Annotated in this window: 46 protein-coding genes and 5 pseudogenes (1 of these 51 only partly in view); 28 read left to right on the top strand and 23 right to left on the bottom strand. The window is 62.1% G+C overall.

What is annotated here, in order from left to right; translation table 11 throughout:
* Positions 1-294 precede the first annotated feature (294 nt).
* Both HDG39_RS18525 and HDG39_RS18520 read left to right on the top strand, forming a co-directional pair.
* Entirely contained in the window at positions 295-918 is a 624-nt protein-coding gene (locus HDG39_RS18525) for a heme-binding beta-barrel domain-containing protein (RefSeq protein ID WP_184007456.1), read from the top strand.
* Between the two features lie 457 nt (positions 919-1,375).
* Positions 1,376-2,713, top strand: a complete 1,338-nt coding sequence (locus tag HDG39_RS18520; RefSeq protein WP_184007454.1) for a ferredoxin reductase family protein — start codon at positions 1,376-1,378, stop codon at positions 2,711-2,713.
* A gap of 38 nt (positions 2,714-2,751) precedes the next feature.
* On the opposite strand, the pseudogene HDG39_RS18515 reads toward HDG39_RS18520, so the two are convergent.
* Positions 2,752-4,069: pseudogene (locus HDG39_RS18515) on the bottom strand (MFS transporter).
* A gap of 693 nt (positions 4,070-4,762) precedes the next feature.
* Between HDG39_RS18515 and HDG39_RS18510 the strand changes: the two are divergent.
* Genes HDG39_RS18510 through HDG39_RS18495 form a run of 4 tightly spaced genes read left to right on the top strand, consistent with a single transcriptional unit; the run spans position 4,763 to position 7,993 of the window.
* Positions 4,763-5,137 (top strand): hypothetical protein, encoded by a 375-nt coding sequence (locus tag HDG39_RS18510; protein WP_026226317.1) that lies wholly within the window; start codon positions 4,763-4,765, stop codon positions 5,135-5,137.
* Positions 5,138-5,180: 43 nt separating this feature from the next.
* Positions 5,181-5,858, top strand: coding sequence for a response regulator transcription factor (locus tag HDG39_RS18505; RefSeq protein WP_184007452.1), 678 nt, complete (start codon positions 5,181-5,183; stop codon positions 5,856-5,858).
* Positions 5,859-5,898: 40 nt separating this feature from the next.
* On the top strand, positions 5,899-7,269 hold the full coding sequence (locus tag HDG39_RS18500) for a sensor histidine kinase (protein ID WP_184007491.1): 1,371 nt from the start codon (positions 5,899-5,901) through the stop codon (positions 7,267-7,269).
* Positions 7,270-7,306: 37 nt separating this feature from the next.
* Positions 7,307-7,993 carry a response regulator transcription factor gene (locus HDG39_RS18495; RefSeq protein WP_184007450.1) on the top strand — a complete coding sequence of 229 codons (687 nt, stop codon included), beginning with the start codon at positions 7,307-7,309 and terminating at the stop codon, positions 7,991-7,993.
* Positions 7,994-8,346: 353 nt separating this feature from the next.
* Here the strand turns inward: HDG39_RS18495 and HDG39_RS18490 are convergent, their stop codons facing one another.
* On the bottom strand, positions 8,347-8,634 hold the full coding sequence (locus HDG39_RS18490) for a DUF4148 domain-containing protein (protein ID WP_184007489.1): 288 nt from the start codon (positions 8,632-8,634) through the stop codon (positions 8,347-8,349).
* Positions 8,635-8,955: 321 nt separating this feature from the next.
* Between HDG39_RS18490 and HDG39_RS18485 the strand changes: the two genes are divergently transcribed.
* Entirely contained in the window at positions 8,956-10,137 is a 1,182-nt protein-coding gene (locus HDG39_RS18485) for a porin (protein WP_184007448.1), read from the top strand.
* Between the two features lie 100 nt (positions 10,138-10,237).
* Here HDG39_RS18485 and HDG39_RS18480 read toward each other — a convergent pair whose 3' ends face one another.
* From HDG39_RS18480 to HDG39_RS18465, 4 genes are all read right to left on the bottom strand, one after another.
* Positions 10,238-11,680 (bottom strand): efflux transporter outer membrane subunit, encoded by a 1,443-nt coding sequence (locus HDG39_RS18480; RefSeq protein ID WP_184007446.1) that lies wholly within the window; start codon positions 11,678-11,680, stop codon positions 10,238-10,240.
* Positions 11,673-12,878 carry an efflux RND transporter periplasmic adaptor subunit gene (locus HDG39_RS18475; RefSeq protein ID WP_184007444.1) on the bottom strand — a complete coding sequence of 402 codons (1,206 nt, stop codon included), beginning with the start codon at positions 12,876-12,878 and terminating at the stop codon, positions 11,673-11,675. The genes HDG39_RS18480 and HDG39_RS18475 overlap by 8 nt, the downstream gene beginning before the upstream one ends.
* Positions 12,868-16,137 (bottom strand): efflux RND transporter permease subunit, encoded by a 3,270-nt coding sequence (locus HDG39_RS18470; RefSeq protein ID WP_184007442.1) that lies wholly within the window; start codon positions 16,135-16,137, stop codon positions 12,868-12,870. Before HDG39_RS18470 ends, HDG39_RS18475 begins: the two co-directional genes overlap by 11 nt.
* A gap of 446 nt (positions 16,138-16,583) precedes the next feature.
* A complete protein-coding gene (locus HDG39_RS18465; RefSeq protein WP_184007440.1) occupies positions 16,584-17,507 on the bottom strand; it encodes a LysR family transcriptional regulator in 924 nt (307 codons plus the stop codon).
* A gap of 389 nt (positions 17,508-17,896) precedes the next feature.
* Between HDG39_RS18465 and HDG39_RS18460 the strand changes: the two genes are divergently transcribed.
* The gene (locus HDG39_RS18460; protein WP_184007438.1) at positions 17,897-19,057 is read left to right on the top strand and encodes a porin; all 1,161 of its coding nucleotides are present in this window, start codon (positions 17,897-17,899) and stop codon (positions 19,055-19,057) included.
* Between the two features lie 196 nt (positions 19,058-19,253).
* On the opposite strand, the gene HDG39_RS35130 is transcribed toward HDG39_RS18460, so the two are convergent.
* The 3 genes from HDG39_RS35130 to HDG39_RS18450 all read right to left on the bottom strand — a co-directional run bounded on the left by HDG39_RS35130 (position 19,254) and on the right by HDG39_RS18450 (position 21,306).
* The gene (locus HDG39_RS35130) at positions 19,254-19,382 is read right to left on the bottom strand and encodes a hypothetical protein (RefSeq protein WP_260328056.1); all 129 of its coding nucleotides are present in this window, start codon (positions 19,380-19,382) and stop codon (positions 19,254-19,256) included.
* A 307-nt stretch (positions 19,383-19,689) separates the two neighbouring features.
* The gene (locus tag HDG39_RS18455; RefSeq protein ID WP_184007436.1) at positions 19,690-20,760 is read right to left on the bottom strand and encodes an SDR family NAD(P)-dependent oxidoreductase; all 1,071 of its coding nucleotides are present in this window, start codon (positions 20,758-20,760) and stop codon (positions 19,690-19,692) included.
* A 225-nt stretch (positions 20,761-20,985) separates the two neighbouring features.
* Positions 20,986-21,306: a DUF4148 domain-containing protein gene (locus tag HDG39_RS18450; protein ID WP_018423331.1), complete on the bottom strand. Its 321-nt coding sequence runs from the start codon at positions 21,304-21,306 to the stop codon at positions 20,986-20,988.
* A 189-nt stretch (positions 21,307-21,495) separates the two neighbouring features.
* On the opposite strand from HDG39_RS18450, the pseudogene HDG39_RS35125 reads away from it, so the two are divergent.
* From HDG39_RS35125 to HDG39_RS18440, 3 genes and pseudogenes are all read left to right on the top strand, one after another.
* Positions 21,496-21,722 (top strand): annotated as a pseudogene (locus tag HDG39_RS35125) (IS110 family transposase); the annotation flags it as partial.
* 366 nt (positions 21,723-22,088) lie between these two features.
* Positions 22,089-22,739 (top strand): TetR/AcrR family transcriptional regulator, encoded by a 651-nt coding sequence (locus HDG39_RS18445; protein ID WP_184007434.1) that lies wholly within the window; start codon positions 22,089-22,091, stop codon positions 22,737-22,739.
* Positions 22,740-22,911: 172 nt separating this feature from the next.
* A complete protein-coding gene (locus tag HDG39_RS18440) occupies positions 22,912-24,204 on the top strand; it encodes an NAD(P)/FAD-dependent oxidoreductase (protein ID WP_184007432.1) in 1,293 nt (430 codons plus the stop codon).
* A 145-nt stretch (positions 24,205-24,349) separates the two neighbouring features.
* On the opposite strand, the pseudogene HDG39_RS18435 reads toward HDG39_RS18440, so the two are convergent.
* A pseudogene (locus HDG39_RS18435) lies at positions 24,350-24,646 on the bottom strand (IS6 family transposase); the annotation flags it as partial.
* Positions 24,647-25,012: 366 nt separating this feature from the next.
* On the opposite strand from HDG39_RS18435, the gene HDG39_RS18430 reads away from it, so the two are divergent.
* Positions 25,013-25,744: a DUF2278 family protein gene (locus tag HDG39_RS18430; protein ID WP_026226323.1), complete on the top strand. Its 732-nt coding sequence runs from the start codon at positions 25,013-25,015 to the stop codon at positions 25,742-25,744.
* Between the two features lie 133 nt (positions 25,745-25,877).
* On the opposite strand, the gene HDG39_RS18425 is transcribed toward HDG39_RS18430, so the two are convergent.
* The 3 genes from HDG39_RS18425 to mdlC all read right to left on the bottom strand — a co-directional run bounded on the left by HDG39_RS18425 (position 25,878) and on the right by mdlC (position 30,560).
* Positions 25,878-27,296 carry an MFS transporter gene (locus HDG39_RS18425; protein ID WP_184007430.1) on the bottom strand — a complete coding sequence of 473 codons (1,419 nt, stop codon included), beginning with the start codon at positions 27,294-27,296 and terminating at the stop codon, positions 25,878-25,880.
* A gap of 131 nt (positions 27,297-27,427) precedes the next feature.
* Positions 27,428-28,879: an aldehyde dehydrogenase gene (locus HDG39_RS18420; RefSeq protein ID WP_184007428.1), complete on the bottom strand. Its 1,452-nt coding sequence runs from the start codon at positions 28,877-28,879 to the stop codon at positions 27,428-27,430.
* Between the two features lie 37 nt (positions 28,880-28,916).
* The gene (gene mdlC, locus HDG39_RS18415) at positions 28,917-30,560 is read right to left on the bottom strand and encodes a benzoylformate decarboxylase (RefSeq protein ID WP_184007426.1); all 1,644 of its coding nucleotides are present in this window, start codon (positions 30,558-30,560) and stop codon (positions 28,917-28,919) included.
* Positions 30,561-30,664: 104 nt separating this feature from the next.
* Here mdlC and HDG39_RS18410 point away from each other — a divergent pair, with 104 nt between their 5' ends.
* The 6 genes and pseudogenes from HDG39_RS18410 to HDG39_RS18385 all read left to right on the top strand — a co-directional run bounded on the left by HDG39_RS18410 (position 30,665) and on the right by HDG39_RS18385 (position 36,592).
* Entirely contained in the window at positions 30,665-31,582 is a 918-nt protein-coding gene (locus HDG39_RS18410; protein ID WP_184007424.1) for a LysR family transcriptional regulator, read from the top strand.
* Between the two features lie 138 nt (positions 31,583-31,720).
* A pseudogene (locus tag HDG39_RS18405) lies at positions 31,721-31,939 on the top strand (5-oxoproline transporter, DUF969 family subunit); the annotation flags it as partial.
* A 37-nt stretch (positions 31,940-31,976) separates the two neighbouring features.
* Positions 31,977-32,150 (top strand): annotated as a pseudogene (locus HDG39_RS18400) (5-oxoproline transporter, DUF979 family subunit); the annotation flags it as partial.
* Positions 32,151-32,160: 10 nt separating this feature from the next.
* Positions 32,161-33,171, top strand: coding sequence for a DUF2891 domain-containing protein (locus HDG39_RS18395; RefSeq protein WP_184007422.1), 1,011 nt, complete (start codon positions 32,161-32,163; stop codon positions 33,169-33,171).
* A gap of 155 nt (positions 33,172-33,326) precedes the next feature.
* A complete protein-coding gene (locus HDG39_RS18390; protein WP_184007420.1) occupies positions 33,327-35,729 on the top strand; it encodes a DNA polymerase II in 2,403 nt (800 codons plus the stop codon).
* 491 nt (positions 35,730-36,220) lie between these two features.
* Positions 36,221-36,592 (top strand): BON domain-containing protein, encoded by a 372-nt coding sequence (locus HDG39_RS18385; RefSeq protein ID WP_018423351.1) that lies wholly within the window; start codon positions 36,221-36,223, stop codon positions 36,590-36,592.
* Between the two features lie 113 nt (positions 36,593-36,705).
* Here HDG39_RS18385 and HDG39_RS18380 read toward each other — a convergent pair whose 3' ends face one another.
* The 4 genes from HDG39_RS18380 to HDG39_RS18365 all read right to left on the bottom strand — a co-directional run bounded on the left by HDG39_RS18380 (position 36,706) and on the right by HDG39_RS18365 (position 42,155).
* Positions 36,706-38,196 carry an MFS transporter gene (locus tag HDG39_RS18380; protein WP_184007418.1) on the bottom strand — a complete coding sequence of 497 codons (1,491 nt, stop codon included), beginning with the start codon at positions 38,194-38,196 and terminating at the stop codon, positions 36,706-36,708.
* A 134-nt stretch (positions 38,197-38,330) separates the two neighbouring features.
* Positions 38,331-40,286, bottom strand: coding sequence for an aconitase family protein (locus tag HDG39_RS18375; RefSeq protein WP_184007416.1), 1,956 nt, complete (start codon positions 40,284-40,286; stop codon positions 38,331-38,333).
* 133 nt (positions 40,287-40,419) lie between these two features.
* Positions 40,420-41,322 carry a LysR family transcriptional regulator gene (locus tag HDG39_RS18370; RefSeq protein ID WP_184007414.1) on the bottom strand — a complete coding sequence of 301 codons (903 nt, stop codon included), beginning with the start codon at positions 41,320-41,322 and terminating at the stop codon, positions 40,420-40,422.
* A 104-nt stretch (positions 41,323-41,426) separates the two neighbouring features.
* Positions 41,427-42,155, bottom strand: coding sequence for a 2OG-Fe(II) oxygenase (locus HDG39_RS18365; RefSeq protein WP_184007412.1), 729 nt, complete (start codon positions 42,153-42,155; stop codon positions 41,427-41,429).
* Positions 42,156-42,368: 213 nt separating this feature from the next.
* Here HDG39_RS18365 and HDG39_RS18360 point away from each other — a divergent pair, with 213 nt between their 5' ends.
* Positions 42,369-43,016: a DsbA family oxidoreductase gene (locus HDG39_RS18360; RefSeq protein ID WP_184007410.1), complete on the top strand. Its 648-nt coding sequence runs from the start codon at positions 42,369-42,371 to the stop codon at positions 43,014-43,016.
* An 83-nt stretch (positions 43,017-43,099) separates the two neighbouring features.
* Positions 43,100-43,501: a CPBP family glutamic-type intramembrane protease gene (locus HDG39_RS18355; RefSeq protein ID WP_184007487.1), complete on the top strand. Its 402-nt coding sequence runs from the start codon at positions 43,100-43,102 to the stop codon at positions 43,499-43,501.
* Between the two features lie 87 nt (positions 43,502-43,588).
* On the opposite strand, the gene ppnP is transcribed toward HDG39_RS18355, so the two are convergent.
* A complete protein-coding gene (ppnP, locus tag HDG39_RS18350; RefSeq protein WP_184007408.1) occupies positions 43,589-43,909 on the bottom strand; it encodes a pyrimidine/purine nucleoside phosphorylase in 321 nt (106 codons plus the stop codon).
* Positions 43,910-44,102: 193 nt separating this feature from the next.
* Here ppnP and HDG39_RS18345 point away from each other — a divergent pair, with 193 nt between their 5' ends.
* Together HDG39_RS18345 and HDG39_RS18340 are read left to right on the top strand one after the other, a co-directional pair.
* On the top strand, positions 44,103-44,678 hold the full coding sequence (locus tag HDG39_RS18345; protein ID WP_184007406.1) for a cysteine hydrolase family protein: 576 nt from the start codon (positions 44,103-44,105) through the stop codon (positions 44,676-44,678).
* 154 nt (positions 44,679-44,832) lie between these two features.
* The gene (locus HDG39_RS18340) at positions 44,833-45,120 is read left to right on the top strand and encodes a BON domain-containing protein (RefSeq protein ID WP_260328043.1); all 288 of its coding nucleotides are present in this window, start codon (positions 44,833-44,835) and stop codon (positions 45,118-45,120) included.
* Positions 45,121-45,262: 142 nt separating this feature from the next.
* On the opposite strand, the gene HDG39_RS18335 is transcribed toward HDG39_RS18340, so the two are convergent.
* On the bottom strand, positions 45,263-46,039 hold the full coding sequence (locus HDG39_RS18335) for a hypothetical protein (protein ID WP_184007402.1): 777 nt from the start codon (positions 46,037-46,039) through the stop codon (positions 45,263-45,265).
* Between the two features lie 518 nt (positions 46,040-46,557).
* Between HDG39_RS18335 and HDG39_RS18330 the strand changes: the two genes are divergently transcribed.
* The 4 genes from HDG39_RS18330 to HDG39_RS18315 all read left to right on the top strand — a co-directional run bounded on the left by HDG39_RS18330 (position 46,558) and on the right by HDG39_RS18315 (position 51,119).
* Complete coding sequence (locus tag HDG39_RS18330) at positions 46,558-47,685, top strand: L-dopachrome tautomerase-related protein (protein ID WP_184007400.1); 1,128 nt, start codon at positions 46,558-46,560, stop codon at positions 47,683-47,685.
* A gap of 304 nt (positions 47,686-47,989) precedes the next feature.
* The gene (locus HDG39_RS18325) at positions 47,990-49,195 is read left to right on the top strand and encodes a paraquat-inducible protein A (RefSeq protein ID WP_184007398.1); all 1,206 of its coding nucleotides are present in this window, start codon (positions 47,990-47,992) and stop codon (positions 49,193-49,195) included.
* Positions 49,192-50,487 carry an MlaD family protein gene (locus tag HDG39_RS18320; protein ID WP_184007396.1) on the top strand — a complete coding sequence of 432 codons (1,296 nt, stop codon included), beginning with the start codon at positions 49,192-49,194 and terminating at the stop codon, positions 50,485-50,487. Before HDG39_RS18325 ends, HDG39_RS18320 begins: the two co-directional genes overlap by 4 nt.
* Positions 50,484-51,119 (top strand): PqiC family protein, encoded by a 636-nt coding sequence (locus HDG39_RS18315; protein ID WP_184007394.1) that lies wholly within the window; start codon positions 50,484-50,486, stop codon positions 51,117-51,119. The genes HDG39_RS18320 and HDG39_RS18315 overlap by 4 nt, the downstream gene beginning before the upstream one ends.
* Before the next feature lie 30 nt (positions 51,120-51,149).
* On the opposite strand, the gene HDG39_RS18310 is transcribed toward HDG39_RS18315, so the two are convergent.
* From HDG39_RS18310 to HDG39_RS18300, 3 genes are all read right to left on the bottom strand, one after another.
* Positions 51,150-52,142: a bifunctional helix-turn-helix transcriptional regulator/GNAT family N-acetyltransferase gene (locus HDG39_RS18310; RefSeq protein ID WP_184007393.1), complete on the bottom strand. Its 993-nt coding sequence runs from the start codon at positions 52,140-52,142 to the stop codon at positions 51,150-51,152.
* A gap of 196 nt (positions 52,143-52,338) precedes the next feature.
* Entirely contained in the window at positions 52,339-52,698 is a 360-nt protein-coding gene (locus HDG39_RS18305) for a protocatechuate 3,4-dioxygenase (RefSeq protein WP_184007391.1), read from the bottom strand.
* Positions 52,698-53,540, bottom strand: a complete 843-nt coding sequence (locus HDG39_RS18300; protein ID WP_184007389.1) for a gallate dioxygenase — start codon at positions 53,538-53,540, stop codon at positions 52,698-52,700. Before HDG39_RS18300 ends, HDG39_RS18305 begins: the two co-directional genes overlap by 1 nt.
* 391 nt (positions 53,541-53,931) lie before the next feature.
* Here HDG39_RS18300 and HDG39_RS18295 point away from each other — a divergent pair, with 391 nt between their 5' ends.
* Positions 53,932-54,633, top strand: coding sequence for a GntR family transcriptional regulator (locus HDG39_RS18295; protein ID WP_184007387.1), 702 nt, complete (start codon positions 53,932-53,934; stop codon positions 54,631-54,633).
* Positions 54,630-55,937, top strand: coding sequence for a LysR family transcriptional regulator (locus HDG39_RS18290; RefSeq protein WP_184007385.1), 1,308 nt, complete (start codon positions 54,630-54,632; stop codon positions 55,935-55,937). The genes HDG39_RS18295 and HDG39_RS18290 overlap by 4 nt, the downstream gene beginning before the upstream one ends.
* 81 nt (positions 55,938-56,018) lie before the next feature.
* Here HDG39_RS18290 and HDG39_RS18285 read toward each other — a convergent pair whose 3' ends face one another.
* Positions 56,019-57,671, bottom strand: partial view of a tetratricopeptide repeat protein gene (locus HDG39_RS18285; protein ID WP_184007383.1) — the 3' portion only. Its footprint extends 483 nt past the window's final position; 1,653 of the gene's 2,136 nt are visible here — the last part of the coding sequence; the start codon falls outside the window, past its right edge; the stop codon is at positions 56,019-56,021.

Below are 57,671 nucleotides of genomic sequence, written 5' to 3'. Positions count from 1 at the left end.
TCTTCGAGCCAGCACGGGGAAAGATTTCAGCCGTCGTCGCGCCGTCGTCGCGATACACATCCGACGGCAGCTACAGTTGATACCTTGCGTCAATCGTCGCGTCCCAGACTTGGCATCCCTGAGTCTGCCATGAGTTATTGGCGACTGTACCGGCCGTTTGCACCAGGCCGGTCGCTACCGCGCGCAGACTTTTTTGAAACCTTGAATTACAGGACATGAAACAATTGATGGTAGCTTCTCTTGTCAAATAGCCGTCAGACAAGAAAACTTTTTTTGAATAACGGAACGCCAATCGTGAATAAATACGTCGTTTGTTTTGCAATCGCCCTGTCAACGATGTCCACCGCATACGCGCAGGGAACCGTCCTTAAAGGAATGGACTTCGGTCCATTAGCCAAACTGGCCGGAACCTGGAAAACCGTTGCTGCCGGCGGCCTCGACGTGGCGCCCGGTCAAGTGGGTTCCAAAGTAGGTACCGGCAATCCCGCAGTGGAACCTTATTACGAACAGTTGACCTTTGAACCCGCAGCGGATGCAACGAATGCCAGCGATCAATACCTGGTGGCAATGGCTTACACGCTGCAGGTGTTCCGAAAAAGGGACAACAAACAGTTCCATGACCAACGCGGCTATCTGATTTACGACAAGAAGAACCAGACTGTCTATGACTCATTTTGTATTCCACGGGCTGTCTGTGTTGTGGCGGAAGGAAAAGCCGGCGATAAGATGACTCTAACGTCAAAATCTAACGGGGTAGCTGAATCTCAGTACATGCTGAAGAACGACGCGACAAGTGTTTTCTCGATCACGTTCGACATGACGGGAGATACATTGAAATACGCGCAAAAAACGCAATTACATGTGTACGGCAAGTCGTTCACCCACGTTGACTCTAGCGCTCTCAGCAAGGCAAGCTAGTTCATCTCGCAAGTCCGCGTCTCGCCGCGACGCTGCCCAGGCAACGCGCGGTGAGCGATTGCACTGGCAACTGCATAAAAATAACTTCATATTCCGGCAGCTGACTTTTTAGGCTGTGCGGGCTACATTGGCTCGTCCGCAATCTTTCTTCAACTCACGAAGAATGGTGACCGGGCGCAGGCACGAAATGGCGACGGGTCGGAAGCTTCTTTCCGGATCTGCCGACCCTCAACATCGCATACATCCAATCGCCTGCCTCTGGCTATTGATCAATTGCGTCAGTCTGCTCCGATCACCGTCCGGCAGTAAGGTCGGCACCCCGAGAAACCGTCGACATAGCCGGACGAAGGCTCGCGGCTGCTGTCAACTAACGGCAGGCCGTTTCAACCGTGTTCTCAGCTCCAGCGCGGCTCGACGACGACTGCGCACCGGAGTCACACTGCGGCGCATCCACATCATGAAAAACATCAGATTAACCTATCTGCTTTTGCTGACAGGGCTGGCCCTGCTCTGGCTCATCGCTGAAAGTTCATTGCCCGGGTCGCATGGATTCCGCGCCTTGCAACTGTCAATGATCAATCTGACCGGCATTCTCGCGATCGGCTGCATGAGCTCGGGCATCGTTATAGCGGTCCGTCCGACCAGCATGGAGCGCTTTCTCGGCGGGCTGGACAAGATGTACCGACTGCACAAATGGCTCGGTATCAGCGCACTGGTGCTTTCCACACTTCACTGGCTGTGTGCAAAGTCTCCAAACTGGCTAATCGGCCTGGGGTGGATGCAAAGGCCGTTGCGCGAGCGCGACTTGTCACCATTGGTCGCGCCGTCAGCCTTTGTCCAGATTCTGGACGCGCAGCATGGGCTCGCGAAAGGGATTGGCGAATGGGCATTCTATGCAACGGTTGCAATCATCGTCGTTGCATTGCTGAAAGCCTTTCCCTACCGACATTTCTTCAAGACACATCGGCTGCTGGCAGTTGCGTACCCGTTATTGGCGTTCCATGCGGTGGTACTCATGAAGCACGGCTACTGGACCACAGCGATTGGACCAGTAATAACACTGCTGATTTTTCTGGCCATGGTGGCCACGTCCGTCTCGCTGCTGCGCCGTATCGGACGAACGCGACAAGCAGCCGGGCATATCGAGGACCTTGTGCATTACCGGGAGATGCGGACGCTAAGCATCGTCATCAAACTCAAGGACCGCTGGTTAGGCCATGCCGCCGGACAATTCGCCTTCGTCACGTTCGACGCGAACGAGGGTGCGCATCCGTTCACGATCTCCTCGGCGTGGCACGACGACGGCAAAGTGCGCTTTCATATCAAGAGCATTGGCGACTACACCGAGCAATTGCCGGCCGTTCTAAGGGCTGGCGACCAGGTCAGCGTTGAAGGGCCCTATGGCCGCTTCGACTTTCGCAGCGACAAACCAAGACAGATCTGGATCGCCGGCGGAATTGGGATAACCCCATTTCTCGCGCGAATGCAAGCGCGAGAGCGTCATTACGATAAACGCGCAGTGGACCTGTTCTATAGCACTAACGCAATGGACGACGAGTTCGTCCGCGAGGTTAGTCAACTGGCAATTGCCGCCAACGTGCGCCTTCACGTGCTGATTAGCGGCAAGGACGACCGCCTGACAGGGCAGCGCGTCCGCGAGATCGTGCCCGACTGGATGTCCTCCGATGTCTGGTTCTGCGGGCCAGCGAGTTTTGGGCAGAACTTGCGGCACGATCTGGTTGCACGTGGATTAGCGCACGAAGACTTCCAACAGGAGCTATTCGACATGCGCTGATTCGGATTGGCGGCCAGAAGGCTAAGCGCCCGTGCTGACTAAGGTCGCGGCACAGACCGAGACTCGCGTGCTGAAGACGGACTCACAGACGCCGGCTTATGCCGACACAATGCCAAGGTACCGAAGAATGCGCATGCCGCAGCAAAGCTCAACCACCAGGCAGGTGCCGCATTGTCGTGCGTTGCGTGGATCAATGCTGTGGAGATTGCCGGCGTGAAGCCGCCGAATAGCGCAGTCGCAGCACTATAAGCAAGCGAAAACCCCGCAACGCGCACTTCCGATGGCATCACTTCCTCAAGTCGCACCGTTGTACATACTGTAGAGGAACGAAAGCCAAAGAAGCACTACTAGCATTCTGCCGAATGTCGGCGCGTCGGCCAGAAACGAAAGTGCGGGGTACGCGGTGGCGAGCGCAAGCACAGTTGTCGACAGCAGCAGCGGTCGGCGCCCTACCCGGTCCGACAAGGCACCGCTAACCGGCAGCCAGATAAAGTTCGACAGGCCGACATAGGCGGTCACGAGCAGGCTGTCCGCCGTGCCCAAGCGCAAGGCAGTCTTGCCGAATGTCGGTGCATAGACAGTAATGAGGTAGAAGCTGGTGGTGGTCATGGCTACCTGCATGGCTCCAGCTACCACGACCTTCCAGTTGGCGGCCAAGGTGCGGATCACATCGCGCATCGGTGGTCGAGTCTCGCGCCTCTTGAATTCCTCTGTTTCCTCGAGCTTGTATCGGAGCATGAACACGAACGGTACAACCAGGCAACCGACGAAGAATGGGACACGCCATCCCCATGCTGCGACTGCCGCCGCATCCATCAGTCGGTTTAGGGCAAACCCGAGACTCGCTGCAACAACGATCGACAATTGCTGGCTGGCTGACTGCCAACTGGTATAGAAACCTTTCTTTCCTGGCGACGCCAATTCCGCAAGATAAACAGAAACCCCGCCGAGCTCGGCGCCCGCCGCAAAGCCTTGGAGCAAACGGCCAATCAGCACGAGAGCCGGCGCCAGGAACCCGATTGTCGAGTACCGAGGCACGAACGTTATCAGCACGGTACCGCTGGCCATGAGGCCAAGCGTCGTGATAAGGCCCTTGCGCCGACCGACGTCGTCAATGTATGCGCCGAGAAATACCGCGCCAAGCGGGCGCATCAGAAACCCGGCACCGAATACGGCAAAGGTGGAGATTAACGAAGCAAACTCGCTATGCAGAGGAAAGAAGGCAGCGGCGATCTGCGTGGCGTAAAAGCCGAAGAGAAAAAAATCGAACTGCTCAAGAAAATTACCGGCTGTCACCCGAAAGATGGCGATAATCGGCGACTGTCGGCGGTGGGAGTCAGTTGAGCTGGACTGCATGGATTGTCTCCAAGGAATTGCGATCTCCCGTTTTGTTGGCGTTTTGCAGGTGTTGGCTATCGTCGTTTGGGCACGACCAAAGACGTAGTGAATAGGCGCGAATGCGATATCACGACGTTCGTACTGATTTGCCGGGCAAGCCGGATAGCCGACCGCTTGGGTACTAAACGTGTAAACAGGCTGCCAACCAGCGTAGTCTGCTGCCGGTATCGGCTTGCTACCCAAACGATGAAGATTAGTTAATCTCTTTGCACGTCGAAGCTGCCGTGGGCCGCACGTCGGTGATCGGGTACAGCGCTCAACTTCGCGCAGTAGGTTGCCCGATGCAGCATGGGCATACGATTTCGAACCCGCGCGAACGACGTCGATATGCCTGTCGATCGTGTACTGAATAAGGTCGGTAAAGGCTTTGCGGTGGCACTTATCCACGCCGTTGTCAGCGCCGCCTACATGTTGAGATACGGGTATGTCGAGCCGCCGGCTCGAGCCGACGCCACATTAAAATTTTTTAATGTGCGGGCGAAAGCCCTGAAATGCGACCAGGACTAAGCTGCAAGACGCCTCTTCCACGCGGGAATTCTTAGGATAGTCTCGTGCTTAAAGAAAGTTTCATCGAAGCATCGCGCTCTTTCAGACAGCCGGGGTTTTCCGTGCGCAATAATGGGCGAGGACAATCTATCCTGGGAGCACGCAATGCCGCAAGCTATGAGCCTGGAAGTCGTCAACGAACACGGAAAACCCGCGGTACGCATGGGTATTGAAAACGCAGCGGTGCTGCTAGACGCAGAAGACATCGACGGAGTGATTCACCGTCTGAGCTACCTGCGTGCGGGAATGCGCCCCGACATTCCCCTGCAGCCGTCCCCACAGCAGCAGTTTGTAATCGAGATGGACCCATGCTGGCATACCGAAAAGCCCCCGCTGTATGACGGCGCGGTACTGATCCTTCGGCATAGCGGGCTGGGATGGACCGGGTTCGCATTACCGACGCACAGCCTCGCACAACTGCGCGAAGCGATAACCCAGCATCTGGCGGCCCTCGACCAGGAGCATTGCATGCCGAATTAGCGCATCTCGCGCTGCTCTGTTGGACGCGAACCGAGAAAAGACGATGTCAAAAGTGTTGACCATAGAAGATGACGAGATGACTGCGCGCGAAATCGTGCGAGAGCTAAATGATCGTGGCTTCACCGTCGATTGGGTTGCAGACGGCCGCGAGGGAATGGCGCGCGCGTTCAGCGACGAGTACGACGTCATCACCCTCGACCGCGTGCTACCGGGCGCCGACGGCTTGACGATACTTAGGACGATGCGCGGCATCGGCATTCAGACGCCTGTGCTCATGCTGAGCGCGCTGGGCGACGTCGACGAACGCATTCGCGGCTTGCGCGCCGGCGGCGACGACTATCTCACCAAACCCTTCGACGCCGACGAGATGGCAGCACGCATAGAAGTGCTGCTACGCCGCCAGCAAGTGCAACCGGCACAATCCGAGGCGACCTTGCAAGTCGGTCCTCTCAAACTCGATCTGGTCGCACGCACGGTTACACGCGACGACAAAGAGATCGCGCTGCTCCCCACCGAATATCGTGTACTCCAATACATGATGCGCCATGCAGGTCAGACAATCACCCGCACGATGTTGTTCGAAGCAGTATGGGGCTATCACTTCGACCCGGGCACCAATCTGATCGATGTCCACATGGGCCGTCTGCGCAAGAAAATCGATCCGCCTGGCGTGCAACCATTGATCCAGACCGTACGCGGTTCAGGATATTTACTTGGCTAGCGGCATCTTGAGCGACCAGGCATTCTCCTCGCAGCCGGTGATGGGCGGCCGCTGGCATTCAACGACCTTGCGCATTGTGACGGTCTACGCGGCGATCTTCTCTGTCTCCGTCATGCTGCTGTTAGTGCTGGTGGAACGTTCGGTCACGTTCGTCATGGACCGCGAAACCGATGCAGTCCTCCACTGGCAATTGATCTATTTCGATACCACTCCCGTCGACAGTCTCGCCGACGCCGTTCGTCAGCGTTCTGAACACGAGCGCATGCACCCCAACTTTTACGGCCTGTTTGCTTCCGACGGACGGCATCTGGCTGGCGATATACTCGTGCGCCCGCCTGGTGTCCCCGTAAATCGCGTGGGTATGACGCTCGGAGACAAACTCGCACTCGGAGGCAACGAAACCGCCCCTATGGTTCGCGTCATGGCCGCCCAGCGCGCGAACGGTGACACGCTGGTGATCGCGAGAGATCTTACCCATGTCTTGCGCATACGGCAAACCATGATCATTGCGCTGATCGGCGGTGGTCTTTTTTGTCTCAGCGCGGGCGTCATTGCCGGACTAGCACTGAGCGTCAGACAGGTTCGACGCCTGAAAGCGATCCGCCGCGTGACCCAATGTATTGCGCAACGCGGCGACCTCGGACAACGTCTGCCGACTGGGGGACGCGATGAAATCGATATGCTTGCTCAACTGGTCAACCATATGCTCGCCGAAGTCGAAAGGCTGATGAACGAGGTGAAAGGAACCTGCGACGGAATCGCTCACGATCTCAGAACGCCTCTTAGCCATATACGCACGTCGCTGGTGCACATTGACGAGCGAATAGCCGGACTACCGGACGCCGAGCTGAACAAGCTAGTAAATGACGCGCGGCGCGACACGGATGCACTGCTGGAGCGCTTCCGTGCGATGCTGCGTATCTCCGAAATCGGAAGCTTGCAACGTCGCGGCGGTTTCGAGGAAATGCAACTGGCCTCGCTTTTGACGGAAGTCGGCGAACTCTTTGAACCGCTGGCCGAGAGCCGGTCAATCGGCGTCGTCACACAAATTGCGAGCGTCGGTACGACGCATGCGGACCGCGCGTTGATTTTTGAAGCTCTCAGCAATCTGCTTGACAACGCGATCAAGTTCACGCCGGATGGAGGCACCGTCAGGCTCGAACTCATTCGGACGTCGCGTGGCCCGCAGATCGATGTCATCGACAGTGGTCCGGGCATTCCGGCGGATGAACGCAACGCGGTCCTGCAGCGCTTTTATCGAAGCGACCGGACGCGACATCTGCCGGGTTCCGGCCTCGGGCTGAGCATCGTCTCGGCAGTCGTGAACGTGCATGACTACTCCATGCGCATCAGCGATGCGAACCCGGGCACGCGCGTGACGATTCAGTGCTGGACCAAAACATTGACATGACCGATTTTCTCAATCAGCCCCTAGCACTCAACAGTTCATGCGTGTCCTACTAGTTACCGGTACACAACCCGAGGCCGCCTGGCTTCAGAAAGCCCTGATCGAGAGCGCGCACAGCCTTGAGCACGTCGACTGTTTGAACGATGCGATCTTCCTGGCAGGGCAAGAGCGCTTTGACGCAGTGATTGTCATGTCGACAGACGTTCCGCCGTATGCCTGCCTGCTAGCCGCCCTACCAAAACTCGCGAGCGAAAGCCGCGGTGCACCGATTATCGTGGCGCTCGGTGCGGCTCACGCAAAGGAAAGGACGCAGGTACTGCGAGCCGGTGGCGACGCCTGCTTCTGCCATCCGCTGTCTTTCATTGAATTGCACGAGCGCATGCATGCATTGCGGCGCGTTAGCTCTGATGCGGTCCAACGCGAGGGACAGGTGCCTGTGTGTCCCACATTCGATACTGCCACGCGGGAACTGGTGCTGGGGGTACAGCGGCTCTATTTAACACGCCGCGAATCCATGCTGCTTGAATGCCTGCTGCGCCAGCCGAATCTGCCTGTGTCACGATCCGATCTGATCCGCTATGCGTGGCCCGATCACGATGACGTCGCTGCTTCGAGCGTCAATCTTGTCATATCGCGTCTGCGTCGCAAGCTCGCGCCGCATTATCCGGATGTACAAATCGATACATTAAAACGCTACGGCTATCAGCTCACGCTGACGAATGGTTGACGAAAGTTGCCGGTAGATCTGACACATCGCGGCTTTCCCGCTTCTTTCCCGCTTCTTTCCTCTTCGCATGCCGCTGACTGTACGCTTCCCGACCAAGGGAAGCGCACTCCCTATGATCCACCAAAGTAGACGTTGCAATAGCTTGGTGGACCCACACATTGGTCGGCGGCCTTCGTTGCGTCCGCCGCGCAGCCGGACAGGAGACCGCTAGCAACGGTCGCCAGAATCAAGGCCATGCGAAATTTCGTGGATCGGCTTCGCTTCATCTCGGCTCCAGATTACAAGCGTTTGTAGGGGCATGAATCTCAGCCAACGACGTCATCGTGCCGCCGTTGGCCAGGCGCTTTGCCAGGTTACGGGTGCGCATAGATCGTCGAGTTCAGGTAAGCAAGTTGCCCATCCTGCTCGGCGTGCACCAGTTCCTGGTAAACCTGAGCGCGGGTCTTCGGCGCCTCCGGTTGACCATATGGCGCCACCCACTGGCCACTGGCCGCGCCCGCCGATGTGACATTTGACGCGACCTGAGCCGCCTGACTGCTTACTTGCGTGCTATCTGCGGAACCGGCCGGAGCCGACTGTGCAAAGGCCGTTGCGGCCGACAGTGTTCCAGCGAGAACGATCGCCAATGTGATCCGTTTCATTTTCTCATCCTCAACATTTAGGTTAATTGGCCGGTCGCTGCGCGTTATGCCTCGCGAGAACCGGTTGAGGATCAGCATAACCAGCCACCTTTATCGGATGACTAGCTGAACGGTGAAAATTAGTTCATCGAACACAAAATGTGCGATCACGAATCGCTGAACCCGTGCGGATCGGGACATTAAAGCAATTTCATTTAATCGATCGCTTTTTATCATCCGCAGCCAATCGTGTCCGAATACATTCCCGCCAGTCGCTTGCATTGACGCGCGAACTCGCGCCCGAAAGCGCGGCAGACATTACCTATCCCTAGGAAAAACCACATGAATAAAGCATTGACAACAGCCTGCGCGGCGCTAGCGGCGGCTTTCGCGACAGCCGCGCATGCTCAGAGCAATGTCACTCTCTACGGCACGCTTGACACGGGTATCGACTATGTCAGTAACCAGAAGACAGCCAACGGTCAGGGACATAGCAACTGGATGATGGTGAGCGGCAATCTCAACGGTGACCGCTGGGGGCTGCGTGGCACCGAAGACCTGGGCGGCGGCTTGCACACGGTGTTCGATGTGGAGAACGGATTCAACATTGCCAACGGCAAACTGGCTAATGGCGGAGACGTCTTCGGGCGGCAGGCGTGGGTGGGATTGTCGAGCAATACGTGGGGCACAGTGACCATGGGGCGTCAATACGACTTCCTCGTCGACTTTGTCGCGCCCTTGTCGGCAACCGGCTCCGGCTTCGGCGGAAATATCGCCGATCACCCATTCGATAACGACAACCTGGCTAACGACTTCCGCATGAACAATGCGGTCAAGTACCGCAGCCCGGATTATCACGGTTTCAAATTCGGCTGGGCTTACGCATTCAGCAATGCGGCTGGCGGCTTCAGCAACAATAACGCATTCAGCGCCGGCGCCGCATGGTCGCGCGGGCCGGTCGACCTGGCAGTCGGATATTTTCAGGGTAATCATCCAGGCGGCGTCGACGCGCCCACCAACACGGGTGGTGCGATCAGCAGCAGTGACGGCGACGCGATGCTGACGGGCGCGCGTCAACGCATCCTCGGCGCAGCGGGCCGTTACGCATTCGGGCCCGCCACCGTCGGCCTGGTAGTTACGCGCACGATCATGGACGACCCAGCTCAAGTCGCGCAGGGCGGTACGTACGTCGCTCTCGAGGGGGACCTCTTGACGTTCACCAACTACGAACTGAACGCGCGATATGCGCTTACGCCGGCCCTGAGCCTCGGCGGCTCTTATACCTTCACCGATGGGCATTTCAGCAGCGCGAGCGGCGTCGCATCGCCCAAATGGAATCAGGTGATGCTGCAAGCCGACTATGCGCTGTCGCACGGTACAGACGTCTATCTTGAAGGGGTCTATCAGCATGTGTCCGGCGCCAGCGGCATACCGGCGCTCGGCAACGCTTCTATCTTCACGCTGGCACCGTCGGCAGGCAATCAGCAGACCGTGGTCGCAATGGGCTTGCGCCACCGCTTCTAGACATCTGTCTTTACCTCGCGTTGTGCATGACGAGCAGGACGCATCGCCGCGAATCGCTGCAAACCGCTGCGAGGCATCCTGTTCTGCGAAACGTGACTGTTCACTTCGTCGTTGTGGACGTGGGCGTGTCGGCGGGTTCGTTGGCCCATCCACCTCCTAACGCGTCTATCAGTGCAGCGGAGGCGATCAACTCGCGAGTTTGCAAATCCAGCACCGAGGTTTGCGTTTCGAGTTCCATTGCCTGCGCAGTGACCACATCCAGATAACTCACGACGCCATCGCGATACCGCGACATCGACAACTCGAGCGTACGCTGCGCAGCCGAAAGCGCGCGTCCTTCTTTCGCGGACTCGTTGCCCAGGTAATGCAACTGCGAAAGCTGATCTTCCACCTGCTGTACCGCCAGCAGCACCGTCGCCTTGTACTTTTCACCATTTTCTGCCAGCTTTGCCTGCGCCTGCCGCGTGACGGCCGCTCGCCGGCCGCCGTCGAACAGGGTCACCAGCAGGCTCGGACCGATCGACCACATCTCGTTAGGCGCTGCCAGCCACGGGGATAAAGTTGTGCTTTGATATCCGCCATCAAGACCTAACGACACATCCGGGAAAAAAGCTGCTTTGGCGACGCCAATCTGCGCGTTCGCCTGGGCGACGTGGCGCTCGGCAGCCGCGATATCGGGCCGACGTTGCAGCAGCGCGAGAGGCACTCCAACTGGGATCGACGGCAAATACGTCGGGGCGACGGCGGGCGCTAGAGAGAATCTTGAAGCCGCTTCTCCCGCAATAGTCGCGATCGCATGCTCGTACAAGGCCCTTCGTGCCGACACATCTTCAACTGACGCCCTTGCCGATTCAAGTTGGGTTTGAGCACGAGACACATCGAGATCGGATGCGATACCTCCACCGTGCCGGCTCTCAGTCAACTGCAATGCATGCTCATATGTGCGAACGGTATCCGCCAGCAATTCCTGCTGTTGATCGAGACCACGCAGATGGAAATACGCCTCAGCAAGCTTTGCCTGCAAACTCAGTCGCAATGACTCGATGTCGTACTGGCTCGCCTGCTCGGCCGCCTTGCCCGCGGCAACCTCATTGCGCACCTTTCCCCATAGATCGAGGTCATAGTTGAGGCCGGCATCGACAGTCGCCGAATTGTAGAGCGCTGGTTGAGTAGCGCCCCTCAATGGCCGGTTGTCGGACTGACGCGAGCGTGAGAACTGCGCATAAGCGCCGATGGTGGGAAAGAGGCCAGCGCGAGCCTGGTCCAGATACGCTTGCGCCTGGTCATGCCGAGCAATCGCCGCAGCCAGGTCGGGATTAGCGCTGGCCACCTTGCTTTCCAGTTCATCGAGGACAGGATCGCGATACACAGTCCACCACTCACCGCGCGGCATACGGTCGGCAGGCTGCGCGAGTTGCCATCCGCGCGCCTCCTTGAACGCGCTCGGCATGGCCGACGGCGGTACCTGATACGGCGGCGCGAACGAACACCCGCTCACGAGCGCTGCGGCAATCAGAACCGCGCATACGCGACGCCTAACCATGACTGCGCTCCGCTTCATTGTGCTGTGTCAGCGCGGTTGTCGCGGATGTCGAAGCAAGTCGCACTGGATCGCCGTTTGCCAACGAGTCAGGCGGGTTGTCGATCACCCGGTCGGTGGCAGCCAAACCCGATGCAATCACAATCCTGGTACCCAGGTCGGTCGCGACGCTCACCCGCTTCAGCATTGCGCGATTGCCCGGACCGACCACCGCCACTTGCAAACCGCTTTCCCGGAACATCAGCGCGCTAGCAGGAATTGTCATCGCATGGTTGTCCGTGGGCAGTTCGAAATGAACTTCGGTGTATTCGCCCGGAATCAGCACGCCGCTGGAATTGTCGACTGCCAATTGCACCAGCAGCGTCCCCGAAGAGGGCGTGATGGAGTCGTCCGTGTCGACAAGCTTTGCGGAGAACTGCATGCCGGGGCGTTCAGGCACGGCCAGACTCGCGACCAGGCCGGGCCGGATCACGGCGGCTTCGTTCTGCGGCACGCTGACGTACACGCGCAGTTGCCGTGCGTCGGAGACGGTGAACAACTCCGGTCCGTTGCCGCCGCCCGCGCTGATCAACGCGCCGACATCGGTCTTTCGCGCGGTCACGACCCCATCGAAAGGTGCGGTGATCCGTTTGAACGATTCGAGGGCCTCCAGCCGCGCAACATTCGCCTGGTTCGCAGCCACCATCGCCTGCTTTGCCGCAAGGTCACTCGTCTTTTCGTCTGTCTCCTGCTGCGATACGGAGTCCTGCTGCAGCATCTGGGTCCACCTGCGCGACGTGGATGCCGCGAGCGTTTCGTTCGCCTGTGAGGTGCGCAGATCGGCACGTGCCTGAGCGAGTTGCTGATCGAGATCGGGTGTATCGATTTCGCCCAGCAACTGCCCGGCCTTCACGTGCGCGCCAATGTCTGCATACCACGCATGCAGATAACCGGACACGCGCGCATAGATCGGTGCCTTCACGTAGGCCGACAATTGGCCTGGTAAGACTAGCACCTGCGCAGAACTATCATGCAACGGCGGGTTGGCGACGACCGTTGGAATCGCCTGCGCGGCCGACCATTTGGCCATCTGCTCCTTTGCATGGATGCGCGTTGCGATGCCGGTCGCTGCAACCGCTGCGGCAGCCAGCAGAGCGACAACTCCTGCGAGTTTGAGAGGCCGCAGCCGCCGCGGCGCTGCTATGTCGATGTCAGTTGACATGGATGACTCCAGGTTCGGAAGATGAATGGTCGTGTGACTCGCGTTGTGGTTCGCTCGGCCCAGCGTCTGGTGGGGCGGCGTCGCGCCGGTGCACCAGACTGAAAACGACGGGAACGAACAGCAAGGTGGCGCAGGTTGCGCAGATCAGGCCACCAATCACGGCTCGCCCGAGCGGTGCGTTCTGCTCGCCGCCGTCGCCGAGACCCAGCGCCATCGGAGCCATGCCGATGATCATCGAGAGTGCCGTCATCAACACAGGGCGAAACCGCGCGAAGCCCGCTTCGAAGGCCGCTCGCAGTGCGTCGTGAGTCATCGCGAGCCGTTCGCGTGCGAAGCTAACGACCAGCACGCTGTTCGCGGTTGCCACACCCATGCAGAGGATGGCGCCAGTGAGAGCAGGCACCGACAGCGGCGTGTGCGTCGCAAACAGCATCCACACGATGCCAGCCAGCGCCGCAGGCAACGCCGAGACGATCACAAAGGCGTCGCCCCACGAGTGAAAGTTGACGACGATGAGCAGATAGATGAGCACGATTGCACCGACGAGGCCGAGTAACAGCCCAGTAAATGCGCTATTCATGGTCTGCACCTGACCGCGCAGTGTGACCGTCGAGCCCTTGGGCACATCTTTCGCTGTGGCACGCACGATGCCGTCGATGTCGCTCGCGACCGCACCCAGATCGCGGCCCTGCGGAGTGGCGTAAATATCAAACAGCGGCTCGATGTTGTAATGCGATACCACCGCGCTGCCGACGCCGCGCTCGATGCTCGCAACACCGCCCAATAATTGCGACTTGCCGCTCGCGTCCGTTATCGGCAGGTTCTCGAGACTGGACAGCGATGCCATCCAGTATTCGGGGGTTTGCGCGACGATCGGATACGAAACCCCATTGTTCGGATCGAGCCAGTAGGTGGCCGCCACCTGGCTCGTACCCGCGAGCATTGCGACGACGGAGTCCGTCACATCCTCTTCGCTAATGCCGAGTCGTCCCGCGTGAGAGCGGTTCACCGCGATTGTGAATTGCGGGTAAGTGACCGCCTGCTGAATGCGGCTATCGGCAATGCCGGATATCATCCGCACGCGTCGCAACAGTTCGTTCGCATACCGATGATTTCCTGCCTGATCCGGCCCAGCGACCTGAAGGTCGATCGGTGCCGGTGCGCCGAAATTCAGGATCTGGCTAACGATGTCCGCCGGTAAGAAAGAGAAAGTCGTACCGGGAAACGCGTGCGGCAGCACTTCGCGCAGCTTTGTCACATATTGAGCCGTTGGCGCGTGATTCTCGCCCAGCGAGATCATGATGTCGCCGTCCTGCGAACCGATGGTGCCGCTGTTGTCGTATGCCAGGCTGATACCGCTGACTGGCAAGCCGATATTGTCGACCACGCTCCTCAGTTGATCGGGCGGAACTACCTGGCGAATGGTGTTTTCAACGTGATCGAGAATGCTTGCCGTATTCTCGATGCGCGTCCCAACCGGTGCGCGTACATGCAGTGCGATTTCGCCCGCGTCGATGTCGGGAAAGAAATTGCGTCCGAGCCACGGTGCAAGCACGAACGACACGCATACGACGGCGAGTACTCCAACGACAAAGCGCTTTCGGCGCGTCAGCGCAAGCCCGAGAAGCACACGATACACACCGCGCACGCGCTCGAAGCGTCGCTCGAAGCCACGCTGGAAGCGAATGAACGGATTGCGCGACGTTGGACCTTTCGACATGCTGCCATGAGGATCGATTATCGCGGCGAGCTCTCCGCTTGCATGTCCGCCCGATGCATGAGGCGCGAGCAGGTACTGCGCCATCATCGGCACAAACGTGCGCGACAGAATGAACGAAGCGATCATCGCAAACATCACGGCTTCCGCCATCGGCACGAAAAGAAACCGCGCAATGCCATCGAGCAACAGCATCGGAACGAACACAATGCAGATGCACAGCAATGAAACCAGTGCGGGCGTGACGATCTGCTGCGCGCCATCCATGATTGCCCGCTGGACGTCTTTCCCCTGTTCAAGGTGCCAGTTGATGTTTTCGATGGTGACTGTGGCATCGTCGACAAGTATTCCGACCGCTAGCGCGAGTCCGCCTAGCGTCATCACATTCAGCGTCTCGCCCATCAGCGAAAGCGCCGCAACTGCCGCGAGCAAGGCTAGCGGAATCGACGCCGCGATGATAATCGTCGAGCGCCAACTGCCGAGGAAAAGCAGGATCATGGCCGACGTGAGGGCCGCCGCAATGACGCCTTCGCGCACCACGCCGCTCACCGCGCCCTTGATGAACTTTGACTGGTCGCCCATCGTAACGAGCTTCAATTGCGGGGGAAGCGAAGCTTCGACGAGCGGCAATTTCGCCTTGACGCCAGAAATGATGTCGAGTGTCGAAGCAGAGCCGTTCTTGAGAATACTCATCAGAACCGCGCGGCGGCCGTCAACCCGGACAATATTGGTTTGCGGCGGATATCCGTCCCGTACGTGCGCGACATCGCGAATGTAGATGGTCGCGTCGCCGTCCTCCTTCACAGGTAGCGCATTCAGCTCCTGCAGGTCCACTGGACTATTGTTCAGCTTGACGTTGTACTGGAATGCACCAACCTTCTGCGTACCGGCAGGGATGATCTGGTTCTGCCGGGCAAGCGCCGCCGCGACGTCTTCCGCCGACAGCTTTCTCGCCTGCAACGCTTTTGGATCAAGGTCGATCTGGACCTCTCGCGTCTTTCCGCCGTATGGCGTCGGAATAGCGACGCCCGGCACACTCAGCAATTGCGGGCGAATCGCGTTTGTCGCGTAGTCAGCGAGTTGCTGTTCGTCGAGCGTGTCGCTTGTCAACGCTAACTGCAATACAGGAACAGTTGACGCGTTGTAATTGAGAATTTGCGGCGGAGTCGTGCCGGGCGGCATCTGCTTAAGCACGGTCTGCGAGATCGATGCGACCTGAGCCGTCGCGGTCCGGATGTCGACCGTTGGCTGGAAAAATATCTTGACGATGCCGTAACCCGTGAACGACTGGGATTCAATATGCGCGACATCGTTAACTGTCGTGCCGAGCGTGCGTTCGTAATAGGTAACGATTCTGCCCGCCATGTCGTCAGGCTGTAGTCCCGTATAGCTCCATACGACGCTAATCACCGGAATGCGTATGTCGGGAAAAATGTCCGTCGGCGTGCGCAATGCCGATAAAGGGCCCAAGAGTAGAATGAGCATCGCGAGCACGATGAACGTATAGGGCCGCGTCAACGCCAGCCTGACCAGTTTCAACATCTGAACAGCTCCATTCAGGAAAGCGCATGGTCATCGCGCGCAGGCATCGGTATGCGCTTGATGTATGGCACGCATGTTTATGAGGGGATTCTGAACGTAGGGCGCTAACAGGGTTCTACCTCGAACATTAAGGAACTTTTAGTTAGCGAGACTCGTATGGACGAGAGCTCGAGGCAGCACGGGAGAGCTCGGGGACGCTTGTACGCATTGCTGCCCGCGGCGGGGCTTTGCGACTTCCTCTCGCGGAAACCGCTCCACGTACAGTGCATCGGCCTGGTGGCATGGCGAACGGCAGACAGGCGGCGTTTGAAGCGTGATGCGGCTCAGCGATCACCTGAATTGCCGTGAAGAACTAGGCACCTCTCACGCAGCCGGCTGGACGCGCAGTTGTCAGGTGCAGTGCGGAGCTTGCCGCAAGGCCTCATTGAAAGACGGTGGCTTGAAGTTCAAGCGACCGCCTTAAGCGATGACGTACGATCCATTGCGCGGTAGTGGTCCACCGCAAAGTCTACGAAGCTTCGCACCCTCCTCGACAACAGGCCCGGCGACGAATACAACGCGCAAAGATTTCGCGCGCCGCTGCCGACACTGAACTGTTCGAATAGCTCGACAAGCGCGCCGCGTCGCAATTCCGATTCAACGATCGAACGAGGTAACAAGGCGATTCCCAAGTGATGCATGCATGCGGACTTCAGCATCGCATAGCTGGACGACGCAATCCCGGCAGATGCGGTGACGCGTGAAACCCCGTTACGATCCACGAACTCCCAGCAGCGAGCGCCGCTTCCTTGCCGGTACAGCAGCGTGTGTCGGGTCAGATCCGCGGGGGCAACTGGCGTGGCGTGCCTGGACAGGTACTGAGGCGATGCGACGACAATCTGCGGGATACGCAGAAGCGGCCGGCAAACGAGCGCTGAGCTGAATAGCCCGGGATCGTCCGAGAAGCAGAGATCGAAGCCACCTTCGACCATGTCGATATGGACATCGAAAGTCGTTACCTCGAAAGACACGCCAGGATGCAACTCGCGGTAGGCGGCAACCAGGCGTACGAGTCCGGCGTCAGCGAAGGTTGCCACGCTTGCAATCCGGAGCGCCCCGCGCAACTCCCGGGTCGACTGCACGAGGGACGTTTCCATTTCGTCCAACTGCTCGATAATCACGCGACAGCCTTCGAGATAATCGCGACCTGCCTCGGTTAGCGACAGCGTGCGCGTAGTCCGGTTGATCAAGCGTGTGTGCAGATGAGCTTCCAGCAAGCCAATGCTGCGCGTGACCGATGCCGCTGACACGCCAAGCTGCTTGGCCGCCAGATTGAAACTGCCGAGGCCGACCACACGGGTGAAGACGCGCATAGCCTGAAGCTGGTTCATGACGCAATGTCCATGGTTGAACGATGGATGCATCATTGCTCGCTTCCCCTAAAGTCCCCGCTCCACGTTGATGAAGTCTTTTTTAGTTTTGCTTCGCGCCGACACCAACGCTAAAAAAAGTAAGTCAAGCGGGGGGTAGCCAAATACAACGGCATGTGCCCCCCCAACACGTCTGTCTGCCGGCACTTTCCACGCCGAGAACGACTCACGCGCTTTGTTCAACTTTCCTGAATGCTCGATTTCATTTCCTTGTGAACGGTGGCAATTCTCGCTGCCTAGACTTGCTTCGCCTTTCGAGTCGAGCGACCGAAATTGCGTAGGCAGTCTCGAGTCGATCGTCTGCGGCTCCTGGCAACATCATGCGGACAATCCTTAAATAGCGAGTCAAAATGAAAAAGACGAACTTGACGTGGGCGGCTTTCGCCTCCTTGACGCTGGTCACCGGCGTCGCGCACGCACAATCGAGCGTGACGCTCTATGGGCTTCTCGATGAGGGCCTCAACTTCACGAGCAACGCAAACGGACACGCCACGTATCAAATGAAAAGCGGTGACACGTACGGGAGCCGTTGGGGCTTGCGAGGCGAGGAAGATCTCGGTGGCGGTCTGAAAACGATATTCAAGCTGGAAAGCGGCTTCGATACAAACAGTGGACAGGCAGGCCAGGGCGGGCGTCTGTTCGGCCGGCAGGCGTACGTAGGATTGTCGTCCGATCAGTACGGCACCGTCACGTTCGGCCGTCAGTACGATACGAGCGTCGACGAGCTTGGCTTCGGCGGCCTTACCGCGGCCGGAAATTATGCTGGCGATGTGAACTCGCATCCGTTCGACAACGACAACGCGGACTGGGATTTCCGCGTCAACAACGTTGTCAAGTATGTGAGCCCGACATACCGCGGCCTGACTGGCGAAGCGATGTACGGTTTTAGCAACCAGGCGGGCGGGTTCGCGAATAACCGCACCTGGGGCGCGACGTTGAACTACCAGAACGGTGGCTTAACGGCGGCGGCTTCCTATCTTAAGCTCGACAACCCCGGTGCAAACGCCAGCGGCGCGGTTTCCGGCGACACGCTGTTTGCCGGCTCGTCGCAGCAGGACATCGGCGTGGCCGCGACTTACCGCTTTGCGCATTCGCTGGCCGGACTCGCCTATTCGCACGTCGACGTGTACGACCCGACTTTCAACTCGTATTTCACGTCCCAGAGCGGGCCCTCCGGCGGGACATGGAATTCCTGGAAATTCGACAACTTCGAAGCAAACGAGCAGTACTTCTTCCGACCGGACCTGTGGCTTGGAGCGGCTTACACGTTTACGATCGCGCACCTTCACTCCACCAGCGGTTCCTTTACTCCCAAGTGGCATCAGGTCGGTCTCACGCTTGACTACGACCTGAGCAAGAGCACATCGGTCTATGTGCAGGGTGCCTACCAACACGTCGTCAGCGCGCACACCGGCACTGACTTCGACTATGCTCAAATCCCCGCCGCGGCCGGCATGTCTAGCAGCCAGAACCAGATGGTCTATCGCGTCGCCATGATCCATCGCTTCTGACGTGGCGAGCTATCGCACGCAATACGAACGATGACGTTTGAGCCCAGCGCTCCACAGAGTGCTGGGCGAGATAGCGTTCAGTCATTCCCTGCCGCGAAATGGGATTAGCCGCCTGGTGGTGGCCGCAAACGACGCGGCGGTGCGGCGGGTATCGCACCAATACTGATCCAACCGCGAGCGAGCCCATGAAGCTGCATCACGGCATGCCGTGCTTCGCGTACTGGATCGCGTCTTCGAGCAGGCGTTCGACTGGCAGCCTGCCGCCGAGGGTTTCAGCCAACCAGTGATGCGCGCGCCGCCAACCCGACACCGTGCGTGGGCCCACACCCTGTCTCTTCTTATCTTTCCTGTGCCGGATATAGGCGAGCGGCACTTGTGCCGGCTGGGCCGTTGTTAATGGCTCAGCGAAGCCGCAGATCGCCGCCAACGCGGCAACCACTATGAATCACGGGGTTTCATTGCTTAAGAATGCGTCGGTCGGGAATGCGTGACTCTAAACCTACGCTTATCCATAACAGGTCATGCGTCAGAGTGGTCTCCACCCGGCACAAAAATCGATCGGCGCGAACATCCCTTGAGGAATTGGGGGCATCGACGCCCTGCTTGAGAGGCGGAGCGAGTCACAATTCACGCTATAGGCTTTTCGCGCTGTCGCCGCCCGTAACTTCGATTTCGGAGCCGGTGACCATCGCGGCGGCATCCGAGGCAAGATATACCGCCGCAGGCGAGATGTCTTCCGGCTGCACCCACCCGACTCCAAGCGGCATCGTTGCCGCGCGGCGGTCCCACGCCTCCTGCGGCGTCAGGAAACCGTTCGGTTTGTGGTAGCCGGTCTCACCGACGCTTTCGGTCAGTCGCTTTTCGTACAGCGTCAAAGCGGTGGCGACGAGCCCCGGTACCACGGCGTTGACTGTAATGTTGTAGCGACCGAGTTCGAGGGCCGCCGACTTCATCAGCCCAAAGATGCCCCACTTGGACGCCGCATAACTTGCTGCGTCTTTCGTACCGTGCCGTCCCTGCATCGAAGAAACCACGATGATGCGGCCATAGTTGCGCTTCACCATCATGGGTGCGAATGCTCGGATAGTATTCGCGGTCCCGTTCAGGTTATTGTCGATGACGTCCGTCCACTCGGTGTCCTGGAGGTCCAGAAGTGGCTTCCAGTACTGAATGGCGGCGTTGGCTACCACGATATCGATCTTTCCGTAACGCTGTTCGATGCGATTAGCGGCGGCGCGCAACGCGCCGAGGTCGCGGACGTCTGCGCGAATACCTTCGGCACGGCGCCCATACGCCTGGATCATCCTGACTGTCTCAGCAAGCTCTTGCGGCGTGGCGGGTGCCGCATCAGAGGCGGTACTGACCGGTCCCGAGATGTCGAGCGCAATGACGTCCGCTCCATTTGCCGCGAACTCGACCGCAATGGCGCGACCGATGCCGCGGGCCGCCCCGGTGACGACCGCAACGCGTCCCTGCAACCTGGAATCTCGGCCAGCGATGATCGGCCCGGCCGTCTTATCCGCCGGCGGCACTGGCACGGGCAGCCCGTCCATCGACGGAGCGCCGCCGGGCGACTTCCGAGCCTGCGCGACGCCTGACAGCAACATGCCGGCTGCGGCCACGCCGCCGCCAACAATCATCTTTCGTCGTGAGCGATCGGGATCATCGTGGTCGCTGTCAGATTTTCTTTCTTTCGTTATCAATTCAATGCTCCTTTCGGATAAGGTTCGGGCAGCGCGCCTCGCCCATGACGGCGCGTGACAGAAGGTCATGCCGTGGGCGACGAGGCTGCGATGTGCAGACCCTGAAATCGGAATTTTTAGAGGCCGGGCGTAGCGCGAATCAAATTCGCAAGACTAAAGCTCGCAATCCTTACTCAGATAGCAGCTCGCCAGGCAATTGGCGCGGGCGTGGGCCGAGCCAACAGGTCAGGAGCTTGCCGGGGCGTCCTGGTTCCCCTTTGCGGACGCCTGCGGTGCCGGGGCGCAATCGGCAACGAACTTTGCATGCAGGCGCTCCTCCGCCTGCGTGAGTTGGTTCGGATACTGCGGATCATTTCTGGCCGGTTGGTATCCAACCGATTCGAGCTCCGACAATTCCCGCATGATGTCGCCATGTGTTATCCCCGCTTTGGCCGCTACAAAGGGATACGAGTGACATTCCTCTGCCGAGAATTTTTCCGCTGCGCTCGCGGATACGCTAATTATCATCAAGGCGATGATTGAGGTTAGTTTGAATCGGCTGTTCATATCGAGCTCCAGGTTATCGCGACTTTAAGAAATCACAAACCGCCGTCGTCATCGACTATGCGAGCCCGATGCCCGACGACACGAATGCGTGCCATCACGATATCTGGTCGGTCAGCGCGTTTACGCATCCCAAACGTGAAGGTTAGTTAATCAAAACTGGCTGCGATCCGAGGGGGTTACCCGGCTCCTCTGACTGGCCTGCTCTCCCAATTCGGCTCGGTGCTACCGCAGAGCCCCGGGCGTATGCGAAGAGAAATCCCGGCGCATCTCGATGCGTTACCCGGCTCGGCCAGACCATGCATCGGTGACCTGCTCGACACGCCGGCAACATCGAATCCCGGCTCGCCGGATACGATCGCGCAATCAGCGAAATAGCACGGGCCGATGAGCGCAGCAAGAGACTTACGCGACTGCGTGTGGATCAGCATGGCACGGTGTTCGATGTACTGGTGCAAAGCCGGCGCGACAGGCACGCAGCTAGTGTTCCGTTCCGCTGATTCGCGCAGAAAGTCTCTGTAGCTTTTCGAGAATAGAGTCAGCGGAACGGGTTACTAGACGCGCACGCGCATTGTCCCCCGCCGCTGCAGCTGAACGTCACATGTGGGGCCAATGACAGAGACGCAAGCGGAGCGGCTCGCTCCTGCGCTATCGATGGGCGGCCGTTGTACTTCGCATGAATGTTTTTGCTAGTCTTTGTTGTCCGCATGTGCTTCTATACCAATCAGTACAGCAACAGTTATGCTAGACTATAAAGTACAGTAATCGCAAGGAGGAGTTATTACGTGCAGAAAAGTTCGCCAGAGAGCCGCGTCGGTCGCCCGAAAGATGCCGCCAAGCACACGTCCATTGTGGAAGCGGCAAAGAGGCTGTTCTCCGGGCAGCGCTACGACACCGTAACCATGGAGGCCGTCGCCGCAGAGGCGGGGGTGTCAAAGATGACGGTCTATAGCCATTTCTCGGACAAGGAAGCGTTATTCGAGGCAGTCGTGCGTGACGTTTCGGACCGGATGCTCCAGGTACTGCCGCCCGCGAGTTCCGAAAATTTACCCTTACGGGAACGGCTGTCTGCCATCGGCGCCGCATTCCTGAAGACCATCGTCAGTGTCCATGTTGCTGGCATGGCGCACGCGCTGCCGACCGGCCGCCAAGACCTGCCGCTAAGGACACGCTTTTACGATGCAGGACCGGGGCGGACTGTGGCGGTACTGGCCGGTATCATCAGCGAGGCCGCGGCGCGCAATGAACTGATCGTCGACTCGCCGGAGCTGGCGGCCCACGACCTGGTGAGCCTGTGGGCAGGTGATCTGCACGCGCGCATCCTATTCGGAGTTGTGAAGCGGGCAACCGATAGGGAAATCAAGGAGCGGACACGCCGCGGCACGGACGTATTTTTACGAGCTTTTGGGAAAACGGGAAAGCGCGAGTCGTCATGATGTCTCGCTGGACGTGTCCCTAGAGCGCGCGCTCGGCGGCGGATTCGCGGCGCTGGCGGTGTGGCTTGCGCCGAAACCCACGCGGGTCGCGGATAACTCGAAGGCTCATTGATTCTGTACATCGGTCGTCCATTCGCGTCGGCCGGCGAACTCCGTTCAACCAGGAACCGTTATGTCTCACCCAATCCGTATTGTCATTGTCGGCGGTGGAATCGCCGGGATACTGCTCGCGACAAGGCTGGGCAACTATTACGCCCATTCCGACGAAGCCTGTGTGACGCTGATCGACAGCAGCCAGACCCATATCTGGAAACCGATGCTCCATACGATCGCGGCAGGCACGCGCGATGTGTCCCAGCAGCAGGTTAGTTATCTCGCTCACGCGAGCGCACACCGGTTTGCATGGCAGCCAGGCCGCATGTATGGACTGGATCCTGCCCGCAAAGAAGTGCTGCTTGACGAGATGAGGACGCCCGAGGGCGAACTCGTGCTCGAAGCCAGGACCATTCCCTTCGACGTGCTGGTGCTGTCGGTGGGCAGTCAGGCGAACGATTTCGGCATTCCTGGCGTCAGGCAACACTGCCACTTCATCGATAGCCAGAAACAGGCCGAAGCTTTCAACGTGGTCCTGCGCAACCGGATGCTTCGCGCCGTGGCGAAGGATGAACGACTCCGGGTCGCGATTGTTGGGGCAGGCGCGACCGGTGTCGAGCTCTCCGCTGAGTTAAGCCGCGTACTGGAGATTGCCGAGGGCTACGGCGACCCTACCTTGCGCAGCCGACTGAGCTTGACGCTGCTTGAAAGCGGACCGCGCGTCCTTGCTTCTTTCCCGCCAAAGATTTCAGAATCCGCTGAAGAACAGCTCAGGCACATCGGTTTTAGTGTGCAGACCTCGACGCGGGTCATGGCAGCGCAAAGCAACGGGTTCGAGATCGACGGCGGACGTCTCGTCAGCGCCGACCTCATGGTCTGGGCCGCAGGCGTCAGGGCGCCAGATTTCATGAACAATATGGCGGGAATGGAAACCACGGGTTCAAACCAGGTCGTGGTTAAAGCCACGCTTCAGTCGACGCACGACGACAATATTCTTGCACTCGGCGACTGCGCAAGTCTGACACTGATGGATCACGAACGGCCGTTGCCGCCTACCGCGCAGGTCGCAACGCAGCAGGCTGAGCATCTGGCCCGCCATCTGCCGGCGTGGCTCGCAGGCCAACCATTGCCGGACTTTAAGTTCCGGGATTATGGCTCGCTGGTTTCGCTCAGCGACTATGGCGCATTTGGCACGTTAGGGAGTTTTGGCTTCTTCCGCGGTGGCTTCATACGCGGACGCTTCGCGCAATTGAGCCATGCGATGCTTTATCGCCGCCATCAGCAGGCGCTTCATGGTTTCGGAAAGGCAGCACTGATGTGGAGCGCCGAACAGATCAATAGCCTTGTACAGCCCAAAATCAGACTGAGCTGACTACGCTTCCAGCTATGCGTCGCTCGTGGCATCTGCGGCGGCGAGCGGCGAGACTAGAGAATGAAAGGGACTTCCCCGTCCCGAGGCTGCGGCGGAAGCCGCGAGGGTTTTGTCGCAGTAAGGCCAACGGGTCAAGCAGCGGTGAGCCTTTGACTTTGATATACGTTTCGTCCATCCGCCAGCTATTGCCTACCGGCTGCTTGTGCTTACGGAACGTCTTCTCGAACAGCGGCACCAACTTGATCACCCGACGATGCACCGTGGAATGATCAACCTCAATACCGCGCTCGGCCATCATTTCTTCGAGATTGCGCAAACTCAGTGAGTAGGCGACGTGCCACCGCACGCACAGCAACATCACTTCGAGCGGAAAGTGAAGGCGCTTTAGCACTCGGGTGATGCCCGCAGCAAGCGTCTTTCGCGGTGTTTGGGTCTTCTTCATCGGCCAGCCAAAGCATATTTGTCAGGTTCGAATACTACCTCTCCCGTCTTAACGCGACAAAACCGTCCGTTGGCGCGTCACGAGGAAATGCATGCGCAGATTCGTGGCTCGGAGCTTCGCGTGATAGAACGAAGCGGTCACATGTGTACGATGGAGCGTCCCGACGATGTGACCGAAGCGCTGGTCGAATGGGCTCGGTGGGCGACCGGTTCGATACGGCTCGTTGATCATTGCTCGCACACCGCAATAGCGTCAGGATAAACATTGCAACCGTATGACAGCGGGCGCGGTTGTTTATCGACGCGTAGCACCGTATGCTTGGATACGTCGCTTTCCGTTCGTCAACTTCGAGAAGGTCATTCAGTCATGAACGAATACTGCATGTTCAAGGGAAAACTGCTGCGCGCGGCGCCTTTCAAAGATTCGTATATAGGCAGTCCGCACTATGTGATCACGGTGACTGGCAACGACAACACGCCATTCAACATCGTCGTCAATTCGGCGTCGACGCAACCGGGCGCAAGCGGTAACGACGACGTGTACTTCTATGCCGATCTGAACTTCGCCGATCCACTCACCGCGAAACTGCAGCCCCTGAACCTCGGCCTCTACACGAGCGGCTTTCCGCGGCTCGATTACTTCCAGGACAGCAGCCTGCTCGACATTCACCGCATGCGGCCTGTCCCCTACGAGGATCAAAACGGCAACCGCGCCGACGTCAACGACATCATCGACGAAATCCTGACCATCGACGAAAGCAAGCCGTCGCAAAGTCTGCCCTACGACAACGGCAGCGGCCAGTTGCACAACCGCGATTTCTGGACACCGACCACCGCGGGCATCGTGGTCTATGGGTTCGGCTTTCTGTTTCTGCCGAAGAAGGACGGTCTTCACGAGACTCACATGAATCAGGGCAATCCGCGCGGCCCGCATTACAAGGAAAACGGCGCGTTCCAGGACGGCGCGGTGATCGTGCAGCGCGCCGATGGGTTTGCCGCGATGTTTACCGCGTTTCAGACACAGTATTTGCCGACCAATGCGGCCGGCGATCCCGCGGCGAATGCAGTGGCGTTGCCCGTTTATATTCAGCAAGGTTGATAGCGTCGCTCGTGCATTGGGCAAGTGGAAACCGCCGCGATGCGCGAGAAACAGGTTGTTGCAAAAGGGGAAAATCGGATCGCGCGCAAAAGTCCCTCGCGATACGAACGCACCGCGAGCGACGTCGCGTCGATCAGCGCGCGCTCTCGGCGCCTCGACGCGGAATATGCCGCTGCACCACCGCCAGCGCGATCAGCACGATGACCATTGCGATACCGAGCATCAGCAGATAGCCAGATGCGCCACCGGCCGTGATCACCGCGGCACCGGCGAATGCGCTCAGAATCGCGCCGACGCGGCCGAACGCGAGTGCCGACGCGGTGCCCGTGGCCCGCACGCTGGTCGGATAGACGTATGCGCACAGCGCGTACATCGTCGATTGCACCGCATTGACGAACAGCCCGTGCAAGCCGAGACCGACCATCATCAACGCCGTATGCTGCGTCGCGCCGACGCCGAGCAGCATCCATGCACTCGCGACGCCACCCGCGCAGCACAGCAGCAGCGGCCAGCGCGAGCCGTAGCGCCCGATCGCCAGCGCGCACAGCACCGCGCCGATTACGCCGCCGAGGTTGTACGCGCTCAAGCCATAGCCCGCGAGCGACACGCTCAAACCCTCACTCGTCAGCATCGACGGCAGCCAGCTGAACGCCGCATACACCGCGAGCAGGCACATGAAGAACGCGCCCCAGATCGCGACGGTGTCGCGCGAACGGCCATCGCGGAACAGCGCGGCAAAGCCGACGTGTTTCTCGGCGCTTTGTTCGCGCACATCGGTGAAGCTCGCATCGGCCGACACGTCGCGCGCCATGCGCCGCAGCAGCTTCACGAGTTCGAACCAGCGATGCGGACGGCGTGCCAGAAAACGCGGCGATTCCGGCAGCGCCGCGAGCAGGACGAGGGCGAGCGCGAGCGGCAGCACACCACTCGCTACGAACAGACCGCGCCAGCCATAAACCGGCAGCACCTGCCCGGCGAACAATCCGGCGACCATACCGCCCAGCGGCACGCACAGAATGGTCGCCGTCACCGCGAAGGTACGAAAACGCGCGGGCGTGAACTCGGCGGTCAGCGTCGTCGATGTCGGCAGCGCGCCGCCGATGCCGAGCCCCGCGATAAAGCGCAGCGCCGCAATGGCCGCGACGTTCGGCGCGAGACTGATCGCGCAGGTCGCCAGGCCGAACACGAACACGCTGCCGATCACGGCCCAGCGGCGGCCGAAGCGATCGGCGAACAGCCCCGCGAACGCGCTGCCGATACCCATGCCGACCAGCCCCGATGCGACCACCGGCGCAAACGCGTTGCGCGTAATGCCCCACTCCTTGATCAGCATCGGAATCGCGAAACCGATCAGCTGGCTGTCGAAGCCGTCGACGACGATCGACAGCGCCGCGAGCACCACCGCGATTTTCTGCAGCAACGTGTAGGGGCCGTCGTCGAGTGCATGACCGATGTCGACCGTGTTGCCGCCGCGCGCGATGCCGGCGAGCGCCGCGTCGTCACGCGCGGTCGCGGTCGAGGCCGCGGCCGAAGCGGGAGGAACGAAACTCATGAACCTGTCTCCGTTATTTGCGCTGCACGCGCGTTGTTCGATTTTTTTTCGTTGTCGGCAGTACGGTGCGACGCGATGGCCCGCTTCGGCGAGTTGGCCGCCGAACAGCGAGCCCATCGCGACGCTCCTCATCAGAACGGATAGTGACGCGGCATCGTTTGCAGCGTGACCCAGCGCAGATCGGTGAATTCCGCGATCCCCGCCTTGCCGCCGAAGCGGCCGAAGCCACTCGCCTTCACGCCGCCGAACGGCATCTGCGCTTCGTCGTGCACGGTCGGGCCGTTCACGTGACAAATGCCCGACTCGATGCATTTAGCGACGTTCAGCGCGCGCGCCGTGTCGCGGCTGAACACCGCCGCCGACAGGCCATATTCGTTGTCGTTCGCACACGCGATTGCGGCTTCCTCGCCACGCACGCGCACGATCGGCTTGACCGGCCCGAACGATTCGTCGTGATAGATGCGCATGTCCGGCGTCACGCGATCGAGCAGCGTCGCGGGCATCAGCGTGGTTTCGGTCTTGCCGCCGCACACGAGCGTCGCACCTTTGGCGAGCGCGTCGTCGATCAGCGCGTTGCAGCGCTCGACCGTGCTCATGTCGACTACCGAGCCGAGCACGACCGGCCCCTTGCGCGGATCGCCGAGTGGCAGCGCGCGCGAGCGCGCGGCGAGCCGCTCGACGAACGCATCGGCGATGCTGTCGTCGACGATGATTCGCTCGGTCGACATGCAGATCTGCCCGGAATTCGCGAACGCGCCGAACACGGCCGCATCGACCGCGGCGCCGATGTCGGCGTCGTCGAGCACGACGAGCGGCGCCTTGCCGCCTAGTTCGAGCACGCAGGGCTTCAGGTTGCGCGCGCACGTTTCGGCGATCAGACGGCCCACGCGCGTCGAGCCCGTGAAGTTCACGCGACGCACGGCCGGGTGTCCGATCATCGCGTCGACGATGCGCGCGGCGTCGGCCGGCGCATTGGTCACGAAGTTCACGGTGCCGCGCGGCAGACCCGCCTCCTGCATTGCCTCGATGATGAGGCCGTGGGTAGCCGGGCAGATCTCCGAGCCCTTAAGCACGACCGTGTTGCCGCACGCGAGCGGCAGCGCGATCGCGCGCACCGCGAGAATCACCGGCGCGTTCCACGGCGCGATGCCGAGCACGACGCCCGCGGGCTGGCGCACGCCCATCGCGAGACTGCCGGGGACGTCGGACGGAATCAGTTCGCCGGCGATCTGCGTGGTCAACGCGGCGGCCTCGATCAGCCCGGCCGCCGCGAGATGCACGTTGAAGCCGGCCCAGATGCCCGACGCGCCGGTCTCGGCGGCCATCGCGGCCGCGAAGGCGTCGGCCTTCGCTTCGAGCGCGTGCGCGGCCTTCGTCAGCAGCGCGCGGCGCTCGCTCGGTCCGAGCGCGGACCACACCGGAAATGCGGCCGCGGCGGCATCGACGGCGGCGACGGCATCTTCGACGGTCGCGGCCGGCGCGCGCGTCGCGACTTCGCCGTCGAGCGGATTGCGGCGCTCGAAGGCCGCGCCGTTGCGCGCCTGTGTCTGCTCGCCGCCGATCAGCATCGATACGTTTTTCATCGTAGGTCTCTCTCCTTTTCGTGAATGGGAAGCGCCGTTACGCGACGATCGCTTCGACGAGCGTGGGACCGCTTTTCACGTCACCTTCGGTCAGCGCACGACGCAACGCGTCGGCAAGTTCAGCCGCCTCGCTGACGCGCGCGCCAGGGCAACCCATGCCCGCCGCGATCGTCACGAAGTCGAGGCCCGGCAGGTCCGTGCCCTGCACGGTCTCGCCAGGCGCGAAACCGAACACCGGCGCGAAATCCTGCAACGCCGCGTAGCGCGTGTTGTTCAGGATCACGAATGTGATCGGCAGCTGCATCTGCACCGCGCTCCAGATCGCCTGAATCGAGTACATGCTCGAACCGTCGCCGATCAGCGCGATCACGCGCTCGCCCGGCCGCGCAAGCGCAACGCCGACCGCCGCCGGCATGCCGTAGCCGAGGCCGCCGCTGTCCATCGTCAGGAACGTGCCGGCGCGCGCGATCGGCAGATAGGTCTGCATGATGGGCCGCGAGCTCGGCGCTTCCTCGACGACGATGCCATCGGGATCGCGCACTTCGGCGAGCGTCTGCAACGCGAACGCGACCGACATCCGCTCGCCCCGCGCGGGCGGCAGCGCTCGCGGCGCCACCGCGCGCGGCGCGGGCAACTCACGCGCTTTGGGCGCGGCGCGCGCGAGCAGATCCTGCACGCCGAGCCGCACGTTGCCGACCGCGGCGATGCCCTGCGGCGTCCATGCGGCAATGCCCGGATCGTCGATCAACTGACACAGCCGCGAGCCCGGCGGCACATGCGGACCACTGCCTTCGACGTGATACGTGAACGCTGGCGCGCCGATCACGAAGATCGCATCGTGCGCGCCGAGCAACTCGACGATACGCTCACGCAGCGCCGGCAAAAAGCCCGCGAACAGCCGGTGCGTTTCGGGGAAGCTGCAACGTCCTGTCATCGGCGCGACGTAGACGCGCGCGGAATGCCGCTCCGCGAGGCGCACGACTTCAGCCGCCGCGTCCGCGCGATCGACCGCGCCACCGACCACGAACGCGGGCCGCTCGCACGCGTCGAGCACCGTGCCGATGCGTTCGAGCATCGCCGGATCGGGTCGCATGATGTGCGCGACCTCGCGGTCGGCCACGCGCTCGGCCGGCTGATCCCAGTCGTCGGCGGGAATCGACACGAACACCGGGCCGCGCGGCTCCTGCATCGCGATCGCGTACGCACGCGCGATCGCGAGCGGCACATCCTGCGCGCGAGCCGGCTCGATGCTCCACTTCACGTAGGGCTTCGGCAATTCGGTGGCCTGGGTCGCGGCGAGGAACGGTTCGAACGGCAGGATCGAGCGGGCCTGCTGACCCGCGGTGACGACGAGCGGCGTGCGGTTGCGAAACGCCGTGAAGATATTGCCCATCGCATTGCCGACACCCGCCGCCGAATGCAGATTCACGAGCGCCGCGTTGCCGGTGGTCTGCGCGTAGCCGTCGGCCATGCCGACCACGACCGCTTCCTGAAGACCGAGCACGTAGCGGAAATCCTTGGGGAAATCGCGGAACATCGGCAGCTCGGTCGAGCCCGGGTTCGCGAAGATCGACGTCATGCCGACGCGGCGCGCGAAGTCGATGACCGCGTCGCGTACGGTCCACCGCGTGCTCTGTTCCTTTGCGTGTGCCTGATTCTGCTGCGGCGCGCTGCTTGTCATGCGAAGTCTCCTGTCAGGTGAGCGCGGAAAATCGAATGGCCATTATCACGGCCGCCGGGGTAACCGAAAATTGCCCAATTCGCAAAAAGGCATTACCTTTCGGCATGACTTACAACCTGCAACAACTGCAGGCGTTCGCGGTGATCGTCGAGAGCGGCAGCCTCGGACGCGCCGCCGAAGCGCTGCACATCACACAGCCGGCCTTGAGCCGGACCATCCGCCGTCTCGAGGAACAGGTCGGCGCGCCGCTGTTCGAGCGGCATTCGCGCGGCATGCATCTGACCGCGGTCGGCGAGGCGCTGCTGCCGCACGCGATCCTGTTGCAACGCGAAGCCGAACAGGCGCGCGAGGAAATCGACGCGATGCGCGGCCTCGCGCGCGGCACGATCCGCGTCGGCGCGGTCGGCAGCATCGCGAGCCTCGTGCTGCCGCTCGCGGTGAGCGGCGTGTTGACGAAGTGGCCGAACCTGCGCGTGGAGATCATCGAGGGCGTGTGGGACCGGCTCGCCGATGCGCTCGTCAAACGTCAGATCGATCTCGCGCTCAGCATGGCCGTGCCCGATACTGACGAGATCACCGCGATCGCCGATTGCCGCTGGGAAGACGCGAGCTACGTGGTCGCCGCGCTCGATCATCCGCTGCGGCGCAAGCCCGAGCTCACGCTCGCCGACACGCTGGGCCAACGCTGGGCGATTCCGCCACGCGGCACCGGCCCGTTCGAGCACATGCAGAGCGTGTTTGCCGAGCGCGGGCTGGGACTGCCGAACGTCGTCGTCGAAACGCGCTCGGTCACGGCTCTGAAGAGCCTCGTCGCGCGTTCGGGCTTTCTGAGCTGGATGGCGTCGACGATGTACGTGACCGAAAGCAAGGCCGGCGTGTTCGATACGCTCGGCGTGCCGGGCGTGGTCGGGCGGCGCACGTTGACCGCGTTCCGGCGCCGCCAGGGGATTCTGCCGAGCCCGGCGGTCAAGCTGCTGGAGCAGTTGCGGCAGTTGACGGCGGAGGGTATGACCGCGGGTTGATCGTTTCCCGCACACGCTGCCACTTTCTCGGCGTTTACCCGATAGGTATATTTTATCGACTATTTATCAATAAAGTCTCGTGGTAGATTCCGTCGCCATGCATCGAGGAAACGAAGCAAGGAGAGCCGGAAGGGGGTTTTGATTGGCGTGCCGATCGTGGTGCCCGGCTTCGCATTGCGCTTCAACGCGCTGCTGGTGGTGACGATCGCGGGCCTCGCGACCGGGACAGCCGGCGGCTTGCAGACGGTGGAGATCGTCAGCGCGTTCGGCAAGGCATTCGAACAGGCGCGGCATCTGATCTCGCGCTTGCATGCGGCCACCAACGGCCGCGTGCTCTCATCACGTTGGTCGATACGCTGACGCTCAAGTACGCGCCCTTCGTCGAAACGAAGAATCCGGTTTCTGCGGCACGCCGATGACGCCGATGGCGGCGAACTTCAACATCGTCCCCGCCGCGCTGCTCGAACTGAAGGACCAGAACGGCGTGATCAAGGCGCAATGGCCGACCGCTTTACTATTGCTGATCGTCAACACCATACTGTTGCACGTGTTTGTATTCCGCTTCTGAGGAGCCGCCGATGACCACCCAGCTCACCCGCGAATTCGCGTCCAGATTCGCCAATGTCGCACTCGCCCACCTCACGCGCGAATACCCGAACAAGCTCACGCACTCGCTCGAAGGACCGCAGGACGTGCAGGGTCCGCGCGCCTTGCATCCGATCTTCTACGGCAGCTACGACTGGCATTCGTGCGTGCACGGTTACTGGCTGATCCTGCATCTGCTCGAACGCTTTCCAGATCTGCCCGAGGCCGCGCGCATCATCGCCGTGGTCGACGAGCATTTCACCGCGGCGAACGTCGCCGGCGAACTCGCGTATCTGGACCTGCCGCACAACCGCGGCTTCGAGCGGCCGTATGGCTGGGCGTGGCTGCTCGCGCTCGGCGCGCAGTTGCAGTCGATGAAAATCTCGGAAGCCGCGCGCTGGGCGAAGACGTTCGCCCCGCTCACTCAGGCGTTCGTCGAGCGCTTCGAGGAGTTCCTGCCGAAAGCAACCTATCCGCTGCGCGTCGGCACGCACTTCAACATGGCGTTCGCGCTCGCACTGACGCTCGATTTCTCGCGGCAAACCTCGCGCGAATCGCTCGAGGCGCTGATCGTCAGCACCGCGGAGCGCTGGTATCTGGACGACGTCGCGTGTCAGGCGTGGGAGCCGGCCGGCGACGAATTCCTGTCGCCGTCGCTGATGGAAGCGGAGTTGATGCGGCGTGTGTTGCCGTCGGCGCAGTTCACCGACTGGTTCGGACGCTTCCTGCCGGACCTCGGCGCGAAAAAACCGGCGACGCTGTTCGAGCCCGTCACCGTGACCGATCGCAGCGACGGCAAGATCGCGCATCTGGACGGCCTCAATCTGAGCCGCGCGTGGTGCCAGCGTGCGCTCGCGCGTGCGCTGCCCGCCGGCGACGTGCGTCGCACCGTGCTGTTCGATGCGGCCGAGCGTCATCTGCAGAGCGCGCTGCCGCATGTGGCCGGCGACTACATGGGCGAGCACTGGCTCGCCACGTTTGCGACGCTGGCGCTCGAAGCTTGAGCGAACCGGGAACGAACTGAACCGGCTTTGAAGAGATGAAGCCGTGCTGGTTGGGGCGCTTCAGTACGAAGCGCCCTTTTCATTGCCCGTTCAACAGTCCCTGCCTGCGGCGGTAAAATCGCGCAAGGCGATTGCGCCGCTTTAAAGGTGGAAGTTTGACTGAGTTCGAGCAGGGTTTCATTTTGACCCGACATTGGCGGGACACGCCCGCCGGCACGGAAATCGAGTTCTGGCTGGCCACGGACAGCGGGCCGCGCCACATCCGTCTGCGGCCTCAGCCGTCCGTCGCCTTCATTCCGGCTGAACATCGCGAACGCGCCGAAACGATTCTACGGCGCGACGCGCCGCTCGATCTGCGTTCGCTCGAATTGCGCGACTTCCAGCATCGGCCGGTCAGCGGGCTTTACTGTCCGCAATACCGGCAATTGAAGGGCTTCGAGAAGCGCCTCAGAGAAGGCGGCGTCGATGTCTACGAAGCCGATATCCAGCCGCCCGAGCGCTACATGATGGAGCGCTTCATCACCGCGCCGGTGTGGTTCAGCGGCGTGCCGCAGCAGAATGGTCCGGGGCTCGATGGCCCCTGGCTCGACAGCGAACTCAAACCGTCCACCGAATATCGTCCGCCGTTGAAGCTCGTGTCGCTCGACATCGAAACGAGCGCGCATGCCGAGCTATATTCGATCGCGCTCGAAGGCTGCGGCGAGCGGCAGGTGTATATGCTTGGCCCGCCGAATGGCCACGACGGCAACGACGGCAACGTCATCGACGCCATCGACTTCAAGCTCGAATACTGCGAAACCCGCGCACAGCTGCTCGAAAAGCTGATCGAGTGGATGGAGCGGCACGATCCCGATGCGATCATCGGCTGGAACCTCGTGCAGTTCGATCTGAAGGTACTGCAACAACATGCCGGGCAGTATCGCGTGCCGCTGCGCATCGGACGAGGCGGCGCGGTGATGGAGTGGCGCGAACACGGCGTCACGCGCAATCACTTTTTCGCGGGTGTGGCGGGTCGTTGGGTCATCGACGGCATCGAGGCATTGCGTTCGGCGACGTGGAGCTTCCCGTCGTTCAGCCTCGAATACGTGTCGCGCTCGGTGCTGGGCGAAGGCAAGGCGATCGACAATCCGTATCAGCGCATGGACGAAATCCAGCGCCGCTTCGACGAAGACAAGCCCGCGCTCGCGCGTTACAACCTGAAGGACTGCGAGCTCGTCACGCGTATCTTCGCGAAGACCGAGTTGCTGCCGTTCCTGCTCGAACGCGCGACGGTGACCGGCCTGCCCGCCGATCGCAGCGGCGGCTCGGTCGCGGCGTTCACGCATCTGTACATGCCGCGCATGCATCGGCAGGGCTATGTCGCGCCGAATCTCGGCGACGTGGCCGGCGCCGCGAGCCCCGGCGGATTCGTGATGGATTCGCGGCCCGGGCTCTACGACTCGGTGCTCGTGCTCGACTACAAGAGCCTGTATCCGTCGATCATTCGTACGTTTCTGATCGACCCGCTCGGTCTGGTCGAAGGCATGCTGCATCCCGACGACGCGAGCTCGGTGCCGGGCTTTCTCGGCGCGCGCTTTTCGCGCACGCGTCACTGCTTACCGTCGATCGTCGCGCAGGTGTGGCAGGCACGCGAAGCGGCCAAGCGCGAGCACAACAAGCCACTATCGCAGGCGCTGAAGATCATCATGAACGCGTTCTATGGCGTGCTAGGCTCGACCGGCTGCCGCTTCTTCGATCCGCGGCTTGCGTCGTCGATCACGATGCGCGGCCACGAGATCATGCACACGACACGCGAGCTGATCGAGGCGCAAGGCTATGAAGTGATTTACGGCGACACCGATTCGACCTTCGTCTGGCTCAGGCACGCGCATGACGAGGAAGACGCCGCGCGCATCGGCCGCGCGCTCGTCGAACATATCAACGCGGCGTGGCGGCAGAAGCTGCAGGCGCGCTTCGGTATCGACAGTGCGTTGGAACTGCAATTCGAGCGGCACTATCGGCGCTTTTTCATGCCGACGGTGCGCGGTGCCGAGGAAGGCAGCAAGAAACGCTACGCAGGACTTACGGTATTGCCGGACGGCCGCGAGGACGTGGTCTACAAAGGGCTCGAAACCGTGCGCACCGATTGGACGCCGCTTGCGCAGCAGTTTCAGCAGGAACTGTATCGGCGCATCTTCAAGCAGCAGCCGTATCAGGATTACGTGCGCGACTATGTGCGCGATACGCTCGCCGGCCGGCTCGACGATCAGCTCGTCTATCGCAAGCAGTTGCGCAGACCGATCGACGCTTACGAGCGCAACGTGCCACCGCATGTGCGCGCGGCACGCGTCGCCGATGAGTTCAATCGCCGGCAGGGACGTCCGCTGCAATATCAGAACGGCGGCTGGATCAGCTACGTGATGACGGTGGCCGGCCCCGAGCCGCTCGAAACGCTGCGCTCGGCGATCGACTACGAGCACTATCTGACGCGGCAATTGCAGCCGGTTGCCGACGCGATTCTGCCGTTGCTACGCGACGATTTCACGACGCTGACGTCGGGGCAGAAGCAATTGTTCTGATCGGGGCGGCGAACGCGCGGCTGCGAGCATGGACGAATTGCCTACTTCACCATGGACGGGGGCTCGGCCTCTTCATCGGAGTGCGTGTTATGCACAGCAAAGGTGCGGCAGAGCGAATTGCCGCGGGTCGCGTATCGCATGCTTCGCGCTCTCCAGGCCGGCGTAAATCGACGGCGCAATGTAACTGTGCCGCTACATCGGGGATGGCTAAAAATGTCAATCGGACACCGGTAATCGGTGATTAAAGGCGGAAAAAAACTAATCCTTAGTTTTGATTTGCAACCCTATCAATAGAATTAGAGCGCCTTCATAATCTGAAGTATTCTAATTTCTTCGGTTGTCCGCGCAATTGGCCGGATTTGCATTGTTGCTTGACCTAACCCTTTATTGTCCTATAGTGCCATTTGATCCGCCTCAGAAATATTGTGGGGGCGTGTGTCTGATATCCCTGAATCTGTAGCCCAACGATCTGCAACGACAGGAGAAGATGCATGAAAGCAATCCACGCCGTCAAACTGGTCGGTACCGCCCTTCTGATTTCGGGTTCGATTCACGCCTATGCGCAGGCGAGCAACGCTAACGCCCCTGAGTCTGCCCCGACCACGACGCCCGAAGCCCGATCGCATTACAAGTCAATGAAAGCAGCGAACCGGGCGCTACAGCGTCAGGTTCGAAATGCGCTGGTGAAAGATAGGAACATCTCAACGGCCAATATCACAGTTCGCGCCCGCGATGGTGCTGTCACGCTGCAGGGCAGCGTACCGCTTCAGGCAGAAAGCGACCGGGCAACCGAGGTGGCGAAAGGGGTACCTGGCGTAACTTCGGTCAGGAACGCGCTGTCGATCCGTCCTGTGGGCACCTGAAGCAGTCCTGGACCCCGCTTTGCAGGAAGGTCGGCGCTCTGACCGTGCATTCCATTGATGGCATAGCCAATGCTGCACATGGCGGCGGGCCGGCTCGACAGCCGGCCCCTTCGCTAGGTGGATATCTTCTCGAGTTCGAGCCCTTTCGTCTTCGGCCCCATCAAGCCAATCGCCAGCATCACGATCAGCATCGCGCCCGCGATGAACACGAACACGCCGGTCGTCCCGAAGTAGCGCAACACGGCCGCGATCAGAAAAGCCGTGAAAATCGCGGAAAAGCGGCTCCACGAGTAGACGAAGCCAACCGCGCGCGCCCGGATGCTGGTCGGAAACAGTTCGGCCTGGTACGCGTGATAACTGTACGAAATGATGTTGCCGGCCAGCGTCAGGCACACTCCGAGGCTCACGAGGAGCACCGCACCCGATGCCTGACTGAACCACAACCCGCACACGATATTGACGCCGGCCATCACGACGATCACCGTCTTGCGCTCGAAGCGGTCGCCGATAAACAGCCCGATGATCGGACCGAGCGGCGCGGCCAATGCGATCACGCTCGAATACATCAGGCTCGTCGTAATCGTGATGCCCTGCTTGATCAGCAGCGTCGGCACCCAGTTCGCGAAGCCATAGAAGCCGACCGTCTGGAAGATGTTGAAGATCGTCATCATCAGCGTGCGGCTGCGGTACGGCGGTACCCACATGTCGCGGAAGCTGCCGCGCGGTGGGATCGGCACCGGCGGCGCCGGCGGCGGCAACTCGCGGCCATATTCGTGACGTACCTTCGCCTCGAGCGCGTTCATCACACGGTCGGCTTCGGCGAGACGTCCTTGCTGCGCGAGCCAACGCGGGCTTTCCGGCAACGCGCGGCGAATCCACCAGACGAATAGCGCGCCATGCGCGCCGATCAGCACGACCCAGCGCCAGCCGTCCAGACCGAACAGCGTGCGCGGCACCAGCAGAAACGATAGAAACGCGACCACCGGCACGGCCGTGAAGCCGACCGCCTGCTCGCACGCGAACGCGCGGCCGCGGATCTGTTTCGGCACCAGCTCGGAGATGTACGTGCCGATCGTCACCAGCTCGACGCCGATGCCGACACCGGCGACGAAGCGCCAGAAATTAAGGCCCGTCGCGGTCTCCTGAAACGCCATCACGACGTTCGCCGCGGTGTACCACAGCAGCGACCAGGTGAACACCGCGCGCCGCCCGAAGCGATCCGCGAGGAAACCGCACGCGATCGTGCCGATAAACAGGCCGCTAAACAGCGCGGCGATGAAACTCGCGACGCCGGTCGAGCCGAACAGGCCATGCGTGGTCGCGGTCAACATGCCGCTTTTCACGAGGCCCGGCGCGATATAGCCGGAGTACAGCAGGTCGTAGAGTTCGAAGAAGAAGCCGAGGCTCAGCAGCACCACCAGCTTCCAGACGGAGCGCGTGGCGGGCAAGCGGTCGAGGCGCGCCGAAATGCTGCCGGCGTCGAGCGATGCGTGGCCCGCCGCCTGAGCGGGCGTGCTGCGGGCGGCGCTGCCGGCCACGTCAGTGGAATGCGCCACGGTACCGCCGCTGCGCGCGACGGACCCCGCGGGATCGGGGAATGCCATGTCGTGTGTCTCCTTCTGTTGCGACTGCTTTTACGGCAGGGCTGATCGCTTATCGCGGCCGGTTCGATGCCGGCCTTGCGTCTTGTCGCGCGTCGCACGCGCCACGATGGGTCGGCCGGAGTCCGGCCAGCATTCTAGCCGTGCCCGCGTTGCAATTGTTCGAACGTGGTGATTTTCCCGGCCAGCGCGCTCGCCGCGACCGTGTACGGGCTCGCGAGCCAGACGTCGCCTGGTCCCGAACGGCCGGGGAAATTGCGGTTGATCGCGCTGATCGTCACGTCGTTCGGGTTGGCCGATTGTCCCGGTCCGCAGTTTGCGCACGAGCCGCAGCCAGGCATCACGAGCGTCACGCCCGCGCGCTCGAACACCGGCAGATAGCCCTGCTCCTCGCAATACGCGCGCACCGCCATCGTGCCGAATTGCAGATACAAACGCGTGCGCTCGGGCACCCGTAGCCCGTGCTCGACGCCCCAACGCAGCACCTCGTGATAGAAATCGAAGTCCTCGCGCTTGCCCGCGGTGCACGAGCCGCCATACGCGATATCGATCGCGACGTCCTGTTCGAGCCGCGGCGCCGGCACGCCGTTGCCGGGGTCGCCCGGACGCGCGAGCATCGGTTCGATCGCGTTCGCATCGATATGGATCGTGTCGCGATAGGTCGCGCCCGCGTCGCTTTTCATCCAGCTTTCCAGCACGAAATCGACGCCGCGCCGCTCCTTCAGGAACGCGACCGTGCGCTCGTCCGGCTCGACGATGCCGGTGAAGCCGCCGAGTTCCGCGACCATGTTGGTCAGCGTCGCGCGTTCGTCGATCGACATCGCGCGCACCGCCGCGCCGCCGTATTCGAACACGAGGCCGATCGCGCCGCCCGAGCGAATCGCCTCCATCCGCAGCAGATGCAGCACGACGTCCTTCGCGGTCACGCCGTCGCGCAACTGCCCGTCGATCTCGATGCGCAGCGTCTCCGGCACCTTGCAGCGCACGTAGCCCGTGACCCAGCTGTTGGCGATTTCGGTCGCGCCCGCGCCAAATGCGAGGCAGCCGAGCGCGCCCGAATGCGGCGTGTGCGAATCGGTACCGCATGCTACCTGGCCCGGCAGCGCATATTGCTCGGCCATCAACGCATGACAGATGCCCTCGGAGCCGGGCACACCATCGAGCGCACCGTGCGAGCGCACCGGGTAGTCGCGCGAAAACGACGTGTGGCCTTCCATCAGATTCGCGACGCCCGGCAACAGACCGTCGCGCACGTGAGGGATGCTCTGCGGCGCGAGCACCAGATGATCCTGGAACGCGATGATGTGATCCGGCGCATGCAGCGGCGCGGGCTTGCCGAACGCGCGATGCATCAGATGCGCGCACATGCCGGTGAAATAGTCGTGGCTGAAGCGCCAATCGGCGGCGATGAACACGCCGTCGCCGCGCTGCGCGCTCGCGGTGCCCGGATGCAGATGACGCTCGATGATCTTCTCGACCAGCGTTTTCGGCTCGGCGCCCGGCGCCTCGTTCGGGGCATCGCTCGCGCGCGCGCCCGGCGCGGGCCACTCCGCGAACCGGCTATACGCGAGCAGCCCGCCGCTGCGGATGATCTGCTGCGTGAGCAAGTCGCGGCCTTTCAGGAATTCGTCGATCGGCACCGCAACGCCTGCGAGCAGGCGATCGAGCACGGAAAAATCGGTCGTGGTCAGAATGCCGATGTTGTCGCAGTTCTGCTGATAGATACGCTCGAAGCTCTCGGCAACGATCAGGCGAATGCCTGCGGACAACTCCGCGAGCGGGCTCGATTCGCGCGACGAGCCCTTGCCGTAGCGCTTGCCGACCACCGTCACGCGAAAGCCGCCGTCCTTCACCGCATTGCGGCCGATCGGCAGACGCTCGCCGGCCTTGAAGCCGACGTACGGGTACTGGCCGAGGCGCTCGTCGTAGGTGAGCATTACGGTGACGGGCGTGATCTCGTCCGTCGACACGTTGTCGCGCAACGGCCCCGCCGTGTCGCGAGTGAAGTTTTCGCCGGCCAGTTGCGCCTCGATCACGGCCGGGTCTTGCGACAGGTACAGCACGCGGCCGTCCAAACGAATCGTATCGCTCATCACTGCATTCTCCTTGCGCTCACTATACGGCGCGCAAGGCGGATGCCGAAGTGCCGGTGCGGCAACGCTGCCGTCTCGTTTCGCGAATTCTCGATGGCGGAGCCGCGGCGCGGAGTGCGGGTGGTGGAATCGTCTAAGGCGGATTGCCGAGGAACGACACTAGCGCGGCCGCGCTTGCGCTCAACTGCTCGCGCGCCTTGAAGATGATGATCAGATGACGCTCCGCCCACGCATCGGCAAGCGGCAGCAGCCGCACGTCGAGCGTGTTCACGTAGAGCAGGCCGACGGGCTCGGGCACGATCGCGATGCCGAGCCCCGCATGCACCATCCGGCACAGCGCATCGAGACTGCTCACGCGCATCCGCACGTCGAGCTGCTGGCCCGCGCTCGCCGCCTGCTGCGCGAGCAAACGTGTGAGCGCGCTTTCGCTGCGCAAGCCGACGAAGCTGTCGTGCAACAGATCGTCGAAGTTCACCCGCGCCGCGCTGGCGAGCCGATGCCCACCCGGCACGAGCACCGCGAGCCGGTCCTGGCGGTATGGCACCTGCTCGAACGCCTCGCTGCCAGCAACCGGATTACAGATGCCGAAGTCCGCGCCGTGTTCGTCGACGATACGCAGCACGTCCGCGCTGTTTTCTTCTTCGAGTTCGATCGATACATCCGGGAACGCGCGGCCGAACGCGGCCACGTCTTCAGGCAGAAACTGCACGATCGACGACAGATTCGCAACCACCCTCACGCGCCCTTTGACGCCCGTCGAAAAGCGCGACAACTCCGCGCTCATCTGCTCGATATTGCCGATGATCGCGAGCGCGTAGCGCAGCACGGTCTCGCCGACCGGCGTCACGGTAATGCCGCGCGACTGCCGCTGAATCACCGGCAGGCCGATCAGCGCCTCGATCTCGGCGATGCGCCGGCTCACCGCCGACGACGCGATGAACTCGCGCTCCGCCGCGCGCGCGATATTGCGCTCCTGGCAAACGGCGACGAACAGACGCAGCGAAGTCAGATCGAGTTTCTTGAGCAGGTTTTCCATGGGACGAGGCGACGGATCTTACGACAATGGCGGTAGATCGCTGGAATCGTGGCCGTTATCGTCTCACGGCACGCGGTGTTGCGCCATTGCGCCGAAAGCGGCCCTCACAGCGCATCATGAAAGATGATGCCGACCGTATGCCGATGTCCCGAGCGCAGGCGGCTCACGCCGTGCCGCAGATTCACGCGATACGGCCCGCGCGTACCCTGCACGGGCCGGCTGTTCACGGTGAACACGACCGCGTCGCCCTTCGCGAGCGGCACGACTTCGGCACGCGACTGCATACGCGGACGCTGTTCGGTCATCACGAACTCGCCGCCTGTGAAGTCGCGCCCCGGCTCCGACAGCAGTACCGCAACCTGCAGCGGGAACACGTGTTCGCCGTACAGATCCTGATGCAGGCAATTGAAATCGCCCTCGCCGTATTGCAGGATCAGCGGCGTCGGACGCACCTGGCCGGCGTCATGGCAGCGTCGAATGAAATCCGCATGTTTCGGCGGATAGCGCACGTCGATGCCCATCGCCATGTTCCAGCGGTTCGCGACCGGCACGAGGTGCGGATAAAGGGCACCGCGCAAGCCGCCGACGAGCGACGGCAGCGGATACGCAAAGTACTTGTATTCGCCGCGACCGAAGCCGTGGCGCGCCATGACGACGCGGCTGCGATAAAGCGCGTCGCGTGGATAGAGCGCGCTCAGCGCGTCGCATTCGCGCGGCGTCAACAGTTGCGGCACGGCGGCGCAGCCGTACTGATCGAGATCGTGTTCGATCCGCGGCCAGTCGAGTGCGTCGGCGCGTTGGTCGATCGTTTGGGTGGGAGCGATTGCGTTCATCGTCGATGAGTGGGCGGCGCGGGCTCGTCGCCCGCGCCATCAAAGTAGGTAGCTCGATGGGTTTAGTGTACGAGTGTGGTGGAGGGAAAACACTCCGGGTCTTGCGGTCAAATTCAGCCGCACTGCACGGACGCACGATTCACGCTACGCTGTCGGGATCGTTGCGGCCGCACTTGCCGCCGCCGCATCGCACTTCATTGCGCCAGGACAACCATGAAACAGCAACTCACCATCGATTTTGTTTCCGACATCGCCTGCCCGTGGTGCGCGATCGGCCTGTCGTCGCTGCAGCTCGCGCTCGCGCGGCTTCAGGACAAAATCGACGCGCGCATCGTCGTGCATCCATTCGAACTGAATCCGCAGATGGGACCGGACGGCGAAGACATCGTCGAGTATCTCGGCAAGAAATACGGCCGCACGGCCGCGCAGATCGCCGAAACGCAGGCGATGATCCGCGAACGCGGCGCGAGCGTCGGCTTCGATTTCGCTCCGCGCATCCGCACCTACAACACGTTCGACGCGCATCGCCTGCTGCATTGGGCCGGCCTGAAGGGCCACCAGTTACCGCTGAAGCTCGCGCTATTGCGCGCGTATCATGCCGACGGCAAGAATCCGGGCAATCATGACGTGCTGGTCGAAGCGGCCCAGTCGGTAGGACTCGACGCCGACGAAGCGCGCGACGTGCTGACGAGCGGCGCGTACGCCGATGAAGTGCGCGAAGCGGAAAAGAACAATCAGGAAATGGGCATTCAATCGGTGCCGTCGATCATTTTCAACCGCCGCTATCTGGTGACCGGCGGCCAGCCGGTCGAGCAATTCGTGCAGGTGATCGAGGAGATCGTGGCGAAAGAGACAGCGTAATCTTGCACGCGCTGACGGTTTTAACGAAAAGAAGCTGGAACGAGGTGCCCCGATGGAGACTGATAATCGGCGGCGCGGCAATCATGTTTTTCGGGCAGATCGCGCTGATATTCGCTCAATACGCGCTGTGGGGCCCGCCGGCGCCGCATAAAAACCCGCTCGCCGATAAACCGATTCCGGTTCAGCTGTTCTTTATCACCATTCTGATGCCGTTCCTGGAGACGATCGTCGGGCAATGGTTGCCCATTCGGCTCATCGACGGCGTCTTTCGTTCGTCGTGGCGGGTTGCCGCGGCGGCGTCGATCGCGCTATTCACGCTGATGCACGGCTACGTCGATCGTGCGGTCGCGACGATTCTGTTGGGCGCGGCGGTGCTGGCGGCGGTGTTCATCGTCGAAGCGAAGCGTAATGGACGGCCCATTCTGAGCACCTGGCTCACGCATGCACTCGCGAATGCTTGCGTGTTGTCTCTTCAACACATCTGAGCAAAGATAGCCTGGGCCCCTTGTCCAAGCCGTCACGGCTGCGTGCAACAGGTCTGTCTTATCCGATTGCACGCGCCTTAAAGCCGCTTACAGATAGCTGCAAACGTAGTCCAGCGTTTCAACCACATCGATATCGAAGCGGCTCTTGCCAGGCACTGAGAACGACTCGCCCGCGCCATAGGTCTTCCACTCATCGCTGCCGTCGAGACGGATGCGGCATTTGCCCGCCTGCACTTCCATCAGCTCCGGCGCGTCGGTGCCGAAGTTCAGCGTGCCGGGCAGGATCACGCCGAGCGTCTTGCGCATGCCGTCGGCGAACAGCACGGTGTGCGACACGCACTGGCCGTCGAAGTACACGTTGGCTCGTTTGACAACAGAAACCTGGTCGAATTGCGTTGCAGCCGTCATGGCGGTCTTCCTCTGGATGATCGTGAATGGATGCGTTGCAGCCCGGTGGGCGCGGCAGACGGCGCGCGATCAGCGCAAGCCGCCCGGGGCTCCGGCCGGACGCGAGCCCGCCATCATACAATGGCTATTGATGGCGGCAATACCGTAAAGTCTGCCAGAACCATATCGACATCTACACAGACTCATTCGACCCATGCGCAATCCTGCTCCTTCCGCCGGCGCCGTATTGTTGTTGATCGATCTGCAACGCGCGATCGATCATCCGAGCTGGGGCGAGCGCAACAATCCCGCAGCCGAGACGCAGGTGGGCCGCTTGCTCGCGCATTGGCGTAGCCGAAACTGGCCGGTGTGGCATGTGCGGCACGACTCGACGGAGCCTGGGTCGCACTATCGGCCGGGTCAGGCGGGACACGAATTCAAGGCGTCGAACGTGCCGTTGCCCGACGAACCGGTGATTGCGAAACGCACGAATAACGCGTTCATCGGCACGGGACTCGAGGACCGCCTGCGCGCCGCCGGCCACTCGACGCTGGTCGTGGCGGGTGTCATCACCAACAACTCGGTCGAGGCGACGGTGCGGATGGCCGGCAACCTCGGCTTCGATACATATCTCGTGGCCGACGGCTGTTTCACTTTTGCACGGACCGACTGGAACGGAACGCCGCGCAGCGCCGACGACGTTCATGCGATGTCACTGGCCAATCTCGATCACGAGTACTGCACGGTCGTCACGACGGACGCGCTATTGGGCAACGGGCAACCGCAATAGCCGCAACGTCGATCTGCTGCGCGGCGAGCGACAATCAGGTGGTACAGGAGGACTTGTGAGAAAAGACAGCGCGAGCACCCTAATTGGCGCCATTGCCGCGGCAGCGATTGCGATCGGCACTGCGACCTGTGCGAATGCGCAAACCAGTGGCGGCATGCCGAACGATGCTTCCGCGCAAAGCCAATCCATCGCGGCATCGCCGGCTCGCAACAGACCCGATAGCGAGCTCGCGCGCGACGTGCGGCGCGCGCTCGCACGCACGCCGAACCTGCATTCAACGTCGATTCACGTGCAGGCGCGCCGCGGTATCGTGACGCTGACCGGTTGGGTACCGCAGCGCGCTCAGGTGCAACGCGCGGGCAGTGTCGCGAGATCGGTGCGCGGAGTCAGACAGGTGCATAACCATTTGAATGTGCGCACGAGAGGTGCCAGCGGTCCCTAGCGCAAAACGAATAAAAGAAAGTACTCAGCCCGACACGAATGCGCCGGGCTGAGTACTTTCTATCGACCAATCAATCGATGCGTGCGAGTATTCGCCGCGGCGCTCCATTGCTGCGCAACGCCGCCACGACTCGCGCAATACCTCAACGCCACATACGATAGCTGTAGACCGGCGCACGATACGCATACACGCGCGGCTGCGCCCAATAGACCGGCGGACGATAAACCTGATAAGCGACAGGCGCGGCCGGTTGAACCACCGTTTCCACGACCTGCGGCATTTCCTCGTATTGCGCCTGCGGATAAACCGGCACGTACTGCACGGGTGGCTGAGGATAGTCCTGCCGCATGTACACCGGCTGGTTGTCGTAGACCGGCTGCATCTGCGCGTAGGTCGGCGCCTGCTGGTATTGGATTGGCGGCGGCGCGTATTGCGGCTGCTGGTACACCTGCTGATATTGCTGTTGCGGCGGCGGTTGCGGCACCTGACGCTGCGCGTACTGGACCGGCTGCGGCTTCTGAGGCTGCGGCGGAATGCTCGTGTACTTCGAGTTATCGTCTTCGGGAACGCCCGGCGGCAGCGGCGGCACGTCGACCCGCGCGACGTCGGTCCTGGCGGGTTGCCGCTGACCGTGATTGTGCGAGTCGACCATTGCCTGGTAATCGGCCTGATCCTGCTTGCCGCGATTGATATAGCCATTGCGATACGCGCGGGCCACGTCCGACATCTTCGCATTCGGATCTTCTTTCATGCCGTCCGCATTGACCTTGTACTCGTTCGGACTGAGCGAGCCGGCCGGCACGTCGTCGTTGGACGCATACGCCGCTTCGGGTCCGTCGGCCCACGCTGGATAACACTGCAGCGTTAGCACCGAAGCGACCGTCGTCACCCCGAGCCCCCAAAGCGTACTTGTTCTCATGATCCACCTCGCGGCCGATTAAGAATATTGAAAGCCGAAATTTTTACTTGCAGGTGTGGCTATTTGTCTGCGCGTGCAATTGTTATTTTTTAGCACATTCCTTTGACGTCGGCATTATTTTTTCTTTGCAAATGAGCGGTGTAGCGCACGAGTGACACGGCGGGTCCAAAGGCGAGGCAGGAGAAACCCTGAGAGTCAGAGTTGCCGAAATGGACCGCCTGGTACGGCGGCTCCGCACGCCGCCGCGGAGCGATTCTCTTCGCCCTGAATGACGTAGTAGCGACGCGGCCTTTTAGCGCGCCATGTCGTACCAAGCGCCACGCGACAACTCGGCTTTCCCTATTGCGCGCACTACCGTTCTCTGCTCGCGCGAAAGTCAAACAATTCGCATAAAGGACGGTCGGCAATTCACATTGAATACCTTCCGAAAGATTCGCGGATTACGATTCACTTTATCTTTGCACGCGGCATTCGCTTTGCTGAATACGGACATTTCCGTCCTGTCCCGGAGGCAGCCCATGAAAGACACCGCCACGCCAACCGCCGCGGATCGGGTTCCACTGACCGCCGCGCCTGCATCGAGCGCCGGTGACGACGGCTCGCTGCCGCATCTGCGCGAGATTGCGTCGTTCGGGCACCAGGTGACCGGCGTCGCCGTCGCCGCGGACGGACGCATCTTCGTCAACTTCCCGCGCTGGACAGAAGACGCGCCGATCTCGGTCGGCGTACTCACGCCCGATGGCGACGTCCGTCCTTATCCCGACGATCGATGGAACGGCTGGCGCAATGCCAGGCGTGACGAGTTGAACCCGCAGGATCGCTGGGTCTGCGTGCAGGCGATTCTGTGCGATTCGCAAAACAACCTGTGGGTACTCGACCCCGGCGCGCCGGCCCAGGCGTTCGTCGTGCCGGGTGCCCCTAAACTGGTCCGCATCGATCTTGCGACGGATAGCGTCGTCGGCTGCATTGCGTTCACGCTCGAAATCGCGCCTCAGGGCAGCTATCTGAACGACGTGCGCATCAGTCCCGACAGCCGTTTCGCCTACATCACGGACTCTGGAACACGCGGCGCGATCGTGGTGGTCGATCTCGACACCGGTCAAGCGCGCCGCGTGCTCGACGGGCATCCGTCGACGCAAACGGATCCGGGCGTCACGGTCCATGCAGGCGGCGCACCATTGCGGCGTCCCGATGGACGCGGCGTCGAATTTTCGGCCGACGGCATCGCGCTCACTCGCGATGGACTGTATCTGTACTGGCAGGCCGTGAAGGGCAAAACGCTTTACCGCGTGCCCACCGAAGCGCTTCGCGATACCGCGCTCGCGATCGATGAAGTCGGCAACCGCGTCGAGAAAGTGCTCGAGCATCGCCCCGCCGACGGCCTGCATATCGACCGGACGGGACGCCTGCTGATTGCCGCGGTCGAAGAACACGCGGTGAAGGTATGGGACGGCGCGACATTGACGACGTTGCTGCACGAGCCCGGACTGCGATGGCCGGATACGTTCGCAGAAGGGCCGGACGGCACGATCTACCTGACCGACTCACGCATTCCCGAGATGAACTGGTTCAAGCCGGGGCATCCCGACGCCCTGTCTTCGAGGTTGCTGATCATTGCCGACGCCGCTCCGTCAGCGGGTGGATGAGCACGCGGCTGAACCGCGCGGTCGCGCGCTCTGCCGGCACAGCGGATGCTCGCCTCGTCGAACCATCCCGCTTACCCGACTGACGCCGCATCGCCACACCGCGGCCGCCGTTCGTCCGCGCTGCCCGGCGCGCCGACGCCGGCCGGGAACGCGCCATGCTAGTGGAGGACAAGAGCTGGCGCGCGCCAGCGCGTCTGCCGTAGATTCACGCGCCAAACGGCGCCAGGGGTCGAGGGATGATCGGCGAAACCTCATTCGCAACGCACTGCCCGCCTGAAAACGGACAGCCGATGGAGAACGTCGCATGACGATCGGCTGCCCCGAATGCGGCGCGCTCGAAGACATCCCGCCGCTCACCGCCCATACCTACGCGCGTTGCCGCGCCTGTCACTTTCCGCTCGAGCGGCGTAGCGGCCGAAGTCAGACCGCGGCGCTCGCCTGCGCGAGCGCGACCTTCGTATTGCTGTTTCCGGCCAACCTCGCGCCCCTGATGTATGTCCATATGCTCGGCGTCGAACGCTCATCACTGCTGTCGTCGGGCATCGTGGAGATGTGGAACGATGGCTGGTTCATTCTCGCGGTGCTGCTCGGCACCTTCGGTATCGTGCTGCCATTCATCCGCTTTGGCGGCCTCGTGATCGTCCTCGTCGCGCTGCGGCTCGGCCGGCGTACCAGAGGAATCGGTGCGCTGTTTCGCTGGACCACCTCGCTCGATATCTGGGCCATGCCCGATGTCTATCTGGTCGGCTGCTTCGTCGGTTACGCGCGCGTGACGCAGAATCTGACCGGCACGATTGCCCCCGGCGGCTACTGCTTCATCGCCGCGGCGCTGCTGTCGATGCTCACACGCGCGTCGCTCGACCGGAGAACGGTGTGGCGCGCGATCGCCGCGGAAAACGAGTTGCCGGAACATGAAGCGCCGCTGTCCTGCACGGTTTGCGATCTGGTCGTGCCGATGTCGCAGGAGGGGCGCTCCTGCCCTCGTTGCGCACTGACGTTGCGCGCTCGCAAAACCGACGCCGTCGTGCGCGCGGCTGCGCTGTCGCTCGCCGCGCTCGTTCTGACGATCCCGGCTAACTTCTTTCCGATGACCACTTCGATGCAACTCGGGCGAACCCACTCAACCCGGATCATCGACGGCGTCTACCAGCTGTTTCACGCTGGCCTGTGGCCGCTCGGCATTCTGATCATCTGTACGAGCATCGTCATTCCGGTGGCGAAGATTCTCGGCATGGCATGGTTCGTCGTCTCCGTTCGGCGCCGGTCGCGCCGGCATCTGCGGGTCAAGGCGCATCTGTACCGCCTGATCGACGAACTCGGCCGATGGTCGTACGTCGACGTGTTCACGATCGCCGCGTTCGTGCCGCTGATCCGGTTCGACGGCATCGCCGCGGCCAGACCCGCCATCGGCGCCACCGCGTTCGCGCTGGTCGTGTTGCTGACGATGGCCGCTTCGCGCGCATTCGACCCGCGCCTGATGTGGGACGTCCACCCGCGGAGCAAGCGATGAGCGGCACGCGTCCCCGTCGTTCGCAAGCCCAGGTGCGGCGCAGCGCGTGGCCCGGCTGGATCTGGGCGGTGCCGGTCGCAGCCTTCGCGATGGCCGGATGGCTCGGCGTTCGCGCGTTGATGCATCAGGGCGAGACGGTCACGGTAACCTTCGACAACGCGTACGGCATGAAGTCCGACGACACGATCGTCACGCTGCGCGGCGTCAAGGTCGGCGCCGTATCGGAGATTACGCTCGCGCCCGATGGCCGACACGTGCAAGCCGAGCTCAAGATAGATCGCGCCGAAAAAAAGTATCTGCGCAGCGAGACCAGGTTTTTCCTGCGCGGCGCACACGTGGATCTCAACGATCCAGCGTCGATCAAGGGAGTGCTGTCCGGCCCCGAGATCGTGATGGAACCCGGGCCCGGCGAACCGGCATCGCATTTCGACGGTGTCGATCGCCGCCCCGCGCTCGCGCCGGGGCACGGCCCGGTCGTCACCTATCTGGTGCGCTTCGAGGGCGCCGTCGGCGACCTGAAGAGTGGCGCCGATGTGCAATTGCGCGGTTTCGACGTGGGCACCGTCACCAGCGTGCGCCTGAACTACGACGCACGCACGGGCGCGCTGAGCACTCCGGTGCAGATCGCGCTGAACCCGTCGCAGCTTGGCATCGTCGGCGCGCCGCCACCGGCCAACGGGGACTGGCGCCCGCTCGTCGACGGCATGCTCACCCGCCTCGTCGCCACGGGCTTGCGCGCGCGGTTGTCGCAAGATCCGCCGCTCGTCGGCGCGGACAAGATCAACCTCGACTTCGTGCAAGGCGCGCCGGTCGCGACGCTCGCCAGCGAGGACGGCCTGCCCGTCATTCCGAGTGTCGCCGCCGCGAATCTCGACACGACGATGGCCAAGGCCAACGACGTGATCCAGAAAATCGACGATCTTCCGATCCGGCAAACCGGCGAACAGGTCCGCAGTATCGCCGCGCATATCAACGCGCTCAGTTCCTCGCCTCAGATCAAGGACAGCCTGACGCACATCGACCACTCGGTCGCGCAGATCGATCACACGTTGCAGCAGGTCTCGCCACAGATCGGTCCGCTCGTCGCGCAATTGCGCGAGACGGCGAACGCGGCCGATCGCACCATTGCCGCGGCGAACCGTACACTAGGCGGCGACGCGTCGAGCCAGAACGACCTGCCTGCCGCCATGCAGGAGCTGACCGACACCGCACGCTCGATTCGGGCACTGGCCGACTATCTCGACCGTCATCCGGAGGCGCTGATCCATGGCAGGCAGCAGGAGGCTCAATGATGACGAGGTCCACGTTCCCCGTCGGACGCGCCATCGCGGCATCGCTCGCGACGAGCGTCAGGACGGCGGCGTTTGTCCTAACCGTCGCGGCGATGACGCTCGCCGGATGCGGACACAGCATACCGACACGCTATGTGACGTTGAACCCGATGCCCGCCGACGCGCCGCCCGCCACGGCGCCGATGCCACCGATTCAACTGACCGCCGTGCATATTCCCGCGGTGCTCGATCGGCTCGAAGTCGTCACGCTGGCTTCGCAGAACCGGCTGACGATCGACGATAGCGCCCGGTGGGGCGCACCGCTCGCTCAGATGATGCGCAAAACGCTTGCCCAGGACTTGCTCACGCGGCTGCCCGCCGGATCGTTCGTCGTTCCGGATGCACCCGCGCCGCCCGGCACGCGCACGCTGGTCGTCACCGTGCTGAATGCCACGGCCGACCCGAGCGGCACGCTGACGCTGCAAGCGGAGTGGACGCTGCTGGCCGGGCACTCGGATCAGGCGCCGCTGCGGCAGCAGGTGACGCTCGATTCCGCGATCAATGGGCACGATGCGCTCGCGCAGGCGGCCGCGTTGAGCCGCGTTCTCGGCGAATTGGCCGACCGGATCGCGGCGTCGGTCCTCGCGCACTGACCGACGGCGTCGAGTTCGCTGCCGCGTCGATCAGGCAGTACCCTTATCGCCTTTGCTTGCGGAAAGCCGGTTGAATCGCTGCTCGACCACGCGTGTTCCCCATTGCGTGCCTTCCGATTCTTCACTTAGCCGAAAGCCGAATGACTCGTACAGATGACGCGCCGCGTCGAGCCCCTTGAACGTCCATAGATAGGTTTCGTCGAACCGCTCGTCGACGAAACGCATGGCATGCGACAGCAATTGCCGTCCAATCCCGGAGCCGCGCAAAGAATCGTCGACGATGAACCAGCGCAAATGAGCGACACCCGTGTCGTTATCCCCGTCGATCACGACAGACGCGAGCGTGCGGCCGTTTTCGACGTATAGCCAAAGGCCTTTACCTTCGGCCGGCAATGCGCCCGCGAACTCCGCCAGCCCCGTCGCGACCTTCTTTTCGAAGAAGGCGCCGAAACCCCAGTGTTGCGCGTAATAGCGCCCGTGCAGACTCGCGATATCGCCGATGCCGCCGGGTTGGTAGCCTTCCACGATTCCCGCGGACCCCGCTTCCGTCGCGGCAAGCTTGCTGACGTCACCCTGCGCGAGGGCGTCCGCGTACAGCGCGAGAGAACGGACCAGCGCCTGCTGGTCGGCGGGAACCATGCGCCGCAGCGCGCCGGACACGCGATCGGTCGCGAACCGGTCGATCTTTTTGCGCAACCTCTGACCTTCGGCCGTCAGGTACAGCTCGGAGGAACGGGCATCGTCGACAGAGACCGTGCGCTCGACCAGTCCGCTCGCTTCGAGCTTCGCGATCTGCCGGCTCGTATTCGATTTGTCGAGCCGCAGGATGGTCGCCAGATCTTTGGCGCTGATCCCCGGCGACATGCCGATCTCGATCACCGCATGCACGGCCGAAGGCGCCAGATCGCTGTCGGCGATGGTCGTGCGCATGAAACCAAGTTCGCGGACCAGCCGGCGGGAAAACTCGCGGAGTTCGAGAATCGTCGTGTCGCGGGGCTTGGCGGGGGCGTCGATCAGGTCCATGATGGGGCTCGCATATCAGTTGCGATACGCAATCAATATAGTTGCGGCTCGCAACTTCAGCAAGGGCGAAGTGGCAGTCGCGATCGCTGCGACGCAGGGTCGAAGTAAGCCGGATGGTTTGAACTACACATCGGAACTTCAAATCGGATTGCCCAGCGGACAGCATTGCCTTGATGCGCGCCTCGATGCGCGGCCTTTAAACGGCGTCGGGTACCCGACGAGTCTTCAGAAACTCTTCGAGCGATTCACCGCGCATGCTCGCGTACATGCCGAGATTGGTGATCTTCACCACACGCGCGAACTTCTCGAGCACGAAGAAAGACACCCCATAACGGATCAGACCGATCCAGTCGGTGTTGTCGACCAGCGTGCGTTCTTCCGGCGTCAGGCCGGCCGCATCGTATGAGGCGGTGCGGTTTTCGAGCCACAGCGCGCGCGCCGACGCTTCGCGCATCTGCCAGAAAAAGCGGTTCAGGCGCATCGCCTTCATGCTCTGGCGGATATCGAACGGATACGTGCCGGTCAGTTCTTCGACGCCAACCAGTTGCGGATTCATTACGCCACCTCTTCTTCGTAGATCGTCACGGCCATCGCGGTGCTGGTCGCCAGGTAGTAGTTGCGATGCAGTTCGCGGACCTTCTGACCCAGCGCGCCGCGCATCGCGAGCCACATGATCGTCTCGACGCTTTCCGCGCCGCCGAGGCGCACGTAATCGACGTGCTTCATCGCGGCAAGACGCTCCGGATCGCTGACGATCAGGTCGAGGAACTCCATGTCCCATTCGGTGTTGTTGAAGCCGCTGCGCTCGCCATGCACCTGGTGCGACAGCCCGCCCGTGCCGACCACCACGACCTTCAGGTCCTGCTCGAACGATTCGATCGCGCGACGCAGCGCCTGGCCGAGCCGGTAGCAGCGATTCGCGGTGGGCAGCGGATACTGCAGCACGTTGACTTCGAGCGGCACCAGCGACAGCGGCCAGCCGCCCTGATGCGGCAGCATCAGCGACAGCGGCGAATTGACGCCGTGATCGAGCGGGCGGTCCTGGAATACGGTCAGATCGAATTCGTCGGCGACCAGTTGCTCGACGATATGGATCGCGAGATCAGGATGCCCGGCGATGTCGGGCAGCGGACGCTTGCCGGCGCCTTCATCGGCGAATTCGTGGTTGGGCGACACGCCGAGCGCGAACGTGGGATAGCAGTCGAAGAAGAAGCTGTTCGCGTGGTCGTTGTAGAACATCACCATCACGTCGGGCTTCTGCTCGGCCAGCCACTGCGCCACCGGTTCATAACCCTTGAACATCGGCGCCCATGCCGGTTCGTTCTGCTTGCCCTTGTCGTACGCCAACCCGATCGTGGGTACATGGGACGTGCCGATACCACCAATGATTCTTGCCATATTCGTTCTCTTCCGTCACTTCGTGCTGCTGCCAATCGGATAGGTCGCCAGGTTCACCGCGCTAGTCACCACGACCGTCTTGGGATACAAAGATAAAAATAGTGCCGCGATACGGGAAGTACTGGTATACCTGAGACAGCGCCGGGTTGATGAGTAAAAACCCGGTATTTGAGCGTTTGGAGCGCCAATGAAGCGCGCCCCGAGCCACGCCGCGCAGGGCTTCCTCGGTATCCCAAGCCCCTGCGGCAAGCCTTCCGCGACGCCTTGGCATCTCGGCACGCGATAAATAAAACAGATGGCCCGGAAAACAACTCGCAACGCACATTTCCAAGGCTTGGAGCGGCGCTGCACGCGTGGCTATACTGCGGTGCTTCCGACGAGCGACGAAACGATGAACGAGACCACCCAGCAAGAAATTGTGCAGGCCTTACGCGAGAAGATCCTGTCGGGCGAACTGTCGCCCGGGCAGCGGCTCGTCGAAGCGCAGCTTGCGCAATGGCTCGGCGTGTCGCGCACGCCGCTGCGTTATGCGTTGAGCGTGCTGTCGTCGGAAGGCCTGCTCGATCGTTCGGGCTCGCGCGGTTACGTCGTGCGCCGCTTCAGCGTGCGCGACGTGCTCGACGCGATCGACGTGCGCGGCGTGCTCGAGGGACTCGCCGCGCGCTCGGTCGCCGAAAACGGCCTGAGCCCCGCGCTCGCCGCCGCGCTCGACGACTGCCTGCATGAGGGCGACGCGATCTTCGAGCAAAAGCATCTGCAGCCAGGCGACGACGTGCGCCACGCGCAGATGAACGGCCGCTTTCACGCGCTGATCGTAGAAGCGGCGCAGAACCACGCGGTCACGGCCGCGCTCAGTCTGAACGACAAGGTGCCGTTCGTGTCGCCGTTCACGATCGCGTTCGACGAATCCGCGCGCGAGCGTCAATTCATGATGCTGATGTACGCGCATCGCCAGCATCATGCGATCGTCGACGCGCTGAAAAAAGGCGAAGGCGCGCGCGTCGATGCGTTGATGAAGGAGCACACGCATATCTCGAAGGAAAGTCTGAATCTGTCGCTGCCGTCGTTGCATCTGATCGCGGGCGCGGCATGAGCAACGACACGCTTTCCGCCGCAACCAGCCAGGCGACCGCCAAAGCGCCGCTGTCGGTCAGCGGCAAGGACCTGCTCAATCTCGCGCAACTGCGCGCATTCCGGCTCGTCGCCGAGATGGGCAGCGCGACGCGCGCGGCGGCCGCGTTGTTTCGCGCGCAGTCGGCGGTCACGCGCTCCGTGCAGGAGCTCGAGTCGGCGCTCGGCGAATCGCTGTTCGATCGCGGTCCTTCGGGCATGCTGCCCACCCCGGTCGGCCGCGCGGTGCTGCATCGCTGCGAGCGGATCTTCGCTGAACTCGAAGAGCTCGCGCAATGGTGCGCCGCGCGACAGACGCGCCGCCGGCCCGTCGCGGAAGGCGCATTGCCCGCGTATCTGCTCAACACGCGGCGGTTGCAACTATTCGCGGCGCTCGCGCGGCATCGGCATATGCCGAGCGCGGCAAAAACCTTCGGCATCAGCCAGCCCGCGGTAAGTACCGCGATCCGGGTACTCGAAAGCGGCTCGGGACTGAGTCTGTTTCACCGCAGCCCGCGCGGCATTCTGCTGACGGCCGAGGGCGAAACGTTCCTGCTTCACGTACGCCGCGCGCTGAACGAACTGCGCCACGTCCCCGACGATATCGCCGCATTGCACGGCAAGATTCAGGGCTCGGTGACGGTCGGCGCGTTGCCGCTCGGGCGCACGCTGATCCTGCCGAAGGCGATCGCGCGAATGACCTCGGAGAATCCCGGCGTGCGCGTGGTCACCGACGAAAGCGCGTACGAGACGCTCGTGGCCGGTCTGCGCGCGGGCGACATCGATTTCATTCTCGGCGCGCTGCGCGACAACGACGCGGCGAGCGGCCTGAAAAACGAGCGGCTAATGTCGGAAGACATGGTGGTGCTGGTGCGCCGCGGTCATCCGCTGACTCACGCGCACGATCTGACCATCATGGGTCTGCGCGACGCGCAGTGGATTCTGCCGCGCAGCAACGCGCCGGCGCGTGCGCTGTTCGAAACGCAATTCAAGCGGATGAAGGTGAAGCCTCCTCTTCCGACCGTCGAGACCGCCGACCTCGCGGTGATTCGCGGCCTGCTGCTCGGTACCGACATGGCGGCGGCCTTGTCGGCGCAGCAGTTGCATCACGAGATTCAGTCCGGACAACTGGTGGTGCTCGATGTACCGCTGCACAACACGCGGCGCGAGATCGGCCTGACGATGCGCGCGGCGGGCACGCCGTCACCGGCCGCGCGCGCATTGATCGACGCGATCCGGCTGTCGGTCGTCGATGTGACGCGCACCGTCAGTATCGGCGCGAACTGAGCACTTCCATTGATTAGTGTTCAACTATTCCTGGCTGGGTCCGGCAGGCCGTCGAAAAATGCGCGCCAGCTCACAGAGGCGTCATAGCGCGCCGCCGAATCGCTCGACGCACGCCCGCCGCACGCGCTCGACCGAGCTCGCCCAGTCTTCACCCGGCGCGCGCCGGAACAGGCGCAGCGTGTGCGGATACCACGGCGAATCGTCGCGCTCGTGCATCCAGCGCCAATCGACGTCTCGTTCGGGCAGCATGACCCAGCACGGCTTGCCGAGCGACGCCGCCAGATGCGCGATCGATGTATCGACGCAGATCACCAGATCGACTTGCGCGACGATCGCCGCGCTGTCCGCGAAGTCCGTCACGCGCGCGCCGAGATCGAGCAGCGGCTGGGTGACCGGCGCATTGCGCGCTTCGTCCTCGCCCTGCCCCTTCTGCAAGCTCACGAAGCTCAGGCCTGGCACGCTCCACAGCGGCGCGAGCGTGGCGAGCGACGGCATCGAGCGATTCGCGTCGTTATGATGCTTCGCGTTGCCCTTCCAGACCAGACCGACCCGCTGGCCGGGCGGCAGTGCACCGAGCGCGGGGCGCCATTGTTCGATGAGCGCGGGATCCGCGCTCAGTCGCGCGGGACGCGGAATCGTATCCAGCGTCGTGCGCAGATACAACGGCACGCTCAGCAGACTGGTCCAGCAATCGTAGGTCGCAACGCGCGCGAGCGCTCCGTGGTGGTCGAGCACCGCATCGACGCCGTCCACCTCGCCGATCAGCCGATGCAACGCCGGCGCACACGCAAACGCGATATGCGCGGCCCCCAGCGCCTTCAGCAGCGGAACGTAGCGGCTGAATTGCAGCATGTCGCCGAGGCCGTCTTCCTGCCACAGCAACACGGACCTGCCCCCGAGCGGCTCGCCGAGCCATTGCGGACAACTGAGCATCGCCCGCGACTTTCGATGAATGAAATGGGGCTGCTCATAGCGGCATTCGTAGAGGGGCCAGCCCTCGTCGAAGCGGCCGAAGCCGAGCAGCAACACGGCGAGGCTGAAACGCGCCTCGCCATAGTCGGGTTTCAATGCAATCGCCTGCCGATACGCGCCTTCAGCCTCGGCAAAGCGCCCGAGTTGCGTCAGCGCGTTGGCAATGTTCGAGTGCGCCTCGGCGAGTTGTGGCGACACCGCGAGCGCTTGCCGGAACGCGTCGAGCGCTTCCGGAAATCGCTCTAGCACGCGCAGCACGCAACCCAGATTGTTGTGCGCATGAGCAAGCCCGGGCTGGCAGCGAATCGCGTCTCGGTAAGCCCGCTCGGCTTCCTCATAACGTTCCTGCCTGAACAGCGCCACGCCGAGGTTGTAATGCGCCTCCGCATAGTCCGCCCGATGCGCGAGCGCTTCGCGGTACGCCGCCTCGGCCTCGCTGACCCGATCGAGATCGACGAGCACCGCGCCAAGATTGAGATGCGCTTGCGCGTAGTCGGGCCGGATAGCGATCGCGAGCCGGCAAGCCAGCTCCGATTCCGCGAGACGCTGGGTCGCCTTCAGCACACCGGCGAAATTATTGAGCGCCTCCGGATATTGCGGCTTCAGCGTCAGCGCTTCGCGATACGCGGCGTCCGCTTCCGTGAGACGCCCGAGCTCCATCAGCACGCTGCCGAGGTTGTTGTGCAATTCGGCATGGGCACGCAAGCCGCGCAGCGCATGACGATAAGCCACTTCTGCTTCCTGCGGGCGTCGCAGGTCGCG

The organism is Paraburkholderia lebeckiae, assembly GCF_014201005.1.
In the GTDB taxonomy this organism is placed as follows: domain Bacteria; phylum Pseudomonadota; class Gammaproteobacteria; order Burkholderiales; family Burkholderiaceae; genus Paraburkholderia; species Paraburkholderia tuberum.
This window is presented reverse-complemented; position numbering and strand designations above follow the sequence as displayed.

Excerpts from the sequence above, each read along its gene's own strand:
- HDG39_RS18380 (WP_184007418.1), bottom strand. The coding sequence starts at position 38,196 with ATGGCATTCCCCGATCCCGCGGGGTCCGTCGCGCGCAGCGGCGGTACC.
- HDG39_RS18465 (WP_184007440.1), bottom strand. The coding sequence starts at position 17,507 with ATGAACCAGCTTCAGGCTATGCGCGTCTTCACCCGTGTGGTCGGCCTC.
- HDG39_RS18410 (WP_184007424.1), top strand. The coding sequence starts at position 30,665 with ATGACTTACAACCTGCAACAACTGCAGGCGTTCGCGGTGATCGTCGAG.
- HDG39_RS18425 (WP_184007430.1), bottom strand. The coding sequence starts at position 27,296 with ATGAGTTTCGTTCCTCCCGCTTCGGCCGCGGCCTCGACCGCGACCGCG.
- HDG39_RS18330 (WP_184007400.1), top strand. The coding sequence starts at position 46,558 with ATGAAAGACACCGCCACGCCAACCGCCGCGGATCGGGTTCCACTGACC.
- mdlC (WP_184007426.1), bottom strand. The coding sequence starts at position 30,560 with ATGACAAGCAGCGCGCCGCAGCAGAATCAGGCACACGCAAAGGAACAG.
- HDG39_RS18470 (WP_184007442.1), bottom strand. The coding sequence starts at position 16,137 with ATGTTGAAACTGGTCAGGCTGGCGTTGACGCGGCCCTATACGTTCATC.
- HDG39_RS18375 (WP_184007416.1), bottom strand. The coding sequence starts at position 40,286 with ATGAGCGATACGATTCGTTTGGACGGCCGCGTGCTGTACCTGTCGCAA.
- HDG39_RS18335 (WP_184007402.1), bottom strand. The coding sequence starts at position 46,039 with ATGAGAACAAGTACGCTTTGGGGGCTCGGGGTGACGACGGTCGCTTCG.
- HDG39_RS18440 (WP_184007432.1), top strand. The coding sequence starts at position 22,912 with ATGTCTCACCCAATCCGTATTGTCATTGTCGGCGGTGGAATCGCCGGG.
- HDG39_RS18300 (WP_184007389.1), bottom strand. The coding sequence starts at position 53,540 with ATGGCAAGAATCATTGGTGGTATCGGCACGTCCCATGTACCCACGATC.
- HDG39_RS18315 (WP_184007394.1), top strand. The coding sequence starts at position 50,484 with ATGATGACGAGGTCCACGTTCCCCGTCGGACGCGCCATCGCGGCATCG.
- HDG39_RS18475 (WP_184007444.1), bottom strand. The coding sequence starts at position 12,878 with ATGTCAACTGACATCGACATAGCAGCGCCGCGGCGGCTGCGGCCTCTC.
- HDG39_RS18365 (WP_184007412.1), bottom strand. The coding sequence starts at position 42,155 with ATGAACGCAATCGCTCCCACCCAAACGATCGACCAACGCGCCGACGCA.
- HDG39_RS18500 (WP_184007491.1), top strand. The coding sequence starts at position 5,899 with ATGGGCGGCCGCTGGCATTCAACGACCTTGCGCATTGTGACGGTCTAC.
- HDG39_RS18295 (WP_184007387.1), top strand. The coding sequence starts at position 53,932 with ATGAACGAGACCACCCAGCAAGAAATTGTGCAGGCCTTACGCGAGAAG.
- HDG39_RS18490 (WP_184007489.1), bottom strand. The coding sequence starts at position 8,634 with ATGAAACGGATCACATTGGCGATCGTTCTCGCTGGAACACTGTCGGCC.
- HDG39_RS18520 (WP_184007454.1), top strand. The coding sequence starts at position 1,376 with ATGAAAAACATCAGATTAACCTATCTGCTTTTGCTGACAGGGCTGGCC.
- HDG39_RS18485 (WP_184007448.1), top strand. The coding sequence starts at position 8,956 with ATGAATAAAGCATTGACAACAGCCTGCGCGGCGCTAGCGGCGGCTTTC.
- HDG39_RS18360 (WP_184007410.1), top strand. The coding sequence starts at position 42,369 with ATGAAACAGCAACTCACCATCGATTTTGTTTCCGACATCGCCTGCCCG.
- HDG39_RS18460 (WP_184007438.1), top strand. The coding sequence starts at position 17,897 with ATGAAAAAGACGAACTTGACGTGGGCGGCTTTCGCCTCCTTGACGCTG.
- ppnP (WP_184007408.1), bottom strand. The coding sequence starts at position 43,909 with ATGACGGCTGCAACGCAATTCGACCAGGTTTCTGTTGTCAAACGAGCC.
- HDG39_RS18290 (WP_184007385.1), top strand. The coding sequence starts at position 54,630 with ATGAGCAACGACACGCTTTCCGCCGCAACCAGCCAGGCGACCGCCAAA.
- HDG39_RS18345 (WP_184007406.1), top strand. The coding sequence starts at position 44,103 with ATGCGCAATCCTGCTCCTTCCGCCGGCGCCGTATTGTTGTTGATCGAT.
- HDG39_RS18420 (WP_184007428.1), bottom strand. The coding sequence starts at position 28,879 with ATGAAAAACGTATCGATGCTGATCGGCGGCGAGCAGACACAGGCGCGC.
- HDG39_RS18510 (WP_026226317.1), top strand. The coding sequence starts at position 4,763 with ATGCCGCAAGCTATGAGCCTGGAAGTCGTCAACGAACACGGAAAACCC.
- HDG39_RS18305 (WP_184007391.1), bottom strand. The coding sequence starts at position 52,698 with ATGAATCCGCAACTGGTTGGCGTCGAAGAACTGACCGGCACGTATCCG.
- HDG39_RS18505 (WP_184007452.1), top strand. The coding sequence starts at position 5,181 with ATGTCAAAAGTGTTGACCATAGAAGATGACGAGATGACTGCGCGCGAA.
- HDG39_RS18495 (WP_184007450.1), top strand. The coding sequence starts at position 7,307 with ATGCGTGTCCTACTAGTTACCGGTACACAACCCGAGGCCGCCTGGCTT.
- HDG39_RS18310 (WP_184007393.1), bottom strand. The coding sequence starts at position 52,142 with ATGGACCTGATCGACGCCCCCGCCAAGCCCCGCGACACGACGATTCTC.
- HDG39_RS18480 (WP_184007446.1), bottom strand. The coding sequence starts at position 11,680 with ATGGTTAGGCGTCGCGTATGCGCGGTTCTGATTGCCGCAGCGCTCGTG.
- HDG39_RS18430 (WP_026226323.1), top strand. The coding sequence starts at position 25,013 with ATGAACGAATACTGCATGTTCAAGGGAAAACTGCTGCGCGCGGCGCCT.
- HDG39_RS18325 (WP_184007398.1), top strand. The coding sequence starts at position 47,990 with ATGACGATCGGCTGCCCCGAATGCGGCGCGCTCGAAGACATCCCGCCG.
- HDG39_RS18450 (WP_018423331.1), bottom strand. The coding sequence starts at position 21,306 with ATGAACAGCCGATTCAAACTAACCTCAATCATCGCCTTGATGATAATT.
- HDG39_RS18340 (WP_260328043.1), top strand. The coding sequence starts at position 44,833 with ATGCCGAACGATGCTTCCGCGCAAAGCCAATCCATCGCGGCATCGCCG.
- HDG39_RS18355 (WP_184007487.1), top strand. The coding sequence starts at position 43,100 with ATGTTTTTCGGGCAGATCGCGCTGATATTCGCTCAATACGCGCTGTGG.
- HDG39_RS18320 (WP_184007396.1), top strand. The coding sequence starts at position 49,192 with ATGAGCGGCACGCGTCCCCGTCGTTCGCAAGCCCAGGTGCGGCGCAGC.
- HDG39_RS18370 (WP_184007414.1), bottom strand. The coding sequence starts at position 41,322 with ATGGAAAACCTGCTCAAGAAACTCGATCTGACTTCGCTGCGTCTGTTC.
- HDG39_RS18395 (WP_184007422.1), top strand. The coding sequence starts at position 32,161 with ATGACCACCCAGCTCACCCGCGAATTCGCGTCCAGATTCGCCAATGTC.
- HDG39_RS18385 (WP_018423351.1), top strand. The coding sequence starts at position 36,221 with ATGAAAGCAATCCACGCCGTCAAACTGGTCGGTACCGCCCTTCTGATT.